This window comes from Mycobacterium sp. IDUB_28 (genome assembly GCF_055419285.1).
Map to the genome: position 1 here is coordinate 171,312 of NZ_JBVAXK010000005.1, position 57,671 is coordinate 228,982.

Sequence of the window (57,671 nt, forward strand, 5' to 3'; positions counted from 1 at the left end):
CCGGTGCCCGCCCGGAGTTGCGGGGCGGTCAGCACCGAACGGATGCGGTCGAGGGTGGCGCGGGTGCTCTCCAACGCCGGTGCCAATTCGCTGACGGAGGTGAAGGGCTCCAGGTAGCGGGCCATCACCACGATCAGCGCGATGGCCTCAGGCACGGTGAGGGTGCCACCCACCGTCAAAGCCGTGGTGACACCGGCGAGCAGGATCAACGCTGCCTGGCTGGCGAAGCTGAACAGCAGCTGACCCGGAATCTGCATGCCCAGCAATCGCATCGTGGCGCTGTGTTGCGCGTTGAGTGCGTCGCCGACCATGCTGCGGGCCGGTTCCACCCGTCGCGCGGCACGCAAAGCCTGTTGGGTGCGGGCGAATTCGATGATGCGTTCGGTGAGCGCGCTGTTGGCCGCCCCGGCGGCGGCATCGGCCTTGCGCGACAACCGCACCGAAGCCCACAGCGCGCCCAGCATGAGCGGCACACCCGCCAGCGCGGCAGCCCCGAGTTGCCAGGAGATCGGCAACAGCACCAGAGCGATGACCGCGGGCAGCAGCACCGCGCTGATCAGCGGCGTCAGCAGGTTGACCACCAGACCGACGAGTTCAGGTCCGGTCGAGGCGATGGCTTGCCGTGCAGCCGCGGTGTTTTCGGCGGTGAACCAGTCCAGCCGGACATCGGATAGCCGGTCGGCCACGTCGTGCTGGGTGTGGTCCAGCACTGCGAAACCCAGGTCGAACCCGATTCGCGCGGTCGTGGTGTCGATCATCCAGCCGAGCACGGTCGCCGCGGTCAGCCAGCCCAGCCACCCCAGCGCGCGTTGCGGGGTGTCGCCGAACAACGCCCCCACCAGCGGTACCAGCAACACCGTAGCCACCGCCCGGATCACCACCGAGACGAAAGTCAGTGTGGCATAGGCGATCACTCTGCCACGATGAGCGGCCGGTACCAGACTGAGCCAGGTGCGGATCATCGTGTCACCTCCTGCCCGACGCTGACGGCGGGCCGCCCGGTATCCCAGAGCCGACGGTAGCGTCCGTCGGCGGCCAGCAGTTGGTCGTGGGTGTCGCGTTCGACGATGCGGCCGTGGTCAAGCACGACGATCTGATCCGCCCCGGTGATGGTGTGCAACCGGTGCGCGATCACCAACACGGTGCGGTCCTTGGTCAACCGGTTGAGTGCCTGTTGCACAAGGTATTCCGATTCCGGGTCCGCATAGGCGGTGGCTTCGTCCAGGATCAGGACCGGCGTGTCGGCCAGGATGGCGCGGGCGATGGTCAGCCGTTGCCGTTCCCCGCCGGACAGCGCGCTGCCGGCGCCCAGCACCGTGTGGTAGCCCTGCGGCAGGCGCAGGATGCGGTCGTGGATCTGCGCCTCGCGCGCCGCGCCCTGGATCTGCTCGAGGGTGGCGTCCGGCACGGCGAGCGCGATGTTTTCGGCGACCGTTCCGTGCACCAGTTGCGTCTCCTGCAGCACAAACCCGACCCGGGTGTAGAGCTCGTCTGCGGTCAGCGACCTGATGTCGTTGCCGCCCACCCTTATCGAGCCGTCCTGCACGTCATGGAACCTCGCCAGTAGTGCGGCGAGCGTGGACTTTCCGGATCCGGAGGGCCCGACCAGCGCGGTGACCGTACCCGGGTGCAATTCCAGTGATACGTCGCGGATCACCGGCACATCCGGCCGGTAGCCGAAGCTGATCGCATCGAACACCACGCTCGCGTCGGAGGCCCGGGGCGGCGACGCTGCGACGGTGAGTTCTGGTTCGGCAAGGGCGATCTGCAGCCGCCGCGCGGCCAGCATCCCACCCCGGATACCACCGAGGCCGTAACCGATGCCGAGCAGTCGGGCGCCGAACGTGGTGCCCAACAACAAGAACGGCAACAGATCCACCGGATTCATCTGATTGGTGACCACCAGCAGCGTGCCGGTGGTCGCGATGAGCCACAGGAACGTCGCGGGTCGGGTGGCCAGATCCATCAGCGTCTTCTTGCCGGTGAACGGGCGCTGCCAGGCGACGAGGAAACCAACGTACTGGTCCAGCAGACGCCGAAAGCTGGATGCCGCAGCGCCACCGAAAACCCGGATGACCGGCTGGCCCTCCAGATACGCGCCCGCTTCGGTGTTCATCCGCTCCGCCCACCGCTGGGCCTGGGCGATCCGCGGCCCGGATTGGACCAGCATCACCGACATGGTCACCAGGTAGACCAGAACGGGAATGAACAGCACCAGCGCCACGCGCCAGTCGACCACGAACAGATAGATCAGCACCGCCACCGGCGCCACGACTGCGTTGACCGCATCAGGGATCGCGTGGGTGACCAGGTAGTGCAGCGACAGGGTGTCGTCCTGGACCAGTTGCTTGATCGACCCCGACCCACGCGCGGTGAACCAGCCCAGCGGCAGCCGGGACAGCTTGGCCAGCAACCGCGACCGCAGCTCGGTGGCGAACCGTGCGTCGACGACGTGCAGCCACAACGTCAGCGCGGCACCGAGCAGGACACCCAGGCCCAGCAGGGAGACCGCCCACAGGCCGAGGTTCCACAGCCGGGATTCGTCGGCGCCGGCGACCAGCAGCCGGGCCAGCTCGACCAGCAGCACGAAGGGCGCCAGCTGCACCAGCGTGACAATGCCCTGCAATACCCCGGAGGCGATCAACGCCGAGCGCAGCGGAGCCAGCAGCTCACCGGCGGCCTGCGCACGCCAGCGACCTCGCCGCGGCGTTTCCGGCTGTGTCACAACATCTTCGGATTCAGTGCGGGTCGCAAGCTCCGGTGTGTCGACGACGTCCTGCTGGTCGCCGCGGCGTTTGCCCATCTCCTTGCCCGCGCTCCAGTACGCCTGTGCGTGGATCTCGGACTTGGGGAAGCCGAAATCGTCGCGCAACCGTTTGCGGACGTTCTTGAGCGCGTTGGCTTCCGGCGTGGCCCAGCAGTACCAGTTCGACCAGTCCCGGCTTTCGATCGCGTTGGCCAGCGACCTCTCGTCGCGTCGGGGCACCCAGTGCACCCGCAGCCGGGGGTGCGGCGCGATCGGGATGAGCCGATCGTTGTCGTCGTGCTGCTCGAGGTACATCTCGATCGGCACCTCGTCCGGAACGGTCCCGATGATCCCGTTCATCCCGGGAATGGACGCCGAGTCGCCGACCAGCAGATAACCGGCCGGCTGTTCCTCAGGGCGGTCGAAACGCGTGGAGCCCATCAGCACCATGACGGCGATGCTCGCGCCGGGCTGCACATCGCGGGCCCAACTCGAGGCGGGGCCGGCCGGTTCGTGCAACACCATATCGACGGCGAAACGACCGGTGGACGGGTCGGCCTCGGAAAGTGTGTAGGCGCGCTGGAATTCGGTCTTGGAGCCCTTCGGGTCGGGAAACCAGAATCGCAGCCAGGCGGCCGGCTCGGGCTCGACCTCGTCGAACAAGGTCTCTGATTCCATCCGCACTCGGACGAAATGCGGTGCGATCATTACGGTCTCGCGAACCGTTGCCGAATGATCGCGCGCCCCATAGCTTTTCATTACGACGCCGGATAAACCGCGTGCCATCAACGGTCCTCTCCCGCGACGGCGTGATCCGCCGCGACTTCCACTATTGGCCGGCCGGGCGGAATTTCGGCCACCAGACCCCGAATCGACGCGGCCAGCAACAGCCGCACGTACTGCGTACTCGACAGCTCCGGCAACCCGCGGTATGCCGAACCCAACCGCGGGTGACCTGTCAACCGTTCGGCAACGGCGTCGCGTTCCTGCGCGAACCGCATGGCCTGTTCGCCGCCGGTGCTGCTGGTGTTGCTCACCTCGCGGGCCGCCAGACTGAGCGCCAGCGTCGCCACGGCGCTGCCCAGCACCATGGCCGCATCCGTGGTGTACCCGCGCCGCTGCAACGAGTTGACTTCGGCGACCAGCAGCTCGACCCCGGCGTCACCGCGGGGGAACAGGACCTGCAGGTAAGACGCCAGCCCGGGATGGTCCACAGTGAAGTGCCACAGCTGCAGCCCGAATGCGAGCAGGTGCTGCTCGATGCCGTGACTCGGATCGTCGATCAGCTCGAGTTCGGCGAGCAGACTCTCACCCACCAGGCGCTCGAGCGCCCAACGGCTTTCCACATGCCGATACAAGGCGGTGGCCGACACGTTCAACTGCGCGGCGACGGCGTTGATGCTCAGCCGTTGCATCCCCAGCTCGCGTCCGACACGAATCACGTCGTTCACCGTGATGAGTGGTGGACGGCCACCCACCCGCGCTGTCGCGGTCTTCATCAGCTGCCACCCCGAGCTAGTAAGTTACCCCCACAAACTAAGGGTTACCTTACCGATGGTCAAACTGAGGCGCGCTACAGCCCCTTGGGCGCGTCCCGGACAGCCGCAACCGCCGCCTCGTCACCGTCGAAGTCGACGCGAGCCTGCCGACCGACCGCGAACAACAGCAGTTCTGCAGGGTCGCCGGTCACTGTGACAGCGGGACCGTGACCCGCGATCAGCACCGTCTTGCCGTCGTCGGTGCGCAGCGCGACCCGACCGGGCACCTTGGCCAACGTCAGCCGGCCCATCAACGGCAGGGTCCGGCGCAGGCCGGCGACCAGTTTCGGTTCCAGATCGCGGGGCTCCCAGTCCGCGCTGGCACGCCGCACATCCTCGTGGTGAATAAAATATTCGGCGACGTTGGCCACCGCGTCGATGAGCTTGAACGGCGAGTACTTGGGTGGACCGGCTGCGATCTTGTCCACCAGGTCTTCCCAGTCCGTCTCCTGCGCGACCTTGTTCTGCAACCGCTCGGTGTGACCGGCGAAGAACGGGATCAGGATGCCTGGTGCGGCATCTGCCCGGTATTCGCGGATCACCAGGTGGGCCGCCAGATCCCGGGTGGCCCACCCCTCGCACAGCGTCGGCGCATCGGGCCCGGTGCTTCGAATGGTCTCGACCAGAGCAGCGCGCTCTCGCTGGGCAACCGACATGTGTGCCTCCGTTCTGGTGCGGGCGGAGGGACTCGAACCCACACGCTCTTCCGAGCACCGGCACCTAAAGCCGGCATGTCTGCCAATTTCATCACGCCCGCGACGACGCCGATCGTACCGCTCCCCCTACCGACGAACCGGCCGACAGGGTGCCGCGCGGTACCGTCATGGGGTGTCCATCCAGGCTCCTCGTCGACGGCGCCACCGTCCCGCGTTGATCGCACTGGTGATCCTTGCGGCGTGCGGCTGCCTGGCATTGGGGTGGTGGCAGTGGACCAGATTCCAGTCGGTGTCCGGTAGCTACCAGAACCTCGGCTACGCCCTGCAGTGGCCGCTTTTCGCCTGGTTCTGGGTCTATGCGTATCGCAACTTCGTCCGCTACGAAGATGCGCCGCCCGAGCCGCGCAACGCGGCCACCGAGATCCCGCCCGGCCTGCTGCCCGAGCGTCCCAGACCCGAACCGCAGCAGCCCGATGATCCCGCCTTGCGCGAGTACAACGCATACCTGGCCGAGTTGGCCGAGCACGACGCTGACAAGCAGAACAGGACCACTGCATGAGCACACCCGAGACTCCGCCGGCCGAACGCAGCGCGTCGATCTTCCCCGTCGCGAAGATCCGCACCGCGTTGACGGCGTACCGGATCATGGCGTGGATCACCGGTATCTGGCTGATCGCATTGTGCGGCGAGATCGTCTCGCACCTGGTGTTCAAACACGAGATCCGCTGGATCGAGGTCGTGCACGGCTGGATGTACTTCGTCTACATGCTGGCGGCGTTCAATCTCGCCATCAAGGTTCGCTGGCCGATCGGCAAGACGATCGGTGTGCTGCTGGCCGGCACCGTCCCGATCCTGGGAATCATCGTCGAGCGTCGTCAGAGCCGCGAAGTCAAGGCGCAGTTCAACATCTGACCGCGACTAAGCCAACCGCTGCAACGCGGGCAACAACTGAGCCAGCGCACGTCCGCGGTGCGAGGATGCGTCTTTCTCGGCCGGGGTCAGTTGTGCGGCGGTGCGCCCGTCCGAGCCATCGGGGACGAAGACCGGGTCGTAGCCGAACCCGCCGTCCCCCCGGGGCTCCCGGGCGATGACGCCGGGCCACTCGCCGCGCACCACCACTTCATCGGATTCCGAGACCAGGGCGCACGCGGAGACGAACACCGCACCGCGCCGCTCGTCGGGCACGTCGCCGAGTTGCGCGAGCAGCAACGCGGTGTTGGCGGCGTCGTCGCCGTGGGTTCCGGACCACCGGGCCGACAGCACACCGGGCATCCCATTCAGCGCGGCGACCTCCAGCCCGGAGTCGTCGGCGACGCTGGGCAAGCCGGTCGCGGTGAATGCGTCGCGGGCCTTGGCCAGTGCGTTGTCCTCGAAGGTCGCGCCGGTCTCGGGGGCCTCGTCGAACGGCGCCACCTCGTCCAGCGACACCAGCGTCACCCCGGACAGCCCGGCGCCGTCCAGCACCCGTTGCAACTCGGCCAGCTTCTTGCGGTTGCGGCTGGCCACCAGTAACCGTGATGTGCGCAAGCGCGGCGAAGCCGGGCGCAGCGGCTCATCACCGTCCGGCTCCGATGTGCGCAAGCGCGGCGAAGCCCGGCGCAGCGGCTCATCACCGTCCGGCTCCGATGTGCGCAAGCGCGGCGAAGCCGGGCGCAGCGGCTCATCACCGTCCGGCACGCTCAGCTGCCGAACGCCTTCGGCTGCTGCGCGCCTCCGGGCAGCTCCTTGGGATACGGCAGCGCCAACGCCTCGCGCTGGGCGTTGAACAACTCGTCACAGGCGCTGAGCGCCAGGTCGAGCAGCTTGTCCAGGGTCGACCGGGGGAATGTCGCACCTTCGCCGGTGCCCTGCACTTCCACCAGTGTCCCGGTGTCGGTAGCGACGACGTTCATGTCCACCTCGGCGCGTGAGTCTTCCTCATAGGGCAGGTCGACGCGCACCCGGCCATCGACCACCCCGACGCTCACTGCCGCGATCGCGCACGACAGCGGCCGGGGATCGGAGAGCTTGCCGGCGGCGGACAGGTAGGTGACCGCGTCGGCCAGCGCCACGTAGGCGCCGGTGATCGCAGCCGTGCGGGTGCCGCCGTCGGCCTGCAGCACGTCGCAGTCGACGGCGATGGTGTTCTCCCCGAGCGCGGCCAGGTCGATACACGCACGCAGTGATCGGCCGACCAGGCGACTGATCTCCTGGGTGCGCCCGCCGATGCGCCCCTTCACCGATTCGCGGTCGGAGCGGGTGTGGGTGGCCGAGGGCAACATCGCGTATTCGGCGGTGAGCCAGCCCAGCCCCGATCCCTTACGCCAGCGCGGCACGCCTTCGGTCACGCTGGCGGTGCACAACACCTTGGTGTGGCCGAATTCAATGAGCACCGAACCCGCTGGATTCTCGGTGAATCCCCTGGTGATGACCACCGGACGAAGCTCGTCGTCAAGGCGGCCGTCTTCTCGTTTGGACACGATGCCCAGACTAGCCGTCAGCGTTGGCGGTCAGAGACGGGCCGCGGGTGCCGGAATCGCTAGCCAGCCTGCCGGATCTCGAACGTCTCTCCGGGTACCACCGCGTGCACCGGACCGTCGAACTCGGCCTTGGCCTCGCTGATCACGTCCTCCCGCGACGTCCACGGCGGGATGTGCGTCAGCAGCAACTCGCGGACCCCGGCGCGGGCTGCGGCCCGGCCGGCCTCGGTGCCGGACAGATGCAGTGCCGGCGGGTGTTTGGGCGAGTGCGTCCAGGACGCCTCGCACAGAAAGACGTCGGCGTCGCGCGCCAGTTCGACGAGTTGGTCGCATTCCCCGGTGTCACCGCTGTACACCAGCGACGCCCCGGACGGGTCGGTGAAACGCAGACCGAACGACTCCGTCGGATGCGCCACCAGGCGCGGCGTCACGGTGAGCGCGCCGATCGACGCCGGTTCCCGGTCCACCCAGTGGCGTACCTCGAAGATGTCCGAGCAGTCGTCGATCTCGCCGCCGTAGGGCGACGACGCCGCTCCCAGCCGCGACCAGGTGTCGCTGGGCCCGTACAGCAACGCCTTGCCGGCGGGCCGCGATGTCGGGTGATAGCGGCGCCATACGAACAGGCCGGGCAGGTCCAGGCAGTGGTCCGCGTGCAGATGCGAGAGCAGGACGTGCACCGATCCGGGATCAGCGTGGCGCTGCAGCGCGCCGAGAACACCTCCGCCGAAGTCGATGACAAGCGGCGGGGTGTCCGGTGCCCGAAGTAGATAACCCGACGCGGGCGAATCCGGACCCACGACGCTACCGGAGCATCCGAGCACGGTTAATCGCACGGACACCACTGTGCCATGCCCGATACCACGATGGGGAAAACATCGCCGCATTGTTCGACCAGAATCATCGGCATACCGCCTAGTGAACGCGTGTGGGACGGGCCGGGTCGACGCCGGTGACGGCGGGACCCAGGAAGCGGGCCGCCAGCGCAACGAACGCCTCGGGATCACCGGTGGCTTCGAACATCCGCGATGGCCCGGGGACGCCCGGACCGTCCGGGTGCTCGCGCAACAGGTCCAACTCGGTCAGCACGCGCAGCACCTGCTTGGCGGTCTCCTCGGCGCTCGAGACCAGGGTGACGTTGTCCCCCATCACCAGCTGGATCAGTCCCGACAGCAACGGATAGTGGGTGCAGCCCAGCACCAGCGTGTCGACCTCGGCGCGCTGCAGCGGCTCCAGATAGCCCTCGGCCAGGCCCAGCACCTGACGACCGCTGGTGACGCCGCGCTCGACGAAGTCGACGAACCGCGGGCAGGCCACCGCGGTGATCTCGGTGTCGCGGGCCGCGGCGAACGCGTCCTGGTAGGCGTGCGAGGTGATCGTCGCACGGGTGCCGATCACCCCGATGCGGCCGTTGCGCGTGGTGGCCACCGCGCGGCGCACCGCCGGCAGGATCACTTCGACGACGGGCACGTCGTAGCGTTCCCGCGCGTCCCGCAGACAAGCCGCCGAAGCCGAGTTGCAGGCGATCACCAACACCTTGACGCCGCGGCTGACCAGATCGTCTCCGATGGCCAGTGCGTGCGCGCGGATCTCCGGAATGGGCAGCGGACCGTACGGGCCGTTGCCGGTGTCCCCCACGTAGATGATGTCCTCGTCGGGCAACTGGTCGATGATCGCGCGCGCGACCGTCAGCCCGCCCACGCCGGAGTCGAAGATTCCGACCGGCGACAGCGGCGAACTCATGACTTCATATGCGGCGCCCGCTGGGATCGCTTGCGCTCGCGGGCCTTGCGCTCCGGGGCCGACAACAGATACGCCGCGATGACGCCGGCGACCGCGCCACACAGGTGCGCCTGCCACGACACGCCACCGCACATGTGCAGCCGCGGCAGGGCGCCGAGCAGCACGCCGCCGTAGACGAACAACACCGCCACCCCGATCAGAATGTCCCGCATCCGACGCACGAAGAACCCGAACACCAGCAGGAAGGACAGCCAGCCGAAGATCAGGCCGGAAGCCCCGATGTGGTCGGTCGGCCCGCAGCTACTCCCGACGTTGCCGATCAGCCAGGTGCCGAAGCCACCCAGGATCCACACGACCGCGGTGGCCCAGACGAACCGCGACAGCCCGGCCAGCGTCATCAGGAAACCCAACACCAGCATCGGCACCGTGTTGGCGATGAGGTGCTGCCAGTTCGCGTGCAGCAGCGGCGCGAACAGGATGCCCCACAGACCGTCGGTGGTCTGCGGCCTGATGCCGTTATGGTCCAGCCGACCTCCGCTGAGCTGGTCGATCAACTCGACCACGTACAACAGGGCGACGAACGTGATGATTGTGGTCGCACCGACCACCCAGCCGGGCTTCTGCTGTCTGGCCGGAACCTTCGAACTCATGCCCATAGCTGCCCTTTCAGAGCGTTTTCGGCATCACCAGGCTACCGGCGCCGGCCACCTGTCGCGTCATGCGTGGCGCTCAGCCCCCGGCGACGGCGGGCAGGATGGTGATCGAGTCGCCGTCGGCGATTGGGGTGTCCAGTCCTCCGGAGAACCGCACGTCCTCGTCGTTGACGTAGATGTTGACGAACCGGTGCAGCTTGTCCCCGTCGATCAGGCGATCGGAGATGCCCGAATAGTTGGCTTCCAGATCCCGGATGACCGCGCCGAGCGTGTCACCGGTCGCCGAGACGCGCTTCTGGCCGCCGGTGTGCGGACGCAGGATGGTCGGGATGGACACGTGGACGGTCATGCGGGCCTTTCGTGACGTGGACGGGATCAGTATTGCGCAACGATGTCGACGGGTTCTTCGGTGACGACGCCGTCCACAATCCGGTAGCTGCGCAGCTCGTGACAGTCCGGATCGCGGGTGGACACCAGCACGTAGTGCGCGTCGGGTTCGGCGGCCAGGTCGATGTCGGTCCGGCTGGGATACGCCTCGGTCGCGGTGTGCGAGTGATAGATGACGATCGGCGCCTCGTTGCACGCTTCGAGTTCGCGCCACACCCGGAGCTGCTCGCCGGAGTCGAATCGGTAGAAGGTCGGCGAGTGCTCGGCGTTGGCCATCGGGATGTGCCGCTCGGGACGGTCGCGGGATTCCGGACCGGCCAGCAGGCCACAGGCTTCGTCGGGATGGTCCCGGCGGGCGTGCGCGACCATGGCGTCGACGAGATCGGCCCTGATCACCAGCACGCTGTCATCTCCGGAACGCTCCGGGCAGCACGTCGCGGTAGGCCGGGACGCCGGCGACCGATTCGGCCGCGATCACCCCGTCAAGCACTGCGCGCGCCAGACAGTCCGCGGCCGCCGCCCCCACCGCGGTGAGCAGGCCGGTTTCCGGCGACATGGCGGCCGGGGTGTTCGCCGAGGGCGGCACCTCGACCGCACCGGTGGCCAACGCGAAAACCGTGTCGCCGTCCAGCGGGGTGTGCGCCGGGCGCAGCGTACGTGCCAGGCCGTCGTGCGCGGCGATCGCGACCCGCCGGCACGCGGCGGGGCTCAGCGCGGCGTCGGTCGCGACCACCGCGATCGTCGTATTCAACTCGCTCAACGGCGACGGCAACTGCGCCAGCGCATCGACCTGCTCGGGCGGTGGCGGGCACAGCGCGAACTCGCTGATCAGTTCGCTCGGCCACGGCAGACCGGTGGCCGGGTCGACGGCTTCGCCCGTAGCGTTCACCACCACCAGCGCGCCCACCGTCACCCCCGACGGCAGGCTCACCGACGCCGTCCCCACGCCGCCTTTGAGCACACCGACCCGGGCCCCGACTCCGGCGCCGACAATCCCGACCGGCGGCGACGCGTCGTCGGCCGCCTGGCAGGCCTGGTAACCGAACTCGGCCGTCGGCCGGCAATCCCAGCCGCCCACCGGCAGATCGAAGATCACCGCTGCCGGCACGATCGGTACCACTCCCCCGTCCATCGCCACGCCGCGTTGCTGTTCCTCCAGCCAGCGCATCACGCCGTCGGCGGCGGCCAGACCGTAGGCGCTGCCACCGGACAGCAACACCGCATCCACGTAGCGCACGCTGTTGACCGGGTCCAACAGATCGGTCTCGCGGGTACCGGGCGCACCACCGCGACAGTCGACCGCGCCGACGGTGCCCGGCGGCGTCAACACCACGGTGCAACCGCAGGCCCACCCGGAGCCCAGCGATGCGTCGGGGTCCAGCCGGTGGTGATGTCCGACGCGGATACCGCCCACGTCGGTGATGGAGCTCATCGCGGCCCCATCAACACCAGCACCAGGTATTCCTGCAACACCGTCAGCCACTGGTAGACGTCGTAGTGCGCGGCCAGCGGGTGGTCGGCCGGTAGGCGTTCGGGACCCTGCGGGCCGATTTCGAGCATCACGCCCAGGGTCAGCCGCAGATCGTTGACGGCCGCGATCCAGGCGTTGGCGCCCTCCTCGGTCAGCTCGAACCGGCCGCCGTTGCCCGGCAGAGTGTCCAACAACTGTTGGGCGGCAACACGTTTGGCGTCGATGATCTCCGGCTCGTGCACACTTCGCAACGCCGCGTTCAGCGTCTCGGAGGCTTCGAGAGTCAGCGGGTCGGCCCCGTCGCGCCGATAGAAGTCCGGCAGCAACCGCCCGAGCGTCGGATCGCCCGGGCGCTCGGAATGCCCGGTCTTGATGCCGGTGATCTCCTCGAGCTCGTCGGACGGCGAGGTGGATTGGCGCTCGTCGAGCAACCCGATCATCGCGCCCACCAGATTCTTCAACAGCGCCGCCTCGTGCGGGGCGAGCGACGACCGAAAACGGGGACCGCTGCGCGTCTCGACGCGCTTCCATTTGCGCACGATGTGTTCCGGCCGCCCCGGGTCTCAGCGGTCCTGCTGCATCGTCGCCCACAATCCGGCGGCATGCAGCTTGGATACGTCGACTTCCATGGACTCCCGGCTACCCGACGACACCACGGCCTTGCCCTCGTTGTGCACCTGCAGCATCAACTTGGTGGCATGGGGCTCGCTGTAGCCGAACAGCTTCTGGAACACATACGTCACGTAGGTCATCAGATTGACGGGATCGTCCCAGACGATGGTGACCCACGGGCTCGTCGTAGCCTCGACCGGCGCGGATTCGCGCTGCCCGGTGCTACCCGGCTTGGCCGGCGCTATCGCAACCACCATGGGGCAAGGATACCGAGAGCACACCGGGGCAGTCAGCCGATACCGTTGGCGACGTGAATGACTCGGCATTAGCTGGGCTGCTGACCGACAAATACGAATTGACCATGCTGGCGGCGGCGCTGCGCGACGGCACCGCCCACCGCCGGACCAGTTGGGACCTGTTCGCCCGCCGGTTGCCGGCGGGCCGCCGCTACGGCGTGGTAGCCGGAACCGGCCGCCTGCTGGAAGTCTTGCCGCAGTTCAGATTCGATGACGACGCCTGCGATCTGCTGGCCGGGTTCCTCGATCCCGACACGGTGGACTATCTGCGGGACTTCCGCTTCGGTGGCGACATCGACGGTTACGCCGAGGGCGAGCTGTATTTCCCGCACTCTCCGGTGTTGTCGGTGCACGGCAGCTTCGCCGAATGCGTGCTGCTGGAGACCCTGGCGCTGTCCATCTTCAATCACGACACGGCGATCGCGTCGGCCGCAGCGCGCATGGTCTGCGCGGCGGGCAACCGGCCGGTGATCGAGATGGGCACCCGGCGTACCCACGAACGCGCCGCGGTCGCGGCGGCCCGTGCCGCCTACCTGGCCGGCTTCGCCGGCAGCTCCAATCTGGAGGCCCACCGACGGTACGGCGTGCCCGCGGTGGGGACCGCCGCGCACGCGTTCACCATGGTTCATACCGGGCGGGACGGGCCCCAAGAGTTGGGCGCTTTCCGGGCGCAGGTCGATGCGCTGGGGCCCGGCACCACGCTGCTGGTCGACACCTATGACGTGACGACGGGGGTGGCCAACGCGGTAGCAGCCGCGGGACCGGAGTTGGGTGCGGTCCGTATCGATTCGGGCGATCTCGCGGTGCTTGCCCACCAGGTGCGCGCTCAACTCGACGATCTCGGCGCCCCGCGGACCCGCATCGTGTTGACCGGCGACCTCGACGAATTCTCCATCGCCGGCCTGCTCGCCGCACCGGTCGACAGCTACGGCGTGGGCACCTCGCTGGTTACCGGTTCGGGGGCGCCGACGGCCAGCATGGTCTACAAACTCGTTGAGGTGGACGGCATTCCGGTGCAGAAGCGCAGCAGCCAGAAGCAGTCGCACGGCGGTCGCAAGGCGGCGCTGCGGTTGGCGCGGCCGACCGGCACCATCACCGAGGAGATCGTGCATCCGGCGGGGCGCGCACCCGGCATCGACGAGCCGCACCGGGTGTTGACCACCCCGCTGGTCCGCGCGGGTCGGGTGGTCGCCGCCGAGGACCTCGCCGCGGTCCGTGAGCGGGTGGCCGCGGGGTTGCGTAGCCTGCCCTGGGAGGGCCTGAGTTTGTCGCCCGGCGAACCGGCGATACCGACCCAGATCATCCCGGCCTGACGGTGTCTGAGGCCGAAGCGGTCGGGGCGCTGCTGGCCACCGCCGTGGCGGCGCTCGGCGGCAGTGCGCGCCGCGGCCAGCAGGAGATGGCGGCTGCGGTCGCGCAGGCCTTCGCCACGGGTGAGCACCTGGTGGTGCAGGCCGGCACCGGCACCGGCAAGTCGCTGGCATATCTGGTCCCGTCGATCCTGCGGGCGGTGAGCGACGACGAACCCGTGGTGGTGTCGACAGCGACGATCGCGCTACAGCGCCAGCTCGTCGACCGCGACCTGCCCCGGTTGACCGACGCGCTGGCCGACGCGCTGCCGCGCCGGCCGACGTTCGCCCTACTCAAGGGACGACGAAACTACCTGTGTCTGAACAAGATCCATGGTTCTCTGCATACCGAGGATTCCGATGCACCGCAGGAGGAACTGTTCAATCCGATGGCGGTCAGCGCGCTGGGCCGCGACGTGCAACGCCTCACCGAATGGGCGGAGACAACCGAGTCCGGTGACCGCGACGACCTCAAACCCGGTGTACCGGACCGGTCCTGGGCACAGGTCAGCGTTTCGGCGCGGGAATGCATCGGCGTGGCCCGGTGCCCGTTCGGCACCGAATGCTTCTCGGAACGGGCCCGGGGGCGCGCCGGCGGGGCCGATGTCGTCGTCACCAATCACGCACTGCTGGCCATCGACGCGGTGTCCGACTCGGCCGTACTGCCCGAACACCAGTTGCTGGTCGTCGACGAGGCGCACGAGCTGGCCGATCGCGTGACCTCGGTGGCGACCGCGGAACTGACGTCGGCGACGCTGGGAGTGGCCACCCGACGCATCGCCCGCCTGGTGGCTCCCGAGCTGGTCCAGCGCCTGGAAGCGGCTTCGACGACTTTCGCGTCAGCGATCCACGAAGCCCGGCCCGGCCGTATCGACCACCTCGACGACGAGTTGGCGACCTACCTGACCGCGCTGCGCGACGCCGCTGCCGCGGCCCGCTCGGCGATCGAAGGCACCAGCGATGCAAGGGCGGCCGCGGCGCGCGCGGAGGCCGCGGCAGCGTTGCTCGAGATCTCCGACACCGCCGCTCGAGTCCTCGTCTCGTTCGGCCCGGCCCTGGTCGACCGCACCGACATTGTCTGGCTCGACCACGAGGACAACCGCGGTGCACCGCGCGCAGTGCTGCGGGTGGCTCCCCTGTCGGTGGCCGGGTTGCTGGCCAGCCACGTGTTCACCCGGTCGACGACGGTGTTGACGTCGGCGACGCTGACGGTCGGCGGGACATTCGATGCGATGGCCGCGGCCTGGGGACTGAGCGGCGAGTCGTCCTGGCGCGGCCTTGACGTCGGATCGCCGTTCCAGCATGCGAAATCCGGCATCCTCTATATCGCCGCGCATCTCCCGCCGCCAGGCCGGGACGGCACCGGATCGGCTGAGCAGCTGGCCGAGATCGCCGATCTGATCACCGCCGCCGGTGGCCGCACGCTGGGGTTGTTCTCCTCGATGCGCGCGGCCCGGGCCACCGCCGAGGTGATGCGCGACCGGTTGTCCACCCCGGTGCTGTGCCAGGGTGACGACAGCACCTCAGCGTTGGTGGAGCAGTTCAGCGCCGATCCGGCCACGTCGCTGTTCGGCACGTTGTCGTTGTGGCAGGGCGTCGATGTGCCGGGGCCGTCGCTGTCGTTGGTGCTGATCGACCGCATCCCGTTTCCGCGGCCGGACGATCCGCTGCTGAGCGCACGTCAGCGCGCGGTCGCCGCCCGCGGCGGCAACGGCTTCATGGCCGTCGCGGCCAGCCATGCGGCGCTGCTGCTGGCGCAGGGGTCGGGCCGGCTGCTGCGCCGGGTCAGCGACCGCGGCGTGGTGGCGGTGCTGGACTCGCGCATGGCCACCGCACGCTACGGCGAGTACCTGCGTGCCTCGCTGCCGCCGTTCTGGCAGACCACCAACGCCGGGCAGGTCCGCGCGGCGCTCACCCGCCTGGCGCGAGCAGACGCAAAAGCACCCTAAAACGCCGTTTTTCCGGGGCCTTTGCGTCTGCTCGCCGACAGCTACGCGAGCGTGACCAGCCCTAGTTCGCTGCTATCGGCCAGCATCGGATGCCGCGGCAGCACCCGCACGGTGTAGCCCAGCGCACCGGCCATCGGCAGCGGCGTCGTGGTGGAGAACACCTGGTTGCCCCCGTCGGCGCTGCCGGCGTAGGTCATTCCCAGCACGATCGGATCCTGCAGCACGTCGCCGGCATCGACCCGGCCCAGCAGCGCCTGCACCGCTACCTCGTCGGGCGACAGTCCGGCCAGTTGCACAGTCGCGGTCAGCGTCAGCTTCGACCCGAGCAGCGGGCTGTCGGGCAATCCGGTGCTGTCCACGTCGGTGATGTGGATTTTCGGCCAAGCCGCTTCGGCGCGGCGCCGGTACGCGGCGAGCTCGCGCGCCGCGTCGAACTCGTGGCCGCCGTCGGGAGCGGCGACCGTGCGGCGCAGCGACTGGGCCGCCGGGGTGTAGTACTGCTCGACGTAGTCGGTGACCATCCGCGATGCCAGCACCTTGGGTCCGAGGGTCTGCAACGTGTGCCGCACCATCTCGATCCAGCGCGGCGGCGTGCCGTGCTCGTCACGTTCGTAGAATTTCGGTGCCACCGCCTGCTCGAGCAGGTTGTACAGCGCGGTCGCCTCCAGGTCGTCGCGCCGGTGTTCATCGGCCACGCCGTCGGCAGACGGTATCTCCCAACCGTTTTCGCCGTCGTACCACTCGTCCCACCAACCGTCGCGGATGGACAGATTCAGGCCGCCGTTGAGGGCGCTTTTCATGCCGGAGGTGCCACAGGCCTCCAGCGGCCGCAGCGGATTGTTCAGCCAGACATCGCAGCCCCAATAGAGCAGCCGGGCCATCGACATGTCGTAGTTCGGCAGGAAAGCGATGCGGTGGCGCACCTCCGGTCGATCGGCGAACCGCACCACCTGCTGGATCAGCGCCTTGCCGCCGTCGTCCGCCGGGTGCGACTTGCCGGCGACGATCAGCTGGATCGGCCGGTGCTCGTCAAGCAGCAGCCGCTCCAGCCGAGCCGGATCGCGCAGCATCAGGGTCAACCGCTTGTAGGTCGGAACCCGTCGGGCGAAGCCCATGGTAAGCACATCCGGATCGAATGCGGTTGCGATCCAACTCAATTCGGCTTCTGATGCGCCGCGCTCCAGCCACGACCTGCGCAGCCGAGCCCGGACGTCCTCGACCAGCAGCGCCCGCAGTTCGCATCGGATCCACCACAGGTGCCCCGGGTCGACCTGCTGTAGCCGCAACCAGACGGCCGGTCCGCTGAACGAATCCGATCCGGCCAGCTCGCGGCCCAGCTGTAACCACTGCGGCGCCGCCCAGGTGCGGGCGTGCACCCCGTTGGTGATCGACCCGATCGGCACCTCACCGGCGTCGAATCCGGGCCACAGTTCGTTGAACATGGCGCGACTGACCTGACCGTGCAGCAGCGATACGCCGTTGGCGCGCTGCGCCAGCCGCAGGCCCATATGCGCCATGTTGAACTTGGTCGGGTCGTCCTCGGCGCCCAGCGCCAGGACCCGGGCGGTGGGCACCCCGGGCAGCAGTTTCGGGACGCCGTCGCCCTGGTCGTCGAAGTAGCGCCGCACCAGGTCCACCGGGAACCGGTCGATGCCCGCCGGGACCGGGGTGTGGGTGGTGAACACCGTGCTCGACCGCACCACCGTCAGCGCGGTGTCGTAGTCCAGGCCCGATTCGGTGACCAGCTCGCGGATACGCTCGACCCCGAGGAAGCCGGCGTGACCCTCGTTCATGTGGAAGACCTCCGGGGCCGGCAGCCCCTCGACGGCGGTGAAGGCGCGAATCGCGCGGACCCCGCCGATCCCGGCCAGGAGCTCCTGGACCATGCGGTGTTCCTGGTCGCCGCCGTACAGCCGGTCTGTCACGCCGCGCAACTCGTGCTCGTTCTCCGGGACGTCGGAGTCCAGCAGCAACAGCGGCACCCGGCCGACCTGCGCGACCCAGACCCGCGCCCGCAGCTGTGCGGAATCCGGTAAGGCCAGCTCGACCAGCACCGGACTGCCGGCGGCGTCGGTGAGCAACCGCAACGGCAGTCCCTGCGGGTCCAGCGACGGGTAGGTCTCCTGCTGCCAACCGTCCGCGGTCAACGACTGGCGGAAGTACCCGGAGCGGTAGTACAACCCGACCGCGATCAGCGGCAGCCCCAGATCGGATGCGGATTTCAGGTGGTCGCCGGCCAGAATTCCGAGACCGCCGGAGTAATTGGGCAGCACTTCGGCGACACCGAACTCCATCGAGAAATACGCGATCCCAGTGGGCAGGGCTGCCTCGTCTCCCTGTTGCTGATACCACAGCGGCCTGGTCAGATAGTCGTTCAAGTCGGCGGCGAGTGCGTCCAGTCGACGCAGGAAATCCTCATCGAGCGCCAATTCGTCTAGACGCGCGGGCTTGACGGCGCCGAGCACCGCCACCGGATCGTTGCCGCACCTGGACCACAGCTCAGCGTCGATGGACGCGAACAGATCCTGGGTGGATTTCTCCCACGACCAGCGCAGGTTCGTCGACAGCTGGTCCAGCGCGGCGAGTCGGTCGGGAAGGTGAGCACGGACGGTAAAGCGGCGGAGGGCTTTCACGCATTTCAACCTTACTGAGGTTTTGCCAGGCTGCAGCCTTCCGCCGGGAACGCCTCGACAGTCGGCTTCGACACCTTCGGTGTAGTCCGACACTAGGGTGGGTATGGGCGCAAAGAGGCCAACAGACCGACCCAGAACGACACCCCGATGACCGACCGACGCGCCGACCGGGGTGAACAGCTCAGGAATATTCCGGCCACGATGCGGCCCAGGGCCGGGCCGCCACGCAGCCGGGCAGCCGGACCCTCCAGCGACAATGCAGCGCAGCAGGGGCCGCACATCGGATGGGAGTGATTGGTGCCCGGTCGTGTCGAGATCGACGACGTCCAGCCCGTGGTCTCGTGTGGTACGTACCCCGCCAAAGCGGTGGTCGGCGAGGTGATCCCGGTCAGTGCCGCGGTGTGGCGAGAGGGCCATGACGCGGTGGCAGCCACGCTGGTGGTGCGCTATCTGGGGACGCGCTACCCGCAAGTGACCGAAGGGCGCGGGGTCAAGTCCGCCCCGGATAGCGAGGGGTCCGAGCGCGATAGCCCGCTGCGCCTGCCGATGGCGCTCGGCCTGGAACCATATGTCTTCCACGGCCAGTTTGCGCCCGACCGGGTTGGCTTGTGGGCGTTCCGGGTCGAGGGCTGGGGTGATCCGATCCACACCTGGCGGCACGGGTTGACGGCGAAACTCGATGCAGGCCAAGGCGAGAGCGAACTGTCCAACGACTTACTGGTCGGCGCCGCGCTGTTCGACCGCGCGGCCGCGGGGGTGCCCCGCCAGCAACGGGAACCGCTGTTGGCCGCGGCGGCGGCGCTGCGGACGCCAGGTGACCCGATCACCCGCACCGCGTTGGCGCTCGCTCCTGAGATCGAAGACCTGCTCGACGCGTTCCCGTTGCGGGAGTTGGTCACTCGCGGAGAGCAGTTCGGCGTCTGGGTGGACCGGCCGCTGGCCCGTTTCGGTTCGTGGTACGAGATGTTCCCGCGCTCGACCGGCGGCTGGGACGCTGAGGGCAACCCGGTGCACGGCACCTTCGCCACCGCGGCGGCCGCGCTGCCCCGGATCGCCGCGATGGGTTTCGACATCGTCTACCTGCCGCCGATCCACCCGATCGGCAAGGTGCACCGCAAGGGCCGCAACAACAATCCCACCGCCGCGCCCGGAGACGTCGGGTCGCCGTGGGCGATCGGCAGCGACGAAGGCGGCCACGACGCAGTGCATCCAGAGCTCGGGACCATCGACGATTTCGATGACTTCGTCGCCGCCGCCCGCGACCTGGGCCTGGAAGTTGCTCTGGACCTGGCGCTGCAGTGCGCGCCGGACCATCCGTGGGCCCGCGACCACCGCAACTGGTTCACCGAGCTGCCCGACGGCACCATCGCATACGCGGAGAACCCGCCCAAGAAGTACCAGGACATCTATCCGATCAACTTCGACAATGACCCGGCCGGCCTCTACGACGAGGTGCTGCGCGTGGTGCGGTACTGGATCGACCACGGCGTCAAGTTCTTTCGGGTCGACAACCCGCACACCAAGCCGCCGAACTTCTGGGCCTGGTTGATCGGCCAGGTCAAGTCGGTCGACCCCGACGTGTTGTTCCTGTCCGAGGCGTTCACTCCGCCGGCTCGCCAGTACGGCCTGGCCAAGCTGGGCTTCACCCAGTCCTACAGCTATTTCACCTGGCGCACGGCCAAGTGGGAACTCACCGAGTTCGGCAACGACATCGCCAGACTCGCCGACTTCCGCACCCCCAACCTGTTCGTCAACACGCCGGACATCCTGCATGCGATCCTGCAACACAACGGGCCGGGCATGTTCGCCATCCGTGCGGTGCTGGCCGCGACGATGAGCCCGGCGTGGGGGGTGTACTCGGGATACGAGCTGTTCGAGCACCGCGCGGTGCGCGAAGGCAGCGAGGAGTACCTGGATTCGGAGAAATACGAATTGCGTCCGCGCGACTTCGCGGCTGCGCTGGCCGAAGGGAATTCGCTGGAGCCGTTCATCACCCGGCTCAACGAGATCCGCCGCCTGCATCCTGCGCTGCAGCAGCTGCGCACCATCCATTTCCACCACTTGGACAACGACGCCCTGCTGGCCTTCAGCAAGTTCGACGCGGCTACCGGTGACTGCGTGCTGGTGGTGGTGACGCTCAACGCGTTCGGACCCGAGGAGTCGACGCTGTGGTTGGACATGGAGGCGTTGGGTATGGAGCCCTACGAACGGTTCTGGGTGCGCGACGAGATCACCGGTGAGGAATATCAATGGGGGCAAGCCAATTACGTCCGCCTCGATCCGGGCCGGACAGTGGCGCACATCGTGAACATGCCGGTCATACCCGACGAGGCCCGACGCACCCTGCTGCGCAGGAGGTGACAGGAAATGAATCGAACTGATCTCGCCACGGCACACCTGGCGCCCGACCCCGCCGAGTTGGACCGGTTGACGGCAGGCGTGCATCACAATCCGCACAGTGTCCTGGGCGCCCACGAATACGGCGATCACACGGTGGTCCGGACCTTCCGCCCGCACGCGACCAGCGTGGTCGCGTTGGTCGGCGACCAGCGATTCCCGTTGCAGCACATCGGTTCCGGATTGTTCGCGGTCGTGCTGCCCTTCGTCGACCTGGTCGACTACCGGTTGGAAGTGACCTACGGAGATCCTCGAGGCGCCGCCCCACATGTTGTTGCCGACGCCTACCGGTTCCTGCCCACCCTCGGCGAAGTGGACCTGCACCTGTTCGCCGAGGGCCGCCACGAACGGCTCTGGGAAGTGCTCGGCGCTCATCCCCGATCTTTCACCACGCCCGACGGGGTGGTCGACGGGGTGTCCTTCGCAGTGTGGGCGCCGAATGCCAACGGAGTCAGTCTGATTGGTGAGTTCAACGGATGGACGGGCAACGACGCCCCGATGCGCACGCTGGGCTCCTCGGGCGTATGGGAATTGTTCTGGCCGGACTTTCCCGTCGACGGCCTCTACAAGTTCCGCGTGCACGGCGCCGACGGAGTGGTGTCCGACCGCGCCGACCCGTTCGCCTTCGGCACCGAGGTGCCGCCGCAGACCGCGTCGCGAGTGACGGTGAGCCAGTACACCTGGACCGACGACGAGTGGATCGCCCGCCGCGCGCAACGCAACCCGGTGTTCGAGCCGATGAGCACCCTGGAAGTGCATCTGGGCTCGTGGCGGCCCGGCCTGACCTATCGGCAGCTCGCCCATGAGCTGACCGAATACGTTGTCGAACAGGGTTTCACCCACGTGGAGCTGTTGCCCGTGGCCGAGCATCCGTTCGGCGGGTCGTGGGGGTACCAGGTCACCTCGTACTATGCGCCGTCCTCCCGGTTCGGCACACCCGACGAGTTCCGAGCGGTGGTGGACGCCCTGCACCGAGCGGGTATCGGCGTCATCGTGGACTGGGTGCCGGCCCACTTCCCCAAGGACTCGTGGGCGCTGGGCCGGTTCGACGGAACGCCACTCTACGAGCACTCCGACCCCAAGCGCGGCGAGCAACTGGATTGGGGCACCTACGTTTTCGACTTCGGCCGACCAGAGGTACGAAACTTCCTGGTGGCCAACGCGTTGTACTGGCTCGACCAGTTCCACATCGACGGGCTGCGGGTGGATGCGGTGGCTTCGATGCTCTACCTGGATTATTCGCGTCCGGCCGACGGTTGGACGCCGAACATCTACGGCGGGCGGGAGAATCTGGAGGCGGTGCAGTTCCTGCAGGAGATGAACGCCACCGCACACAAGGCCGCGCCGGGCATCGTCACCATTGCCGAGGAGTCGACGTCGTGGCCGGGTGTCACCCGCCCGACGAACCTTGGTGGCCTTGGCTTTTCGATGAAGTGGAATATGGGCTGGATGCACGACACGCTCGACTACCTCAGCCGTGATCCCATCTATCGCAACTATCACCACCACGAGATGACGTTCTCGCTGTTGTATGCCTTCAGCGAGAACTACGTGCTGCCACTGAGTCACGACGAGGTGGTGCACGGCAAGGGCACGCTGTGGGGCCGGATGCCGGGCGACAACCACGCCAAAGCGGCCGGGTTGCGCAGCCTGCTCGCCTACCAGTGGGCCCACCCGGGCAAGCAACTGCTGTTCATGGGTCAGGAGTTCGGGCAACGTGCCGAGTGGTCCGAGGAACGCGGCCTGGACTGGTGGCAGCTCGACGAGCAGGGATTCTCCAACGGGACACTGCGATTGGTGCGCGACCTGAACGGCATCTACACCAGCCACCCGGCGCTGTGGAGTCAGGACACCACCCCGGAGGGCTACTCCTGGATCGATGCCAATGACTCGGCCAACAACGTGTTGAGTTTCCTGCGTTACGGCAGCGACGGTTCGGTGCTGGCGTGTGTGTTCAACTTCGCCGGTGCCGAGCACGCCAACTACCGGATGGGCCTGCCCGCCGCCGGCCGCTGGCGCGAGGTGCTCAACACCGATGCGACGGTCTACAACGGCTCGGGGATCGGCAATCTCGGTGGCGTGGATGCCACCGAGGACCCCTGGCACGGACGCCCCGCGTCGGCGGTGATGGTGCTGCCGCCGATGTCGGCGTTGTGGCTGGAACCCGAGTAACCGGCGCAGGTCTCAGTACAGCGCGTTGGCGAGGTTGCGCCGCCCGGCCACGACCTCGGGGTCGGCCGGGTCGAACAGCTCGAACAACTCGATCAGCCGCGTGCGCACCTTACCGCGCTCGTCTCCGGAGGTACGCCGCACCAGGGCGGTCAGTCGCTGGAACGCCCCGGCGACGTCCTGGTTCAGGATCTGCACGTCGGCCGCGGCGAACGCGGCGTCGATGTCCTCGGGCACGGCGTCGGCAACCAGGACGGCGTCCGGTCGCTGCGCGGTGGCGCGGGTGAGGAAGTCGATCTGGCGGATGGCGCCCTTGGCTTCGACGCTGCCCGGGTTGGCGTCCAGGATCGCCTGGTAGGACGCTTTGGCCGCGGCGAAATCGCCGGCTTCCAATTCCGCCCGGGCCTGGGCCAGCGCCGGGTCGACCTGCGCCGGCTCTCCCACAGTTCCCGGCCCCCGCAACTTACCCGCGGTCGCGTCCAGCAGCTTGTCGATCCAGCTGCGCAACTGATCCGCCGGCTGCGGACCCTGGAAACTCGAAATCGGTTGCGCCGCGGCCAGAGCCACCACCGTCGGGACCGCTTGCACCCCGAACACCCGGGCCATCCCGGGCGCGGCGTCGACGTTGGCCGCAGCCAGCGCCCACTTGCCGTTGTCCGCGGCGGCCAGACCCGCCAGCGTCTCGAGCAACTCGACGCAGACCTCGCTGCGCGGTGACCACAGCAGCACCACGACGGGGACTTCGTCGGACCGGTTGATCACCTCGTCTTCAAAGTTGGCCTCGGTGACCTGAATGACCGCTACGTCACCGGGGTCGCTTCGGTCGCCGGACTGCGGAGCGGCGGAGGGGGTCGCCGCCTTCTGTTGCGCGCGTTGCTTGAGACCGGACAGGTCGACCGCACCGGCCAACGCTGGCCCGATCGAGGGCCGTGGACGTGTCACGCCGTCAAGTCTGTCACGCCGCTTCGCACCACCGACGGCGCCCTCCGGGGCTTTCGGGAGCTCATATGACAAATCTCACAGAAACTGTAAAGGTGTCGGATCGGTGGTCCGCCAGCAAACTCGTCGGCGCGCTAGCCGGCCCGCAGGATCAGCGCGTCGCCCTGGCCGCCGGCACCACACAGTGCTGCCACCCCGTAGCCCGATCCGCGGCGGGCCAGCTCCAGCGCCACGTGCAGCGTGATGCGTGCCCCGGACATCCCGATCGGGTGTCCGACGGCGATCGCACCGCCGTTGACGTTGACCTTCTCCGGGTCGATCCCCAGCTCCTGTGTGGAGGCCAGGGCCACCGCGGCGAAGGCCTCGTTGATTTCCACGACGTCGAGATCCTCGACCGAGATACCCTCGCGGTCCAGCGCCTTCTTGATGGCGTTGGCGGGCTGGGACTGCAGGGTCGAGTCCGGTCCGGCGACCACGCCGTGCGCACCGATCTCGACCAGCCAGGACAACCCGAGTTCCTGGGCTTTTGCCTTGTTCATCACCACGACCGCGGCCGCGCCGTCGGAGATCTGCGACGCGGATCCCGCGGTGATCGTGCCGTCCTTGCGGAACGCCGGTTTGAGGCCGGCGAGCGAGTCGGCGGTGGTGTTCGCGCGGATGCCCTCATCCTCGGCGAACTGCAGCGGATCACCCTTGCGCTGCGGGATTTCCACCGGTACGACCTCCTCGGCGAACACACCGTCCTTCCAGGCCGCGGCCGCTTTCTGGTGGGACTGCGCCGCGTATTCGTCCTGCTGCTGACGGGTGAACTTGTCGACGTCGTTGCGCTGCTCGGTCAGCGCACCCATCGGCTGATCGGTGAACACGTCGTGCAGCCCGTCGTAGGCCATGTGGTCGCGCACCGTGACGTCGCCGTACTTGTAGCCCGATCGGCTGTCCATCAGCAGGTGCGGCGCCCTGGTCATGGACTCCTGACCACCGGCGACCACGACATCGAACTCACCGGCACGAATGAGCTGGTCGGCCAGGGCGATCGCGTCGATCCCGGACAAACACATCTTGTTGATCGTCAGCGACGGCACGTCCCAGCCGATACCGGCGGCCACCGCAGCCTGCCGCGCGGGCATCTGCCCGGCCCCGGCGGTCAAGACCTGGCCCATGATCACGTACTGGACCGCGGAAGCCGGCACGTTCGCCTTCTCCAGGGCACCTTTGATCGCGATGGCACCCAGATCGCTGCCGCTGAAATCCTTCAGCGACCCCATCAACTTGCCGATAGGTGTCCGCGCTCCAGCAACGATCACCGACGTCGTCATGAATCCTCCTCAGCGCACACCGAAGGGCTGGCCGCGCCAACCCGGAAGTGTGGTTTTGTCTCTATGAGGTTACCTTTAGGAGATGACGACCGATCAAGTTGACGCCCGTCAGAGTCTGGCTACCTCACTGGTTACCGGCCTCGATCACGTCGGCATCGCAGTCGCCGACCTCGACGCCGCCATCGAGTGGTACAACGACCACCTGGGCATGATCCTGGTGCACGAGGAAATCAACGACGACCAGGGCATTCGTGAGGCGATGCTGGCCGTGCCCGGCACCAGCGCACAGATCCAGCTGATGGCCCCGCTCGACGAGACCTCGGTGATCGCGAAGTTCATCGACAAGCGCGGCCCCGGCATCCAGCAGCTGGCCTGCCGGATCAGGGACCTCGACGCGATGTGCGAGCAGCTGCGGGCCCAGGGCGTGCGCCTGGTCTACGACGCGCCCCGGCGCGGCACCGCAAACTCCCGGATCAACTTCATCCACCCCAAGGACGCCGGTGGGGTGTTGATCGAGTTGGTGGAGCCGGCCGAGCGCTAGGACCACTTGCGGGTCGGCCCGCGGTTGGCCCGATTGGTCCAGCACGGCGTGTGCCAATGCCTCCGGTCTTCCACCGCAGCTGGTGAGTCAGCTGGCCACACCACCACATGTGCTGTGCCGGAACGTATTTCGTGATCACATCCGGGACAGCGATAGGTCTTGACGGCCCGCGCCGCGGCGATCGGGCGCACCTCGTACTCGTAGCCGTCCGGCCCGGTCTCCAGCCGGCGCGGCGCCAGCGACGGCGCCCTAAGTGGCGGTTTGCGGCGCCGCGTCATCAGAACAGCCGATACTCGTCGCTGTCCATACCCCGCATCTTGTCGTAATCCAATGTCAGACAACGGATCCCACGATCAATGGCCAGGGTGCGGGCCTGCGGCTTGATCTGCTGGGCGGCGAACACCCCCTGCACGGGAGCCAGCACGCTGTCGCGGTTCAGCAGTTCCAGATAACGGGTGAGCTGCTCCACACCGTCGATCTCGCCGCGGCGCTTGATCTCCACCGCGACCGAGCCGCCCTTCTCGTCCCGGCACAGCAGGTCCACCGGGCCGATCGCGGTCATGTACTCGCGACGCACCAACGTATAGCCCTCGCCGAGTAGCTGGACGTGCTCAGCGAGCAGCGCCTGCAGGTGAGCTTCGACGCCGTCCTTGACCAGTCCCGGATCGATGCCCAGCTCGTGGCTGGAGTCGTGTTCGATCGCCTCGACGGTAATGCGCAACTGCTCACCGGACTTGTTCGTCACCACCCACACCGGCCCCGGCTCCTCGCTCAGCCAGCACGGCGGGCTCATCCAGTTGAGCGGCTTGTAGGCACGATCGTCGGCGTGCACGCTGACCGAGCCGTCGGCCTTGAACAACAGCAGCCGTCGCGCGGACGGCAGGTGTGCGGTGAGCCGGCCGATGTAGTCCACGGTGCACTGGGCGATGACGAGACGCACCCGACCACCTTAGAGCCTGCCCGCGAAACCCGAGCGAGCCTGCAACGTCTCGACAAACTAGGCTGGCGCCACGATGCCGTCCAAGCCGACCTTTGCCCAGCGGTTGGGCCGCTTGCTGGAGAAGCTGACCCGGCAGAGCGGACGACCGGATACCCCCGCGTACGGCTCCTGGCTGCTCGGACGTGTCGCAGAAGACCCGCACCGCCGACGGGTCCGCATCCAGGTGATCATGACCGTCCTCATTCTGGGGGCGAATCTGATCGGCATCGCCGTCGCCGTGTTGCTGGTGACCGTCGCCGTGCCGGTGCCGAGCATTTTCGACGACGCACCGATCTGGCTCACGTTCATCGTCAACCCGAGCTACATCGTCGTCGCACTGGCGGTAGGCACTTACGGGATCACCCGCGGCACCGTGGAGTCGTTGCGCTGGGCGATCGAGGACCGCGCACCCACCGAGAAGGATGAACGCAACACCTTCATGGCCCCGTGGCGTGTCGCGGTCGGCCATCTGATCTTGTGGGGCATCGGCACCGCACTGCTGACCATCCTCTACGGGATCGCCAACACCATGTTCGTCCCGAGATTCCTGGTGGCGGTTGGCTTTTGCGGGCTGTTGGTGACCACCAGCAGCTATCTGCTCACCGAGTTCGCCCTGCGGCCGGTTGCCGCAAAAGCACTCGAGGCCGGACCCCCGCCCCGGCGACTGTCCTCGGGCATCATGGGACGCACCATCCTGGTGTGGCTGCTCGGTTCGGGTGTGCCCGTCGTCGGCATCGGCCTGATGGCGGTCTTCGAGATGGTGCTGCGCAACCTGACTCAGACCCAGTTCGCGGTCGGAGTGCTGATCATCTCGACGGTCACGCTGATCTTCGGTTTCACGTTGATGTGGATCCTGGCGTGGCTGACGGCCACCCCGGTGCGGGTGGTGCGATCAGCGCTCAGGCGCGTCGAGCAGGGCGACCTGCGCGGCGACCTGGTTGTGTTCGACGGCACCGAGCTCGGTGAGCTGCAGCGGGGATTCAACACGATGGTCGACGGGCTGCGCGAGCGCGAGCGGGTGCGCGATCTGTTCGGTCGCCACGTCGGGCGTGAAGTGGCGTTGGCCGCCGAACGCGAAAAACCCAAGCTCGGCGGCGAGGAACGCCACGTCGCCGTCGTCTTCATCGACATCGTCGGCTCGACGCAGTTGGTGAGCAAACGCCCGCCCGCTGAGGTCGTGCAGATGCTGAACGGGTTCTTCACGATCGTCGTCGAGGAGGTCGACGCACACTGCGGCCTGGTCAACAAATTCGAGGGCGACGCCTCGCTGGCGATCTTCGGAGCCCCGAATCATCTCGATTCCCCCGAGGACTCGGCGCTGGCCGCGGCCCGGTCGATCGCCGACCGGCTGGCCAAGGAAATGCCCGAATGCAAAGCGGGTATCGGCGTGGCGGCCGGGCAGGTGGTCGCCGGCAATGTCGGCGCCAAGGAGCGCTTCGAGTACACGGTGATCGGCGAGCCGGTCAACGAGGCCGCACGGCTGTGCGAGTTGGCGAAATCCAAACCGGGACGGTTGCTGGCGTCGGCGCAGACGGTGGAAGACGCCAGCGAGGAAGAGCAGGCGCGGTGGACGCTGGGCAGACACGTCAAACTGCGTGGCCACGATCACCGCACCCGGCTGGCCTCGCCCGCTGAGCCGGCTGAACCCGCAAAGCAGGCTGAACAAAAGAAGTAGTGCTGCCGCTGTACGGCGCAGGCAGTTGCGGCGCCGACGGTTGCGGTAGTGGGCGCAAGCGCCAGGTATACGCCCTTGCAGTGTTTGCTGACGCGAGTAGCCTGTGCCCATGGACAGCGCCGGCTGGATAATCTGCGGGGTGCTGGCATCCCTCGTTCTGCTGGGCGCGAGGGCCGCGATCAGCGCCCTGCGAGATCCACGCAGCGACGACTGGGACGCCGGGCGCCGCTCCCGGCGCAACGACGGCGACGGAGGTTGCGGCGGTGGCGGCGACGGTTGCAGCGGCGACAGCGGTTGCGGGGGCGGGTGCGGCGGCGGGGACTGATCCGCTGCACCCTGATGTCGTTTTTCCGCCAGTCATGTCGGCCCGACGGTGTAACTGTTGAAGGGTGCACGACGATTTCGAACGCTGCTATCGGGCGGTCCAGGCCAAGGACGCCCGGTTCGACGGCTGGTTCGTCATCGCGGTGCTGACCACCCGGATCTACTGCCGGCCCAGCTGCCCGGTGCCGCCGCCACTGGCCCGCAACGTGCGGTTCCTCCCGACGGCGGCGGCCGCCCAGCGCGAAGGCTTCCGAGCCTGTAAGCGGTGTCGTCCGGACGCTTCCCCGGGTTCGCCGGAGTGGAACGTGCGCGGCGACGTCGTGGCGCGGGCGATGCGACTCATCGCCGACGGCACGGTGGACCGCGAAGGCGTCACCGGACTGGCCATCCGCCTCGGTTACACCACCCGGCAGCTGGAGCGGTTGCTGCAGGCTGAGGTGGGCGCCGGCCCGCTCGCCCTGGCCCGCGCCCAACGGATGCAGGCCGCCCGGGTGCTGATCGAGACCACGAACCTGCCCTTCGGCGACGTCGCGTTTGCCGCCGGATTTTCCAGCATCCGGCAGTTCAACGACACGGTGCGACTGACGTGCGACAGCACGCCGACGGCGCTGCGCGCCCGGGCGGCGGGGCGTCGTCCAGCGCTCCCCACCGCCGGAACGCTCACATTGCGCCTTCCGGCCCGCACCCCGTTCGCCTACGAGGGCGTGTTCGGCCACCTGGCGGCCACCGCGGTGCCGGGGTGCGAGGAGGTCCGCGCCGGCTCGCTGCGTCGGACGTTGCGACTCGCCCACGGCAACGGTGTGGTGACCTTGACACCTGCCCCCGACCACGTCCGCTGCCTGCTGGTGCTGGATGACTTTCGCGACCTGGCCAGCGCCACTGCCAGGTGCCGACGGCTGCTGGACCTCGACGCCGATCCCGAAGCGGTGGTCGAAGCGCTGAGCAGCGACCCGGAGTTGGCCGCAGCGGTTGCCAAGGCGCCGGGACAACGCATCCCGCGCACGGTCGACGAGTCCGAACTGGCAATTCGGACGGTGCTCGGGCAGCAGGTATCGACCAAAGCCGCCCGCACCCACGCCGCACGGTTGGTGGCGGCCTACGGCGACCCGGTGCAGGATCCCGCCGGCGGGTTGACCCACACCTTCCCGTCCGTCGAGCAACTCGCCGACATCGACCCAGTCCATCTGGCCGTGCCGCAAACGCGGCGCCGGACGGTGACCGGACTGATCGACGCGTTGGCCGCGGGCCGTGTCATCCTCGACCCCGGCTGCGACTGGGCCCGCGCGCGACGACGACTGCTCGATCTGCCCGGTATCGGTCCGTGGACTGCGGAGGTGATCGCCATGCGCGGCCTGGGTGATCCCGACGCCTTTCCGGCCAGCGACCTCGGCTTGCGGACGGCAGCCAGAACACTGGGACTGCCCGAGCAGGAGCGGGCCCTGGTGGCCCACAGCGCACGCTGGCGGCCGTGGCGCTCCTATGCCACCCAGCATCTGTGGACCACGCTCGAACATCCGGTCAATGTGTGGCCGCTTCAGGACTCGCCGCCCCGGAATTCGTCGTCCCAGAATTCGTCAAAGGAAATCGCATGATCGTCTATCGCACTATCGAGAGCCCGATCGGCCCGCTGACGCTGGCCGGCCGGGACGGGGTGCTGACCAATCTGCGCATGGTGGACCAGACGTATGAGCCCAGTCGCGCCGATTGGCATCTGGACGACAGCGCGTTCGATGACGCGGTCAAACAGTTGGATGCCTATTTCACCGGCGACCTCAGCGATTTCGATGTCGAGATGGAATTGTGCGGCACCGAATTCCAGCGCCGGGTCTGGACGGCATTGACCACGATTCCCTACGGCGAAACCCGGTCCTATGGGGAAATCGCTCGGCAGATCGGCGCTCCCGGCGCCGCGCGTGCGGTCGGGCTGGCCAACGGCCACAATCCGATCGCCGTCATCGTGCCGTGCCATCGGGTCATCGGAGCCGGCGGGAAGTTGACCGGGTACGGCGGTGGACTCGACCGCAAGCAGACGCTGCTCGAATTGGAGCGCCGGCGGGTGCCGGCCGAGCCGACACTGTTCGACTGAGCCGCCCCGGGAACCGGGCGGCCGAAAGTCTCAACCGCACGGCGAACTCAACGGCCATTCCGCGCGCTGGCGATACGCTCCCAGATATCCATGGTGAACCATTTCCGGAAATACAAAAACACCCCCAAATGAATGGGGGTGTTTTTGTGTATGTTCGGCGGTGTCCTACTTTTCCACCCGAAAAGGGCAGTATCATCGGCGCTGACAGGCTTAGCTTCCGGGTTCGGGATGGGACCGGGCGTTTCCCTGTCGCTGTGGCCGCCGTAACTCTATTTAATTCGCACGTGCAAGTTGTGTTGATGGGGGGTGTGGTGTCCACGGCAATCAAGCCGGGGAACAGATAGTGGTTGCGATTGGTTGTGTTGGTAAGTTTTCGGCCGGTTAGTGCCAGTTCCCTGCACTCATTACTGAGCTTCCAGGTCTGGCCTATCAATCCAGTGGTCTGCTGGGGGCCTTATCCCTCCTAGAGGGTGAGAAACCTGATCTTGGAGAAGGTTTCCCGCTTAGATGCTTTCAGCGGTTATCCTGTCCGAACGTAGCTATCCAGCAGTGCTCCTGGTGGAACAACTGGTGCACTAGAGGTTCGTCCGTCCCGGTCCTCTCGTACTAGGGACAGGTTTCCTCAAGTTTCTGACGCGCGCGGCGGATAGAGACCGAACTGTCTCACGACGTTCTAAACCCAGCTCGCGTGCCGCTTTAATGGGCGAACAGCCCAACCCTTGGGACCTGCTCCAGCCCCAGGATGCGACGAGCCGACATCGAGGTGCCAAACCATCCCGTCGATATGGACTCTTGGGGAAGATCAGCCTGTTATCCCCGGGGTACCTTTTATCCGTTGAGCGACACCCCTTCCACTCAGAGGTGCCGGATCACTAATCCCGACTTTCGTCCCTGCTTGACTTGTAAGTCTCGCAGTCAAGCTCCCTTGTGCATTTACACTCAACACCTGATTGCCGTCCAGGTTGAGGGAACCTTTGGGCGCCTCCGTTACATTTTAGGAGGCAACCGCCCCAGTTAAACTACCCACCAGGCACTGTCCGTGAACCGGATATACGGTTCGACGTTAGGTGTCCAATACGATCAGAGTGGTATTTCAACAACGACTCCGCCCTAACTAGCGTTAGAGTTTCACAGTCTCCCACCTATCCTACACAAACCGTACCGAACAACAATACCAAGCTATAGTGAAGGTCCCGGGGTCTTTTCGTCCTGCCGCGCGTAACGAGCATCTTTACTCGTAGTGCAATTTCGCCGAGTCTATGGTTGAGACAGTTGAGAAGTCGTTACGCCATTCGTGCAGGTCGGAACTTACCCGACAAGGAATTTCGCTACCTTAGGATGGTTATAGTTACCACCGCCGTTTACTGGGGCTTAAATTCTCCGCTTCACCCTTACGAGTTAACGGGTCCTCTTAACCTTCCAGCACCGGGCAGGCGTCAGTCCGTATACATCGTCTTGCGACTTCGCACGGACCTGTGTTTTTAGTAAACAGTCGCTTCTCACTGGTTTCTGCGACCGGTTTCCGCTCCCACCGCAAGGGTGTTCACGGCATGCCGGTCCCCCTTCTCCCGAAGTTACGGGGGTATTTTGCCGAGTTCCTTAACCATAGTTATCTCGTACGCCTTGGTATTCTCTACCTGACCACCTGTGTTGGTTTGGGGTACGGGCCGTGTGTGAACTCGCTAGAGGCTTTTCTTGGCAGCAGAGGATCACCGAATTCGCCTCAATCGGCTATGCGTCACCTCTCAGGATTAATGAGCGACGGATTTGCCTATCGCTCTCCCTACGGGCTTGCCCCAGTATTACCACTGACTGGTACGGCTACCTTCCTGCGTCACCCCTTCGCTTGACTACTACCAACCGGGGTCCCACGCAGCCGGTCACCGTCGCACCCCGAAGGGATTGATCAGCGACCATTTGGGTGGTTAGCACAATTGATTCATCACGGGCGCGCACACACGGGTACGGGAATATCAACCCGTTGTCCATCGACTACGCCTGTCGGCCTCGCCTTAGGTCCCGACTCACCCTGGGCGGACTGGCCTGGCCCAGGAACCCTTGGTCTTTCGGCGGGCAAGGTTCTCACTTGCCTATTCGCTACTCATGCCTGCATTCTCACTCCCCCACCCTCCACCACCCGTTACCAGATGGCTTCGCTGAATGAGGGACGCTCCCCTACCCACACCTACAAAAGTAGATGTGCCGCGGCTTCGGCGGTGTGCTTGAGCCCCGCTACATTATCGGCGCACAATCACTTGACCAGTGAGCTATTACGCACTCTTTCAAGGGTGGCTGCTTCTAAGCCAACCTCCTGGTTGTCTCTGCGACTGCACATCCTTTTCCACTTAGCACACGCTTTGGGGCCTTAGCCGGCGATCTGGGCTGTTTCCCTTTCGACGTACGGAGCTTATCCCCCGCCGTCTCACTGCCACGCTTGACACCACGGCATTCGGAGTTTGGCTGACGTCAGTAACCTAGTAGGGCCCATCGGCCATCCAGTAGCTCTACCTCCGTGGTGAACCACGCAACGCTGCACCTAAATGCATTTCGGGGAGAACCAGCTATCACGGAGTTTGATTGGCCTTTCACCCCTACCCACAGCTCATCCCCTCAGTCTTCAACCTAAGTGGGTTCGGGCCTCCACGCGGTCTTACCCGCGCTTCACCCTGGCCATGGGTAGATCACTCCGCTTCGGGTCCAGAACATGCCACTACACCCCTTACGGGGATGCGCCCTATTCAGACTCGCTTTCGCTGCGGCTACCCCACACGGGTTAACCTTGCGACATGTCCCTGACTCGCAGGCTCATTCTTCAAAAGGCACGCCATCACCCCACAAGGAGGCTCTGACGGATTGTAGGCGCACGGTTTCAGGTACTCTTTCACTCCCCTCCCGGGGTACTTTTCACCATTCCCTCACGGTACTAATCCGCTATCGGTCATCGAGAAGTATTTAGGCTTACCGGGTGGTCCCGGCAGATTCACAGCAAATTCCACGGGCTCGCTGCTACTCGGGAGATTGATCAAGGCAGGTGCCAAGTTTTCGCGTACCGGGCTCTCACCGTCTATGGCAGACCATCCCAGGCCACTTCCGCTAACTACGACACTTTCTGACTGCCTCCTGGTCAGGTAGAACCAAGAAGATCATTCCCACAACCCCGCACACACAACCCCTACCCGGTATCACATGCATACGGTTTAGCCATTTTCCGCGTTCGCTCGCCACTACTAGCGGAATCACAATTGTTTTCTTTTCCTACGGGTACTGAGATGTTTCACTTCCCCGCGTTCCCCCCCGTACCCTATATATTCAGGTACGGGTAACACGACATCACTCGTGCTGGGTTTCCCCATTCGGAAATCCTCGGATCAAAGCTCGGTTGACAGCTCCCCGAGGCATATCGCAGCCTCCCACGTCCTTCATCGGCTCTCGATGCCAAGGCATCCACCATGCGCCCTTAGACACTTACAAACACTACAAAACCAAGAATAAAATTGCACAAAAGAACACGCCACCGTGAACGGCGACGTCTTCGTTTGATGCTCGCAACCACTATCCAATTCTCAAACACCACACCCCACCACCAAGATGGTGGGACAACAGCCGGGTGATACCCCGAGTGTTGCCTCAGGACCCAATAGTGTGTCTGGCTTGCTTGTTGTTGTGCACCCGAGTCCCGTCCACTACAGACGAGAACCCCTCACGGCTCGCACCCCACCAATTGGAGTGCTTTTCGTGGTGCTCCTTAGAAAGGAGGTGATCCAGCCGCACCTTCCGGTACGGCTACCTTGTTACGACTTCGTCCCAATCGCCGATCCCACCTTCGACAGCTCCCTCCCAAAGGGTTAGGCCACTGGCTTCGGGTGTTACCGACTTTCATGACGTGACGGGCGGTGTGTACAAGGCCCGGGAACGTATTCACCGCAGCGTTGCTGATCTGCGATTACTAGCGACTCCGACTTCACGGGGTCGAGTTGCAGACCCCGATCCGAACTGAGACCGGCTTTAAAAGGATTCGCTTAACCTCGCGGCATCGCAGCCCTTTGTACCGGCCATTGTAGCATGTGTGAAGCCCTGGACATAAGGGGCATGATGACTTGACGTCATCCCCACCTTCCTCCGAGTTGACCCCGGCAGTCTCTCACGAGTCCCCGGCATTACCCGCTGGCAACATGAGACAAGGGTTGCGCTCGTTGCGGGACTTAACCCAACATCTCACGACACGAGCTGACGACAGCCATGCACCACCTGCACACAGGCCACAAGGGAACCGACATCTCTGCCGGCGTCCTGTGCATGTCAAACCCAGGTAAGGTTCTTCGCGTTGCATCGAATTAATCCACATGCTCCGCCGCTTGTGCGGGCCCCCGTCAATTCCTTTGAGTTTTAGCCTTGCGGCCGTACTCCCCAGGCGGGGTACTTAATGCGTTAGCTACGGCACGGATCCCAAGGAAGGAAACCCACACCTAGTACCCACCGTTTACGGCGTGGACTACCAGGGTATCTAATCCTGTTCGCTCCCCACGCTTTCGCTCCTCAGCGTCAGTTACTGCCCAGAGACCCGCCTTCGCCACCGGTGTTCCTCCTGATATCTGCGCATTCCACCGCTACACCAGGAATTCCAGTCTCCCCTGCAGTACTCAAGTCTGCCCGTATCGCTCGCACGCTCACAGTTAAGCCGTGAGATTTCACGAACAACGCGACAAACCACCTACGAGCTCTTTACGCCCAGTAATTCCGGACAACGCTCGCACCCTACGTATTACCGCGGCTGCTGGCACGTAGTTGGCCGGTGCTTCTTCTCCACCTACCGTCAATCCGGGAAAACCCGAACCTTCGTCGATGGTGAAAGAGGTTTACAACCCGAAGGCCGTCATCCCCCACGCGGCGTCGCTGCATCAGGCTTGCGCCCATTGTGCAATATTCCCCACTGCTGCCTCCCGTAGGAGTCTGGGCCGTATCTCAGTCCCAGTGTGGCCGGACACCCTCTCAGGCCGGCTACCCGTCGTCGCCTTGGTAGGCCGTCACCCCACCAACAAGCTGATAGGCCGCGGGCCCATCCCACACCGCAAAAGCTTTCCACCACAGGACATGCATCCCGTGGTCCTATCCGGTATTAGACCCAGTTTCCCAGGCTTATCCCGATGTGCAGGGCAGATCACCCACGTGTTACTCACCCGTTCGCCACTCGAGTACCCCGAAGGGCCTTTCCGTTCGACTTGCATGTGTTAAGCACGCCGCCAGCGTTCGTCCTGAGCCAGGATCAAACTCTCCAAACAAAAACTCCTCGGAAACCGAGGTGAATTCACAATCAGAGAAAATCTGACCTAACAAAAAGACACCATGAACTGGCATCTGAAAAAACGACTACACCCACACACGGGGGGTGCGGAATGTAGTCAAAAAACAACAACAAACAAAAACACCAAACACACTATTGAGTTCTCAAACAACACTTTTTACTGCATGTTCTGCCCGATTCGGGGCAACCCTGCCAGCTTAATACACATCCGGCTGGAGAGTCAAGCCCTGGTTTCGATCATCTTTTGGGAGGTGATCTCGCCGTTGGGCGTGAACGTTGGCTACTGTACCCGCTCGATCTCTGCTCCCAAAATCGCCAGGTTCTCGACGAATAACGGGTAGCCGCGATCGATGTGAAACACGTCGTGGACCTCGGTATCCCCGTCTGCCACAAGGCCGGCCAGCACCAGGCCCGCGCCGGCCCGGATGTCCGAGCACCACACCGGAGCACTGGACAGTTGGGGCAGCCCGCGCACCACGGCGTGGTGCCCGTCGGTGCGGGCGTCCGCCCCGAGTCGGATCATCTCTTCGACGAACCGGAACCGCGCCTCGAAGACGTTCTCCGTGATCATCGAGGTGCCGTCGGCGATCGAGGCCAGCGCGATCGCCATCGGCTGCAGGTCGGTCGGGAAGCCGGGAAAGGGCAACGTCGCGACGTTGACCGCCTTCGGCCTCTCGTACTGCGCGATACGGAAACTGCTGTCGGTCTGGGTGACCGTCGCGCCCGCATCATGCAACTTGTGCAGCACCAACTGCAGATGGGACGGATCTATTCCCGTCACCGTGATGTCGCCGCGGGTCATCGCGGCGGCGATCCCCCAGGTGGCCGCCACGATCCGGTCACCGATGACTCGGTGCTCGGTCGGATGCAGCCGGGGCACCCCGGTGATGGTCATGGTCGGCGAACCGGCGCCTTCGACTTGCGCGCCCATCTGGTTCAACATCGTGCACAGGTCCACCACGTCGGGTTCGCGTGCCGCGTTGTGGATGGTGGTGACGCCTTCGGCCACCACAGCGGCCATCAGGATGTTCTCGGTCGCCCCGACCGAGGGAAATTCGAGCTGAATCTCCGCGCCCCGCAGCGTATCTGCTTGTGCGACAACACATCCGTGCTCGATGTTGCACTGCGCGCCGAGTTGGCGCAGGCCCGCCTGGTGCATGTCCAGGGGGCGCGACCCGATCGCGTCTCCGCCCGGCAGCGCGACTCTGGCCTTTTTGCACCGGCCCACCAGCGGTCCCAGCACGCAGACCGAGGCCCGGAACTGACGGACCGCCGCGAAGTCCGCGTCGTACTTCGGTTCGTCCGGTGAGGTGATCCGCGCGACGTCGCCGTCGAGTTCGACGGTGGCACCCAGGCCCCGTAACACTTCGGCCATCAGCGGCACGTCCAGGATGTCCGGGCAGTTGGTGATGGTGCTGGTGCCTTCGGCCAGCAGGGCGGCGGCCATCAGCTTGAGCACGCTGTTCTTGGCGCCTCCGACGGCGACTTCACCCGACAACCGGTTGCCGCCGGTCACCACGAATCGCTCCGCCACCGGGTCAGTCTAGTGAAGGGGTATGCCCCTTGTCAGTCGGCCGACCCGGCCAGCCCGGTACGGTTTGGCCCATGGCAGTCCATCTGACCCGCATATATACCCGCACCGGCGACGACGGCACGACGGGATTGAGCGATTTCTCACGGGTCGCCAAGACCGATGCGCGGCTGGTCGCCTACGCCGACTGTGACGAAGCCAACGCCGCGATCGGTGTCGCGGTGGCGGTGGGTGCGCCCGACCAGCAGCTGGGCGATGTGCTGCGGCAGATCCAGAACGACCTGTTCGACGCCGGCGCCGACCTGTCGACTCCGGTGGTGGACAACCCGAAGTATCCGCCGCTGCGCATCACCCAGGCCTACATCGACCGGCTCGAAAGTTGGTGCGACAGCTACAACGAGGGCCTGCCGGCCCTGAATTCCTTTGTGCTGCCGGGCGGTTCACCGCTGTCGGCGTTACTGCACGTCGCCCGGACGGTCGCCCGGCGCGCCGAGCGGTCGGCGTGGGCAGCGGTGAATGCTCATCCCGACGATGTCAGCGTCCTACCGGCGAAGTACCTGAACCGGCTCTCGGATCTGCTGTTCATCCTGTCGCGGGTGGCCAACCCGGGCGGCGACGTCCTATGGCGTCCGGGCGGCGGCCAGGGTGGCGAACAGCAGTAACGGCGCCGGCCAGGGTCAGGCGTCGCGGCGACGCGCACGCGGCGACGGCCGGGACTCCAGCCACGACTGAAATGCCGTCAAAGCACCTCTGTCCAAGGCGATTTCGTAACCCAGCCGACGCTCCTGGGTAGTATCGCGCAGCTCCAGCACCACGATCTCGTCGGACATGATGTCGAATTCGTCGCCGCGTGGGGCTCGTCGGGCAACCACTTCCACACCGCGTCTGCTCAACCGACGGTCCGGCCACAGCCGCAAACTGGACAACCGGTAGAACGCGGCTTCGCCACCGCGGTAACGGATCACCCCGTGGCGCCAACCGTGCCCGCCCGCTGCCGGGATGTCCCGCATGATGGCCGCGGTGCCGCCCTGACGCAGTTTCCACAGCCGGAAACTCAAAGCCAGGACGGCCGTCCCCAGCAGGACGACGAGCACGACCATGCCGACCATGGGCGCGCTCATCGTGTGGGTCAGTCGATCGCGCCGATGGCGCGCAATCTGGCGCGCCCCCTGGCGGCCGTTTGGGGATCGTCTGATTCCGAATCCTGTCTGGCGGCGCTCTCGTCGATGTCTTTCTCGAACTCCGCCGATTCGGCCAGGACGCTGACGCCGTCCTCGGTCACGGTCAGGAAGCCACCGTCCACCGCAATCCGCAGGTCGTCTTCGCCTTCCCGTTCCACCCGGACCATGGCGTCGTCGACCAGTTGCGCCACCAACGGAATGTGGTGCGGCAGGATGCCGATCTCGCCGACGGTGGTGCGGGTGAACAGGAACGTCGCCTCGCCCGACCAGATCTCTCGGTCGACAGCGACGATCTGAACGTTCAGATCCGCCATGTCACACCACCTTTCGAGTTGGCCGTTGCACGATCACAGCTTGACGTCGAACTTCTCGGCCTTCTTGGCCAGGTCCTCGAGTCCGCCGATCAGGAAGAAGGCCTGCTCGGGCACGTGGTCGAAATCGCCCTTGGTCAGCTTGTCGAAGGCCTCGATGGTCTCCTTCACCGGCACCGTCGAACCCGGCTGTCCGGTGAACTGCTCGGCAGCCATCATGTTCTGCGAGAGGAACCGCTCGATACGCCGGGCCCGGTTGACCAGCTGCTTGTCTTCCTCGGAGAGCTCGTCGACACCGAGGATGGCGATGATGTCCTGAAGGTCCTTGTAACGCTGCAGGATTCGAATCACTTCTTGGGCCACGCGGTAGTGCTCGTCGCCCACCACGCTGGGGTCCAGGATGGTCGAGCTGGAGGCCAGCGGGTCCACCGCCGGGAAGATGCCCTTGGAGAAGACCGAACGCGACAACTCCGTGGTGGCGTCCAGGTGGGCGAAGGTGGTCGCCGGCGCCGGGTCGGTGTAGTCGTCGGCGGGCACGTACACCGCCTGCATGGACGTGATGGACTTGCCTCGGGTCGAGGTGATGCGCTCCTGCAGCTCGCCCATTTCGTCAGCCAGGGTGGGCTGGTATCCCACCGCGGACGGCATCCGACCGAGCAGCGTGGACACCTCCGAACCGGCCTGGGTGAACCGGAAGATGTTGTCGATGAACAGCAGCACGTCCTGACCGGCCTCGTCACGGAACCACTCGGCCATGGTGAGAGCGGACAGCGCCACCCGCATACGGGTGCCGGGCGGCTCGTCCATCTGACCGAACACCAGCGCGGTGTCCTTGAGGACGTCGGCTTCCTGGAGCTCGACCCACAGGTCGTTACCCTCGCGGGTCCGCTCCCCCACCCCGGCGAAAACCGAAGTGCCACCGAAGTTTCGGGCAATACGGTTGATCATCTCCTGGATCAGAACCGTCTTGCCCACGCCGGCACCGCCGAACAGTGCGATCTTGCCGCCGCGCACGTACGGGGTGAGCAGGTCGACCACTTTCAGGCCGGTCTCGAGCATCTCGGTGCGCGGTTCGAGGTCCTCGAAGGACGGTGGCTTGCGGTGAATCGACCAGTGGTCGAAGTCTTCTCCGTACCCCTCCTCGTCCAGGCAGACGCCGAGGGCGTTGAAGACGTGACCCTTGACTTCCTCACCGACCGGCACCGAGATCGACTTGCCGGTGTCGGTGACGTCGACGCCGCGCACCAGGCCGTCGGTGGGTTGCATCGAAATGGTGCGCACCAGGTTGTCCCCCAGGTGCTGGGCCACCTCGAGGGTGAGCGTCTTCTTCATCGCCTCGTACTCGATGTCGGCGTGCAGCGCGTTGAAGAGCTCCGGGACCGAACCGCGCGGGAATTCGACGTCGACCACAGGACCGGTGATCCGGACCACGCGTCCGTTGGTGTCGGAGCCGCCCGACTTGGTGTCGTTCTTTTCGTCTGTTGCGGTCATAACTTCTATCGCTTCCTCGTGGGGGCTTACTTGGCGGCGTCGGCGAGCGCGTTTGCGCCACCGACGATTTCGCTGATCTCTTGGGTGATCTGGGCCTGCCGCTCGCGGTTCGCCTGCAGCGTCAGGTCCTTGATCAGGTCGTCGGCATTGTCGGTGGCCGACTTCATCGCACGTTGTCGCGAAGCGAGCTCGGAGGCCGCCGATTCCAGCAGCGCCGCGTACACCCGAGTGGTCAGGTACCGCGGCAGCAGCGCGTCGAACAGCGTCGTGGCGTCGGGCTCGAAGGTGTACAGCGTGTGCGGTTCGTCGTCGTCATCTTCGACGTATTCCACCACCAACGGCGCAATCCGGTGTGCCGCAGCCTGTTGCGACATCATCGACTTGAATTCCGAATAGACGATGTGCAATTCGTCGACGCCTTGCACGTCACTGTCGATGTCGGAATCGTCGTCGTCACCGGCGCCTTTCATGAAGGCGTCCACCAGCGTGTCGCCGATCTCGGCGGCATTCTCGTACTGCGGCTGCTCGGAGAAGCCCGTCCAGGAAGCCTTGATGTCCCAGTTGCGGAACGAGTAGTAGTTCTGCGCTTTCCGGCCGACCGTGTACAGGATCGGCTCCTTACCTTCTTCCCGGAGCAGCGAGAACAGTTCCTCGGAGCGACGGAAGATGCTGGAGTTGTAGGCGCCGCACAGTCCGCGGTCCGACGACAACACCAACACGCCGGCCCGCTTCGGGTTCTCCCGCTCGACCAACAGCGGGTGGTCCAGCGCGGCTTCGGCGGACAGCGTGAGCAGCGTCGTGGTGATCTGGAACGCATAGGGCCGTGCGGCCTGCAGCCGGGTCTGCGCCTTGCCGATGCGCGACGTGGCGATCAGTTCCTGGGCCTTGGTGATCTTCTTGATCGACCCGGCCGAGCGGATCCGGCCACGTAGTTCACGAAGAGTGGCAGCCATGGCTAGCTACTTCTCGTTCTTCTTGGCGCTCTTCTTGGAGTCCTTCTTCTCATCCTTCGGCTTTTCCTTCCGGACCTTCACCGACTCCTTCTCGACGTCGTCCTCGTCCATGGCCTCGACGTGCTCGTCGGGCACCACCGACTCGCCGCTGCTGGCCGCGAAACCCTTCTTGAACTTGTTGATGATGCTGGTGAGCTTCTCTTCTTCGTCGTCCCCGAACTTCCCGCTCGAACGGATGGTCTCGAGGAACGACTCCTCCGAAGCCCGCATGTGGTCCAGCAACTCGGCCTCGAAACGCTTCACGTCCTCTACCGGCACGGAGTCGAGTTGACCGCCGGTGCCCAGGAAGATCGAAACCACCTGCTGCTCAACGGGCATCGGCTCGTACTGCGGTTGCTTGAGCAACTCCACCAGGCGCTCGCCACGGGCCAGCTGCTTCTTCGAGGTGTCGTCGAGGTCTGAGGCGAAGGCCGCGAAGGATTCCAGCTCGCGGTACTGCGACAGATCCAGACGCAACGACCCGGCCACCTCTTTCATGGCCTTGATCTGCGCCGCGCCACCGACGCGGGACACCGAGGATCCGACGTTGATGGCCGGGCGCACACCCTGGTTGAACAGGTCGGACTCCAGGAAGCACTGACCGTCGGTGATCGAGATGACGTTGGTGGGAATGTAGGCCGAGATGTCGTTGGCCTTGGTCTCGATGACCGGCAGCGCGGTCAGCGAACCCCCACCGAGATCGTCGGAGAGCTTCGCGCAGCGTTCGAGCAGCCGGGAGTGCAGGTAAAACACGTCACCCGGGAACGCCTCGCGGCCGGGCGGACGACGCAGCAGCAGCGAGATGGCACGGTAGGCGTCGGCGTGCTTGGTCAGGTCGTCGAACACGATCAGCACGTGTTTGCCGGCGTACATCCAGTGCTGCGCGATCGCCGAACCCGTGTACGGGGCAAGCCATTTGAAGCCGGCGGATTCGGAGGCCGGGGCCGCGACGATGGTGGTGTAATCCATCGCCCCACCCTCTTCGAGGGCCTTGTGCACCGCGGCGATGGTGGTGCCCTTCTGCCCGATCGCCACGTACACGCAGCGAACCTGCTGCTTGTCGTCGTCGGTCTCCCAGTTCTTGCGCTGGTTGAGAATCGTGTCGACGCACACCGCGGTCTTGCCGGTCTTGCGGTCGCCGATGATGAGCTGACGCTGTCCGCGACCGATGGGGGTCATCGCGTCGATGGCCTTGATGCCGGTCTGCAGCGGTTCCTTCACCCCCTGCCGCTGCACCACCGAAGGCGCCTGCAGCTCGAGGGCACGCCGATCGTCGGTCTCGATCTCGCCGCCGCCGTCGATGGGATGTCCGAGGGGGTTGACGACGCGACCCAGGAAAGCGTCGCCGACCGGAACCGACAGCACCTCACCGGTGCGCTTTACCTGCTGGCCCTCTTGGATCCGGTCGAAGTCACCCAGCACCACCGCACCGATCTCGTGCTCGTCGAGGTTCAGCGCGACGCCGAGGACGCCACCCTCGAACTCGAGGAGTTCCTGGGTCATCGTGGACGGCAATCCCTCGACGTGGGCGATACCGTCGCCGGCGTCGACCACGGTGCCGACTTCCTCCCGGGACGTGTCGGACGTAAAGGAACTTACGTACTCCTCGATTGCGCTCTGAATGTCATCAGCGGAGATTGTCAAGTCGGCCATAGCTTTTCGTCTTCCTCGTTCGGGTTCTGCTGGCTAGTTCGTGGTTTCGGTCAGGCTTGGCGGTCAGTCGGGGAGCTGAGCTTCGGCGGCTGCCAGACGAGACTTGAGCGTGCCGTCGATCACCTCGTCGCCGACGGTGATCAACAGTCCGCCGAGCAACCCGGAATCGGTCTGGACCTGTGCGGCCACCGGATGTCCGTAGATGCGGCCGAGTATCTCGACCAGGCGTTCGTGCTGGGCGTCGGTGAGCTCGGCCGCGGCACTGACTTTCGCAACCAATTCGCCGCGGCGCGCCACTGCCACCTCGGCCAGGAACAGCACCGCCTCGTCGGCCGGCTTGCCCCTCAGCAACTCGATGGTGTGCGAGAGCAGCGCGATGGTGACGGGGTTGACGCTGCCGCTGGCGCCGTCAAGCACCTTGCGCAGCAGGTCGACCCGGCCTTCGACCGGCGTGCGCTGATCACCGAGCGTGATGGCCAGCCGGGGTTGGGTGTCCAGGATCCGGGAGAACCGGAACAGCTGGTCTTCGACTTCGTCGATGTTGTCGTCGTTTTCGGCGACGGCCAGCAACGCCTGCCGGGATACATGCTGGATCGCGTCGACGAGATCGCCGTTGGCCGACCACCGTTCCGACACCGCGGTGCGCAGCAGTTCCAGCGTGGGATCGCCCACCTTGCCGTCGAACAGGCGCTCGACCAGCTTGACCCGCGGCGTCGAATCTTCCGATGGCACAGTCAGATACCGGGTGACGACGACTTCGCTGTCGAGCACCTTGGCGACCGAGACGAGCTCGTCGGCCAGCGTCGTCAGACCCTCCGTGTCGAGGTCCTCAGCCAGCGAGTCGAACTTCTCCACCGAGTTTTTCAGTGCCAACCGGCTCGCCGACCGCATCTTGGCCGCCACCGGGGACTCGACGTCGGCCGGCTCAGGAGCCATGTCGTCGAGTTCGTCGAGGAAGCGGTCGACGGTGGCCGACTGTTGTTCCTTGTCGGCGACGAACGTGCGCACCAGTTCCCCGGCCTGGCGCACCGATTCGTGGCCGAGTTCGAAACGGAGCTGCCGGATCAGCTGCGCCCGCAGCACCCCGATCTGACGCGTGCCCTGCGCTCTGACGCGCTCGGCGTCGGACTCGGCCTGCGCCTGCAACTGTTCGGCGATGCGCGCGGAGTCGGCCTTGGCCTCTTCGATGAGACGTTCGGACTCGTCCTTGGCGGATTCCACGGCCCTGCTGTGCGCCCGTTCGGACCGCTCGACCCGCTCGGCCGCCTCTTTGGCGTCCGCGAGTTGCTGACGCACCATCTCTTGTCGAGCGGTCATCATCCGGCGCACCGGGGGCACGACGTACCGCCAGACCAGCAGCACGATGACCGCGAATCCGACCAGCTGACCGATAAATGTCTCCATAGGGTGGCTACCTACTAGTCGCTTCCGAAGTCGTCGCGGTGGGGGTGACGTCGACGCCGAGGATCCGGCTGGCCAGCGTGGCCGACATAGCGCTGATGTTGGCGCGCAGGTCCAACTCCACGGCGTCACGTTCCCGCTTCAGTTGCTCGTTGGCCTTAGCGAGGGTGTCCGCCACGTCCCGGTCCGCCTCGGCCCGCGCCTCCTCGATGACCTTGCGGCCTTCGTTGCGCGCGTCGTCGCGGTAGGAGCCCGCTTTGACCCGGGCTTCCTTCAAGGCTTCCTCGTAGTCGGCCTCCGCAGCGGCGAACTGCTCCGACGACTTCTTGTTGTCGGACTGCGTCTTGGCGACCATGGCGTCGCGTTCCTTGAGCACCTTCAGGATCGGCGGCACGACCCAGGTGCTGATCACCCCCAGCACCACCAGGAAGATGGCCAGCACGAAGAAGAACGTGCCGTTGGGGATGAGGAAGTTCTTTTGGCCTTCTGCTACGAGGTCGACAGCCGAAGCAAGAAGGCGCCCATCGCCTTCAGGACCCATCACAGCGGATTACTGGGCACCCGGAGTGGCGAAGACGAACAGCGCCATGAACGCCAGGTTGATGAAGTAGGCCGCTTCGACCAGACCGACGGTGATGAAGAACGGCGTGAACAGCCGTCCCTGCGCCTCGGGCTGGCGGGCAACACCGGCGATCAGTGCGTTACCGGCGATACCGTCACCGATACCCGCGCCGATCGCGCCGCCGGCCATGATGAGTCCGCCGCCGATGAGAGCGCCTTGAAGAATTTCGGGAGCTGCTGGCATTTCTTATCCTCCTTGATAACTGGTAGCGGTCTACCAGGATTTTTCTAGTGGTGGTCTTCGTCGAGTTCCATCGACTGGCTGAAGTACAAGACGGTCAGCAGCGCGAAGATGAAGGCCTGGATCGCGCCGACGAACAAGTCGAATGATTTCCAGATCGCATTCGGCAGCCACAAGATGTAGGGCGGGAACATTGCGATCAGCCCGACCAGGATGCCGCCGGCGAAGATGTTGCCGAACAGACGCAGCGACAGCGAGATCGGCTTGGCCAGTTCTTCGACGATGTTGATCGGCGCCAGGATGGCGACGTGGCCCTTGACCACCTTCATCGGGTGTCCGATGATGCCGCGCCGCCAGATGCCGGCCGCGTGGTAGCAGACGAATACGAACAGGGCCAGCGCCAGTACGTAGTTGATGTCCGCCGCTGCCGAGGAGAGAAATTCGCTTGTCTTGCCGGTCTTTTCGTCCTTGTACTGCAACGGCAGGACTGACAGCCAGTTGGAAATCAGGATGAATACGAAGATGGTCACCGCGAGCGGCAGCACAAAGGGTGCGATGCGCATCCCGATGGCACTTTCGACCTGGTTGCGCATCTGAATGGTGACGGCTTCGAAGAACAGTTGCACGCCGCCCGGCACGTCCGACGAAGTGACCTTCGATTTCAGCCAGAAGGCCAGCGCGAGCACGATCACCGCGGCGATGGCGGTGGAATAGATCGTGTCAGTGTTGACCGTGAGACCGAACCAGGTGGCCTCGTGGTGTTCGCCGACCTCGATTTTGGCGGCAGCAAGGATCGACTCATTCATCGCCGGCTGCTCTCCCTTCCGTCCCCTCCGAACCGGTCAATACCCCGTTTTCCGGAATTTGCGACCCACCGGCCCGCAGTTTCTTCCAGACCGGGAGTGCTGTCGACAACACCAGTAACACCTGGAACAGCGCCAGGCCGAACACCACGCCCAGACCCTGCGGCCGGAACACGTACGCGATGATCAACGCCAGGATGGTGATCACCGCGACGCGCGAGGCGGAATTGAGTGCCATCGAGCTCTTCAAGGGGTGTTCGCGCGCGGTGATCGACTCCACCGAATGCCGGACCAGCAGAGCGTTGAGCAAACCCAACAGCAACCCGACACCGAATAACACCCCGATCATCGGGTGGCCGGCGTAACCGGCGACGGCCGTCACGACCGCGGTCAGCACCAGGCTGATGACGAACAGACGGACGGGTCGGAAAGCAACAGCGGGAAACACCAACGGCGCGTCCTGCGCTGGTGTCGTCACTGCAGCACCTCAATCCCAGATTGTTAGAGCGTGAACCACATCACCTACTGATCGGTGGCCCGCCGAGCGTATCGCAACGGTCATGCTGGAATTACCCAAGGGGTAGCTCCCTGTATCGGTCATCGGTCGGCCCACAGGAAAACGGCTCCGACGGGCCGGTGGTGCGGTAGCCCGCGAGGTTCATTTCGGGGCTCTACCAGGACCGTATCACAAGTCAGCGGTAACTACTACCAACTGTCGTAGTTCCCCGTCAGTCCTCGTCCCAGTAGTCGTCGCGCCGCCGCAGCAACGGAATCGCGGTCGCGATGCCGGCGAACACGATCGCGCCCAACATCACCGCAGCGGTGTGGCGCGGGTCGAAGAAGATCGTGCTGGCCGCGCCGAACGCCACGATCCCCACCCATAAGTAGATGAGCAGGACCACCCGCCGGTGCGAGTGACCGATCTGCAGGAGCCGATGATGCAGGTGCATCTTGTCCGGGGTGAAAGCGCTGCGACCCGCCCGGGTGCGACGGACGATCGCCAACAGCAGGTCGAGCATCGGCACGAACATGACGGCCACCACCAGCAGGAACGGCGACAGCAGAGCAAACACATCGCGGGCGCCGTAAGCGTTCTGCGAGATCGGGCCAGCAGCCGTGGTGGACGCCGCGGCGAGCATCAAGCCGATCAGCATCGATCCGGAATCGCCCATGAAGATCCGGGCCCGGTGGAAGTTGTGCGGCAGAAAGCCCAGACAGGCACCGGCCAGGACCACCGAGATCACCGCCGGTGGGTAATAGAGGACATCGCCGCCGTGGTCCCGCAGCAGTCCCACCGAGAACACGCAGATCGCCAGCGCGGTGATCAGACCCAGGCCGGCGGCCAACCCGTCCAGTCCGTCGACGAAGTTCATCGCGTTGACGATCGACACCGTCAGCGCCAGCGTGAGCAGGATGGACGACGCCTGGTCCAGCACGATCGTCCCGACCCCGCCGACCGGGATGTAGAGCACGCTCCAGGCCACCCCCATGGTGACCATGACGCTGGCCGCGGTGATCTGGCCGGCGAACTTGGTCAGCGCATCCAGGCCCCAACGGTCGTCGATCAACCCGATGCCCATGATCGCCGCACCGGCCACCAGCACGGCGGGCATGCCGGTGGAATAGACGAAGCCGCGGGTCAGCGCCGGCAGTTGGGAGGCCAGGAACACTGCGGCGACCACGCCGAGGAACATCGCCAGCCCGCCCATCCGGGGGGTCGGGGTCACGTGCACGTCGCGCTCCCGCGGGTAGGCCACCGCACCCAGCCGGGTGGCCAGCACACGCACCGGTCCGGTCGCGAAATACGTGATGATCGCCGCGGTGAGTCCCACGAGCGCGAGCTCGCGCAGCGGGACGCCGGCACTGCGCGGTGAAAGGGCGAACAAACCACCGGCAAGGCTGGCTACGTCGCTGGACACCACGAGACCGTACGTCACCAACCTGAGTGCCTCACGTGCGCTACGCGGTCAGGCTCGCCGCGTCCACCCCCAGCACCTCCGCGATGCGCTGGATGCTGATCGGTCCCTCGCGCAGGATGCGCGGGCTGTTGCCGCTCAGGTCGAGGATCGTGGAGGCGGCTTGGCGCGCGGCCGGCCCGCCGTCGAGGTAGACGTCGACCAGATCGCCGAGTTGGCGGCGCGCTTCCGCGGCGTCGACGGCGGCGGGCTGGCCCGAGATATTGGCGCTGGACACCGCCATCGGCCCGACCTCGCGCAGCAGCTCGATCGCGACGGGATGCAACGGCATCCGCAGCATCACCGTCCCGTACGCATCGCCGAGATCCCACTGCAGCGACGGCGCTTGGGTGACCACCAGACTCAGTGCCCCCGGCCAGAACGCGCGAACCAGGTCGCGCGCGCCGTCGGGCATCCCGTACACCAAACCCTCGATCGTGTGCCAGGAGCCGACCAGGACACCCACCGGCATATCGCGGCCCCGACCCTTGGCTGCGAGCAGCGCGTCCACCGCCTCGCGGTCGAAGGCATCTGCCCCGATGCCGTAGACGGTGTCGGTCGGCATCACCACGAGTCGGCCGGCTTTGAGCGCCCCGACCGCGGCTGTGAGTCCGCGGGCGCGCCGGTCGGGGTCGGCGCAATCGAAGACGTCAGTCATGCTGCCTCCTGCGGGCCGTCACGAACCGGGGCCGCCCGGCCAGGTCGTTGCGAGCCACGATGTCGTCGAAAAGGCCTGTGCGATGGACACATTCAACCGTCAGGGCCGACGTGGTGTCGTCATGCTCCATCGCGAACAGGCCACCGGGACGCAGCCACCGGCCGGCCAGTCCGGCGACAGCAGGGATCAGTGCCATACCGTCCGGGCCGCCGAACACTGCGTGCGGCGGATCGTGCTGGGTCACTTCCGGATCCAGCACAGCGGCGTCGGGAACATACGGCGGGTTGGCCACCATCAGGTCCACCCGCGCGTCGAGTTCGGTGAGCAGGCCGGGAGTGCCGACGTCGGCCAGCACCCATTGCACGTCCGCGGAGTTGCGGCGCGCATAGCTCAGGGCGATCTCGGAATCGTCGATGCCGACAACCCGGGCGTCCGGGCGGTGCCGGGCCAGAGCGACGGCCAGTGCCCCCGACCCGGTGCACCCGTCGACGATCAGCGGCTGGGCCGAAAGTGGTTGCGCCATAGCCCATTCCAACATCGCTTCGGTCTCCGGACGCGGGATGAACACACCCGGGCCGACGTGCAGCAGCACCGGTCCGAACGCGGCTGTCCCGAGCAGATGCTGCAACGGCACCCGGTGCGCACGCATCGCGACCACCTCGCGATAACGCCCTAAGAAGTCCGCGTCAGGGGCATCGAGCAAGGCCAACCGGCCGCGGTCGGTACCGGCCACGTGCGCGGCGAGTTGCTCGGCATCCCAACGCGCGGAATCGATTCCCGCTTCGGCCAACAGCGCCGCGGCGGAGTTGATCGCGTTGCGCAAAATCATGTCGCCTGTTGCAGCCGGGACTGTTTGTCGGCTTCGCTGAGCGCATCGAACAGTGCGTCGAGGTCGCCGTCGAGCACCTGGTCCAGATTGTGCGATTTGAAACCGATCCGGTGATCGGTGATCCGGTTCTCGGGGAAGTTGTAGGTGCGGATGCGTTCGCTGCGGTCCACCGTGCGGATCTGGCTGGCGCGGTCGGCTGAGGCGTCGGCGAGTGCCTGCTCCTCGGCCAGCACCTGCAGCCGTGCGGCCAGCACCTGCAGCGCGCGGGTCTTGTTCTGCAGCTGGGAACGCTCGTTCTGGCAGGTGACGACGATCCCGGTGGGCAGGTGAGTGATGCGCACCGCGGAGTCGGTGGTGTTGACTCCCTGCCCGCCCTTGCCTGAAGACCGGTAGACGTCGATGCGCAGGTCAGACTCGTCGATCTGCACTTCCCCGACTTCCTCGGGCTCGGGATAGACCAGCACGCCGGCCGCCGAAGTATGCACCCGCCCTTGCGATTCGGTCACCGGCACCCGCTGCACGCGGTGCACGCCGCCCTCGAACTTCAGCCGCGACCACACCCCGTCGGCGCTGTCGCCCTTGCTGGCGATGGCCAGCGTCGCGTCCTTGTAGCCGCCCAGATCCGAGGTGGTCTCCCCCAGCACCGTGACCGTCCAGCCATGCCGTTCGGCGTAGCGGATGTACATCCTGGCCAGGTCTGCGGCGAACAGCGCCGATTCCTCGCCGCCTTCACCGGATTTCACCTCGAGCACGATGTCGTCGGCGTCGTGCGGGTCGCGCGGCGCCAGCATGTCGGTGAGTTGGGTGTCCAGCTCGGCGACCCGGGCCTCCAGTTCGGGGACCTCGTCGGCGAACGACGCGTCGTCCGCGGCCAACTCGCGCGCGGTCTCGAGATCTTCGCGCGCCGACACCAACTTGCGGTGGGTCGCGACGATCGGGGCCAACCGGGCGAATCGGCGGCCCACTCTGCGCGCCTCGTCGGCTTTGCTGTGCAGTTCGGGGTCGGCGAGCGCCTGTTCGAGCTCCGCGTGCTCGGCGAGCAGGACGTCGATCGTCTGCACCGGCTGCGTCATCTCACCTCCCTGTCGCGGGCTTTACCCCAAACGCGAACCGACGCCCGGCCTGTGCCGATAGTGCACAGGTGACGGGCGTCGGTGATCCAGCTACTTGTCGCCGGTCTCGGTCTTGGTGCGCTTGCCGTACCGCTTCTCGAAGCGGGCCACGCGGCCACCGCTGTCGAGGATCTTCTGCTTGCCGGTGTAGAACGGGTGGCATTGCGAGCAGACCTCGGCGACGATGCGGCCGCCCGGCTTGGTGCTGCGGGTAGTGAAGGAATTCCCGCAACCACACACGACGGTGGTTTCTTCATAGGCGGGATGGATGTCAGTTTTCATGCTGTCCTCTTCGATCGTCGGCCGCGGCCATTATGCCAGGTCAACCACTATCACCCCAAAACAACCAGGTGCGCGTGGGCATTCCCGGTGCGCTAGTCGTTGTCCATGCCGCCCGGTGTCGTCTTGGACACCTGGACCAGGAATTCGTAGTTGGTCTTCGTCTTGCGCAGCTGCGACATCAGCAGGTCGATGGCCTGGTGGGAATCCAGACCGGACAGCACCCGGCGCAGTTTGTGCACGATCGCGAACTCGTCGGGTGACAACAGCAGCTCGTCCTTGCGGGTGCCCGACGGGTTCACGTCGACCGCGGGGAACACCCGACGCTCGGAGATCTTGCGGTCCAGCTTGAGCTCCGCGTTACCGGTGCCCTTGAATTCCTCGAAGATGACCGTGTCACCGGTCGAGCCGGTCTCCACCATCGCGGTGGCGATGATCGTCAGCGATCCGCCGCCCTCGATGTTGCGGGCGGCTCCCAGGAAGCGCTTCGGCGGGTACAACGCGGTGGAGTCGACACCACCGGACAGGATCCGGCCGGACGCGGGCGAGGCGTTGTTGTACGCGCGGCCCAGCCGGGTGATGGAGTCGAGCAGTACCACGACGTCTTTGCCCTGTTCGACGAGGCGCTTGGCCCGCTCGATCGCCAGCTCCGCGACCGCGGTGTGGTCGGTGGGCGGCCGGTCGAACGTCGAGGCGATGACCTCGCCCTTGACCGAGCGGGTCATGTCGGTGACCTCTTCGGGCCGCTCGTCGACCAGCACGACCATCAGGTGGCATTCCGGGTTGTTGCGGGTGATCGCGTTGGCGATGTCCTGCAGGATCGTCGTCTTACCGGCCTTGGGCGGTGACACGATCAGCGCGCGCTGGCCCTTGCCGATCGGCATGATCAGGTCGATCACGCGCGTGGTCAACCGATCCGGGGTCGTTTCCAGACGCAGTCGCTGGTTGGGGTACAACGGCGTCAGCTTGCTGAAGTCGGGTCGCTTCTTGGCGTCTTCGATCGAGCCGCCGTTGATGGTGTCCAGCCGCACCAGCGGGTTGAACTTCTGCCGCGGGTTCTTGTCGCCGCCTTCACCCTCGCGGGGCACCCGGACGGCACCGGTGACCGCGTCGCCGCGCCGCAGGCCGTTCTTGCGGACCATGTTCATCGAGACGTAGACGTCGTGCGGTCCGGCCAGGTAGCCGGAGGTGCGCACGAACGCGTAGTTGTCCAGCACGTCGAGGATGCCGGCTACCGGCTGGACGACGTCGTCTTCGCGCAGTTCGGTTTCGGTGCCACCGTCGCCAGTCCGCTCACCGCGGCGCCTGCGGTCGCGGAACCGGCGGCCCCGGCGACCCTGCCGGTCGCCGTCGTCGTCCTGCTGATTGGAGTTCTGGTTCGAGTTCTGGTTCGAGCCGCCGCGCTGCTGACCGCCGCCGCCCTGCTGGTCGCCGCCCTGGTCGTTGCCCGAGTCCGCGGAACGCTCATCGTTCTTGGCTGACTTCTGGTCACGCCGTTGGTTGGCGGTGTCGTCAGCACTGTCCTTGGTGTCGGCCGCACCGGATTCCCGGGAAGCACCGCGACGCTCCCGGCGCGGGGCGTCGTTCTTCTGGTTGTCCTGAGCAGCGCCGTCGGCGGGCGGTGCGTCCTGGGCGGGTGCGCTCTGCGCGGCGGCCTCCGGCGCCCGGTCGCTCTGTGCGTCCTGCTGCGGCGGTGCGTCGGCCTTATCGGCCGCTGCCGGCGCCGTGTTCTCTGCTGCTGCTGGAGCCTTCTCGCCGTCCGCCTGCGCCGTAGCCTTGCCCGACGCGCCGTTGGCCCGTCCGCGGCTTTCCTGGATCGCGGCGATCAGCTCGCTCTTGCGCATCCCCGAGGTGCCCTTGACTCCGGCCTGGTTGGCCAGGGCCCGCAATTCGGGCAGCACCATGGTGGCCAACGAACCCGCCGGCGCGTTACTTTTCGCGCTCGGGACGTCGGTCTTGACGTCGGAGCCGGCGGGAGAGTCTGTGGTCACGGCGTTCGACAGCTTCTCGCCGTCGGTGCTTTCGCCAGCCGTGATGAGGTCCGTATCAGTCACGGATTTCCTTTCTTGCCCCGCTGATCAGGTCAAACGGGGGTTCCTGCATGGACGAATATTCAGGCAAAATGCCGAGGGCGCCCAATCATCGACTCTGAAACGGTGATCGCCTGGGCGACGAAACTGCGAACCTCGTCTGCGAGAAGAATTGGTGTTGTCTTAGCGTCAAGGCAGTCTATGCAGATGCAGATGCTGCGATTGCTGGACGGCTCCGAGAATAACCCGCTTCCTGACGGGAAGCAAGAAACCTCGCCGCCACCCTGTGGATCATCCTGCGGCGGCAACCCCCGGCCGCCAGCGAACTCCCTCGCCCGGCGTCATCTTCTTGATGGCGAATCCGTTCGCATTCCCGTATTCCACTGCTTCACCTGGCAACTCCGGGTCCGTGCCGACCATGATCAGCGACGGCCCGGCTCCGGAAAGCGTTGTCGCAACATTAAGACGCCGCAGGAGCCGCAAATATTCCGCCGACGACGGCATCGCCGCAGCGCGTTGCGGTTGATGCAGAACATCTGCGGTGGCAGCCATCAGCAGATCGGGTCGTTCGGTGAGGGCGACCACCAGCAGCGCAGCGCGACTGATGTTGAACCGTGCATCCGCATGACTGACCTGCGCGGGTAGCAGCACGCGCGTTTCCGCCGTCAACGATCGCTCGTCGGGAATCGCGGCGAACAACTGGATGTCGGGATGCAGGTGCAGCGGGACTGCGGAGTAGACCGGCTGACCACCGTGGTGATCCACCCAGGAAACCACCGCGCCGCCCAGCACAGCGGCCGCAGCATTGTCCGGGTGACCCTCGAACTCTGAAGCCAGTTGAATCAGCTGGGCTTCGCTCAGCGGCACTGAATCCGTCTGCGCGACAAGACCATTCGCCGCGGCAAGGCCGCCCACCACGGCTGCCGCCGAGGAGCCCAGACCGCGGGAGTGCGGAATGTCGTTGCGGCAGCGCACCAACAGACCGGCGGCCCGCACATCCGCCGCCTGCAGACCGCGCTGGATCGCCCGCACCACCAGATGCTCGGGGCCCAGCGGCACTTGTCCGGCGCCTTCACCCTCGACTATGACGACCAAGCCGGAATCCGTTGTCTGTACTGCGACCTCGTCACACAGCTGCAGCGCCATTCCGAGGCTGTCGAAGCCCGGGCCGAGGTTGGCGCTGGACGCCGAGACCACGGCAGTGGCGGCCAGGCCGGCGGGCAGCGACTGAGTCACCGTGTCACGGCCGTCCGGTAGCGCCCCGCTGCGCTGGCGAACGCAACTTAACCGAGGCCTAGTTGTTCGACCACCAGCACCGGATCGACCGGCAGCGCAGCGACTTCCGGCATACCTTTGAGTGCGGTGTCGGGATCCTTGAGACCGTTACCGGTCACCGTGCACACCACCGTCGAGCCGCGCTGCACGAAGCCGTCCTCGACGGATTTGAGCAGACCAGCGATGCTGGCCGCCGACGCCGGTTCGACGAAGACCCCTTCCAGGCTGGCCACCAACCGGTATGCGGCCAGGATCTCGTCGTCGGTGGCCGCCAGGAACCGGCCGTTGGACTGCTGCTGGGCCTCGACGGCGGCCGTCCAGGAGGCGGGTGCGCCGATACGGATCGCGGTGGCGATGGTCTCCGGATTCTTCACCGGTTCGCCGTGCACCAGCGGCGCGGCGCCGGCGGCCTGGGTGCCCAGCATCCGGGGCAGCTTGTCGATCAGCCCGTCGCGGTGATATTCGCTGTAACCCTTCCAGTACGCGGTGATATTGCCGGCATTGCCGACGGGGAGCGCGTGCACGTCCGGGGCGAAGCCGAGGGCGTCGACGATTTCGAACGCCGCCGTCTTCTGGCCTTCGATGCGGACCGGGTTGACCGAATTGACCAGCGAGATCGTCGGGAAGTCGGCGGTCATCTTGCGGGCCAGTTCCAGGCAGTCGTCGAAGTTGCCGTCGATCTGGATGATCTTGGCGCCATGCATAACCGCCTGGGCCAGCTTGCCCATCGCGATCTTGCCCTGCGGAATCAACACCGCGCAGGTGATGCCGGCCCGGGCGGCGTACGCCGCGGCCGAGGCCGAGGTGTTTCCGGTCGATGCGCACAACACCGCCTGCTGCCCGCGGGCCAGAGCGTCGGTGACGGCCATCGTCATGCCCCGGTCCTTGAAGGAACCGGTGGGGTTGAGTCCCTCTACCTTCAGATGAATTGTGCAACCGGTCTTTTCGGACAGCCGCGGCGCGGGGATCAGCGGCGTGCCACCCTCGAACAGGGTGACCGGGGTCCAGTCGTCACCCACCGGCAGCCGGTCCCGATATGCCGCGATCAGACCCAGCCAGGGCTGGTGCACGGCTGTCTTCGGGGCACTCATAGATCGGTTCCTTCCAGTCGCAGCACGCTCGCCACACCCAACACCACGTCCAGGTCGGCAAGAGCGTCAACGGTTTCCGCCAGAGCGGCGTCGGTTGCCTGGTGTGTCACCACCACGATGCGGGCGCCGACCCGTTGGCCGCCTTCCCCGGTCACACCTTCCTGCCGGACCTCGGCGATGCTCACCTCGCGTTTCGCGAATTCCGCTGCCACCGCTGACAACACGCCCGGCTTGTCCGCGACGTTCATGCTCACGTAGTAGCGGGTCTCGATGAAACCCATCGGCGCGACCGGGAGTTGCGCATACTTGGACTCGCGCGGACCGCGACTGCCGAGCACCCGGTTACGCGCAGCCATCACCAGGTCACCGGTGACCGCCGACGCGGTCGGGGCACCGCCGGCGCCCTGCCCGTAGAACATCAGCCGACCGGCCGCCTTTGCCTCCACGACTACCGCGTTGAAGGCGCCGTTGACCGAAGCGAGCGGATGCGACAGCGGCACCAACGCCGGATACACCCGGGCCGAAACGCGTTGTTGGCCTTCGTCGGTGGTGATGCGCTCGCAGATGGACAGCAGTTTGATGGTACAGCCCAAGGATTTCGCGGACTCGAAGTCGGCCGGAGTGATCTTGGTGATGCCCTCGCGGTACACATCGTCGCCGGTCACCCGGGTGTGGAAAGCGATGGATGCCAGGATCGCGGCTTTGGCGGCGGCGTCGTAACCCTCGACGTCGGCGGTCGGGTCGGCCTCGGCGTAGCCGAGCGCACTGGCATCGGCCAGCGCCTGTTCGTAATCGGCTCCGGTGCTGCCCATCTCGGAAAGGATGTAGTTGGTGGTGCCGTTGACGATGCCGGCGACCCGCAACACGGTGTCCCCCGCCAATGACTGGGTGAGCGGGCGGATCACCGGGATTGCGCCGGCTACCGCGGCCTCGAAATAGAGGTCGACGACGGCGTTTTCGGCCGCCTTGGCCAACTCGCCGGTGTAGGTGGAGAGCAGGGCCTTATTAGCGGTGACCACGGACTTGCCGTGCTCGATTGCGGCCAGGATCGCCTTGCGGGCCGGTTCGACCGGTCCCATCACCTCGACCACGATGTCCACGTCGTCGCGCGAAACGAGTTCCTCGATGTCGTCGGTCAGCAGTTCGATCGGCACCCCGCGGTCCGCCGCCACCCGCCGTACCCCGACGCCGCGCAGCACCAACGGTGCGCCGATGCGACCCGCCAGATCCTCGGCGCTCTCCTCAATGATGCGCACGACCTCGCTGCCGACCACACCCAACCCGAGTACCGCTACGCCGACGGCCTTTTCGTCCTTGACGTTATCGGGCACGGTCACCTCACCTCCAGACTCAACAGATCGTCGACCGTTTCGCGGCGCAGGATCAACCGGGACTGTCCCTCGCGCACGGCTACCACGGCGGGACGGCCCACCATGTTGTAACGGCTCGACAGTGAATAGCAGTAGGCGCCGGTCGCGGCCACCGCGACCAGATCGCCGGGCCGGATGTCATCGGGCACCCAGGTATCACGCACGATGATATCGCCGCTCTCGCAATGCTTTCCGACGAGGCGGGCCTGCGCGGCGGGGGCGTCGGACAGGCGCGAAACCAACCGTACGTCGTACTGCGCGTCGTAGAGCGCGGTGCGGATGTTGTCGCTCATACCGCCGTCGACGCTGACGTAGCGCCGGTTCGCAGTCGAGCTGACATCGACATCCTTGACGGTGCCCACCTCATACAGCGTGATCGTGCCCGGCCCGGCGATGGCACGGCCGGGTTCGACCACCAGCCTGGGTGTGGGCAACCCGACGGCAGCCGACTCGTTGCCCACGATCACGCTCAGCTTGGCCGCCAGATCGGCGATCGGCGGTGGATCGTCGGACGGCTGGTACGAAATGCCAAGGCCGCCACCGAGGTCTATGGTGGACACCTGCGAGGTCTTGTCGACCCCGAATTCGGCGACGATTTCCCGCAGCAGGCCGATCACCCGGTGTGCGGCGATCTCGAAGCCCGCGACGTCGAAGATCTGCGACCCGATGTGGCTGTGCAAACCGACCATT

At 66.0% G+C, this 57,671-nt stretch carries 52 protein-coding genes, 1 tRNA gene and 3 rRNA genes (2 of these 56 cut by a window edge); 12 read left to right on the plus strand and 44 right to left on the minus strand.

The window, feature by feature from the left end; all coding sequences use genetic code 11:
• The 5 genes from ACZYZ9_RS12510 to ACZYZ9_RS12530 form a co-directional block, all read right to left on the minus strand.
• On the minus strand, positions 1 to 962 hold the 5' portion of the coding sequence (locus ACZYZ9_RS12510) for an ABC transporter ATP-binding protein (protein WP_463826581.1). 775 nt of this gene lie to the left of the window's left edge; 962 of the gene's 1,737 nt are visible here — the first part of the coding sequence; it begins with the start codon at positions 960 to 962; its stop codon lies off the left edge, out of view.
• The gene (locus ACZYZ9_RS12515; RefSeq protein WP_463826582.1) at positions 959 to 3,532 is read right to left on the minus strand and encodes an ABC transporter ATP-binding protein/permease; all 2,574 of its coding nucleotides are present in this window, start codon (positions 3,530 to 3,532) and stop codon (positions 959 to 961) included. The genes ACZYZ9_RS12510 and ACZYZ9_RS12515 overlap by 4 nt, the downstream gene beginning before the upstream one ends.
• Positions 3,532 to 4,245: a TetR/AcrR family transcriptional regulator gene (locus ACZYZ9_RS12520; RefSeq protein WP_463826583.1), complete on the minus strand. Its 714-nt coding sequence runs from the start codon at positions 4,243 to 4,245 to the stop codon at positions 3,532 to 3,534. Before ACZYZ9_RS12520 ends, ACZYZ9_RS12515 begins: the two co-directional genes overlap by 1 nt.
• Positions 4,246 to 4,319: 74 nt before the next feature.
• On the minus strand, positions 4,320 to 4,940 hold the full coding sequence (locus ACZYZ9_RS12525) for a TIGR03085 family metal-binding protein (RefSeq protein WP_463826584.1): 621 nt from the start codon (positions 4,938 to 4,940) through the stop codon (positions 4,320 to 4,322).
• 14 nt (positions 4,941 to 4,954) lie between these two features.
• Positions 4,955 to 5,041: transfer RNA gene (locus tag ACZYZ9_RS12530), tRNA-Leu, on the minus strand.
• A gap of 71 nt (positions 5,042 to 5,112) precedes the next feature.
• On the opposite strand from ACZYZ9_RS12530, the gene ACZYZ9_RS12535 reads away from it, so the two are divergent.
• Together ACZYZ9_RS12535 and ACZYZ9_RS12540 are read left to right on the plus strand one after the other, a co-directional pair.
• Entirely contained in the window at positions 5,113 to 5,499 is a 387-nt protein-coding gene (locus ACZYZ9_RS12535) for a hypothetical protein (protein ID WP_463826585.1), read from the plus strand.
• The gene (locus ACZYZ9_RS12540; RefSeq protein WP_463826586.1) at positions 5,496 to 5,852 is read left to right on the plus strand and encodes a DUF3817 domain-containing protein; all 357 of its coding nucleotides are present in this window, start codon (positions 5,496 to 5,498) and stop codon (positions 5,850 to 5,852) included. The genes ACZYZ9_RS12535 and ACZYZ9_RS12540 overlap by 4 nt, the downstream gene beginning before the upstream one ends.
• 6 nt (positions 5,853 to 5,858) lie before the next feature.
• Here ACZYZ9_RS12540 and rdgB read toward each other — a convergent pair whose 3' ends face one another.
• From rdgB to clpS, 10 genes are all read right to left on the minus strand, one after another.
• Complete coding sequence (rdgB, locus tag ACZYZ9_RS12545) at positions 5,859 to 6,467, minus strand: RdgB/HAM1 family non-canonical purine NTP pyrophosphatase (protein ID WP_463826802.1); 609 nt, start codon at positions 6,465 to 6,467, stop codon at positions 5,859 to 5,861.
• Between the two features lie 152 nt (positions 6,468 to 6,619).
• A complete protein-coding gene (gene rph, locus ACZYZ9_RS12550; protein WP_463826587.1) occupies positions 6,620 to 7,399 on the minus strand; it encodes a ribonuclease PH in 780 nt (259 codons plus the stop codon).
• 59 nt (positions 7,400 to 7,458) lie between these two features.
• The gene (locus ACZYZ9_RS12555; protein WP_463826588.1) at positions 7,459 to 8,238 is read right to left on the minus strand and encodes a cyclic nucleotide-degrading phosphodiesterase; all 780 of its coding nucleotides are present in this window, start codon (positions 8,236 to 8,238) and stop codon (positions 7,459 to 7,461) included.
• A gap of 73 nt (positions 8,239 to 8,311) precedes the next feature.
• Positions 8,312 to 9,139, minus strand: a complete 828-nt coding sequence (murI, locus tag ACZYZ9_RS12560; RefSeq protein WP_463826589.1) for a glutamate racemase — start codon at positions 9,137 to 9,139, stop codon at positions 8,312 to 8,314.
• A complete protein-coding gene (locus ACZYZ9_RS12565) occupies positions 9,136 to 9,789 on the minus strand; it encodes a rhomboid family intramembrane serine protease (RefSeq protein ID WP_463826590.1) in 654 nt (217 codons plus the stop codon). The genes murI and ACZYZ9_RS12565 overlap by 4 nt, the downstream gene beginning before the upstream one ends.
• Before the next feature lie 79 nt (positions 9,790 to 9,868).
• Entirely contained in the window at positions 9,869 to 10,141 is a 273-nt protein-coding gene (locus tag ACZYZ9_RS12570) for a MoaD/ThiS family protein (protein WP_463826591.1), read from the minus strand.
• Positions 10,142 to 10,167: 26 nt separating this feature from the next.
• Positions 10,168 to 10,581 carry a M67 family metallopeptidase gene (locus tag ACZYZ9_RS12575; protein ID WP_463826592.1) on the minus strand — a complete coding sequence of 138 codons (414 nt, stop codon included), beginning with the start codon at positions 10,579 to 10,581 and terminating at the stop codon, positions 10,168 to 10,170.
• Positions 10,582 to 10,585: 4 nt separating this feature from the next.
• Positions 10,586 to 11,611 carry a P1 family peptidase gene (locus ACZYZ9_RS12580; protein ID WP_463826593.1) on the minus strand — a complete coding sequence of 342 codons (1,026 nt, stop codon included), beginning with the start codon at positions 11,609 to 11,611 and terminating at the stop codon, positions 10,586 to 10,588.
• Positions 11,608 to 12,189 carry an oxidative stress transcriptional regulator AosR gene (gene aosR, locus ACZYZ9_RS12585; RefSeq protein ID WP_463826594.1) on the minus strand — a complete coding sequence of 194 codons (582 nt, stop codon included), beginning with the start codon at positions 12,187 to 12,189 and terminating at the stop codon, positions 11,608 to 11,610. Before aosR ends, ACZYZ9_RS12580 begins: the two co-directional genes overlap by 4 nt.
• A gap of 24 nt (positions 12,190 to 12,213) precedes the next feature.
• Positions 12,214 to 12,519 (minus strand): ATP-dependent Clp protease adapter ClpS, encoded by a 306-nt coding sequence (gene clpS / locus ACZYZ9_RS12590; protein WP_055579620.1) that lies wholly within the window; start codon positions 12,517 to 12,519, stop codon positions 12,214 to 12,216.
• A 53-nt stretch (positions 12,520 to 12,572) separates the two neighbouring features.
• Between clpS and ACZYZ9_RS12595 the strand changes: the two genes are divergently transcribed.
• A complete protein-coding gene (locus ACZYZ9_RS12595) occupies positions 12,573 to 13,871 on the plus strand; it encodes a nicotinate phosphoribosyltransferase (RefSeq protein WP_463826595.1) in 1,299 nt (432 codons plus the stop codon).
• 2 nt (positions 13,872 to 13,873) lie between these two features.
• Positions 13,874 to 15,856: an ATP-dependent DNA helicase gene (locus ACZYZ9_RS12600; protein ID WP_463826596.1), complete on the plus strand. Its 1,983-nt coding sequence runs from the start codon at positions 13,874 to 13,876 to the stop codon at positions 15,854 to 15,856.
• Between the two features lie 41 nt (positions 15,857 to 15,897).
• Here the strand turns inward: ACZYZ9_RS12600 and glgP are convergent, their stop codons facing one another.
• Positions 15,898 to 18,489, minus strand: coding sequence for an alpha-glucan family phosphorylase (glgP, locus tag ACZYZ9_RS12605; protein ID WP_463826597.1), 2,592 nt, complete (start codon positions 18,487 to 18,489; stop codon positions 15,898 to 15,900).
• A 297-nt stretch (positions 18,490 to 18,786) separates the two neighbouring features.
• On the opposite strand from glgP, the gene ACZYZ9_RS12610 reads away from it, so the two are divergent.
• Positions 18,787 to 20,850 (plus strand): alpha-1,4-glucan--maltose-1-phosphate maltosyltransferase, encoded by a 2,064-nt coding sequence (locus tag ACZYZ9_RS12610; protein WP_463826598.1) that lies wholly within the window; start codon positions 18,787 to 18,789, stop codon positions 20,848 to 20,850.
• A gap of 6 nt (positions 20,851 to 20,856) precedes the next feature.
• On the plus strand, positions 20,857 to 23,058 hold the full coding sequence (gene glgB / locus ACZYZ9_RS12615) for a 1,4-alpha-glucan branching protein GlgB (protein ID WP_463826599.1): 2,202 nt from the start codon (positions 20,857 to 20,859) through the stop codon (positions 23,056 to 23,058).
• 12 nt (positions 23,059 to 23,070) lie between these two features.
• Here glgB and ACZYZ9_RS12620 read toward each other — a convergent pair whose 3' ends face one another.
• Both ACZYZ9_RS12620 and ACZYZ9_RS12625 read right to left on the minus strand, forming a co-directional pair.
• Entirely contained in the window at positions 23,071 to 23,997 is a 927-nt protein-coding gene (locus tag ACZYZ9_RS12620) for a tetratricopeptide repeat protein (protein WP_463826600.1), read from the minus strand.
• Between the two features lie 131 nt (positions 23,998 to 24,128).
• Complete coding sequence (locus ACZYZ9_RS12625) at positions 24,129 to 25,310, minus strand: acetyl-CoA C-acetyltransferase (RefSeq protein WP_463826601.1); 1,182 nt, start codon at positions 25,308 to 25,310, stop codon at positions 24,129 to 24,131.
• Positions 25,311 to 25,392: 82 nt separating this feature from the next.
• On the opposite strand from ACZYZ9_RS12625, the gene mce reads away from it, so the two are divergent.
• On the plus strand, positions 25,393 to 25,851 hold the full coding sequence (gene mce / locus ACZYZ9_RS12630; protein ID WP_463826602.1) for a methylmalonyl-CoA epimerase: 459 nt from the start codon (positions 25,393 to 25,395) through the stop codon (positions 25,849 to 25,851).
• Here mce and ACZYZ9_RS12635 read toward each other — a convergent pair.
• Complete coding sequence (locus tag ACZYZ9_RS12635; RefSeq protein ID WP_463826603.1) at positions 25,848 to 26,129, minus strand: hypothetical protein; 282 nt, start codon at positions 26,127 to 26,129, stop codon at positions 25,848 to 25,850. The two genes, mce and ACZYZ9_RS12635, sit on opposite strands and share 4 nt — an antisense overlap.
• On the minus strand, positions 26,129 to 26,791 hold the full coding sequence (nucS, locus tag ACZYZ9_RS12640; protein ID WP_463826604.1) for an endonuclease NucS: 663 nt from the start codon (positions 26,789 to 26,791) through the stop codon (positions 26,129 to 26,131). Before nucS ends, ACZYZ9_RS12635 begins: the two co-directional genes overlap by 1 nt.
• 73 nt (positions 26,792 to 26,864) lie before the next feature.
• On the opposite strand from nucS, the gene ACZYZ9_RS12645 reads away from it, so the two are divergent.
• The 4 genes from ACZYZ9_RS12645 to ACZYZ9_RS12660 all read left to right on the plus strand — a co-directional run bounded on the left by ACZYZ9_RS12645 (position 26,865) and on the right by ACZYZ9_RS12660 (position 30,915).
• A complete protein-coding gene (locus ACZYZ9_RS12645; RefSeq protein WP_463826605.1) occupies positions 26,865 to 28,505 on the plus strand; it encodes an adenylate/guanylate cyclase domain-containing protein in 1,641 nt (546 codons plus the stop codon).
• 109 nt (positions 28,506 to 28,614) lie between these two features.
• Positions 28,615 to 28,830 (plus strand): hypothetical protein, encoded by a 216-nt coding sequence (locus ACZYZ9_RS12650; RefSeq protein WP_463826606.1) that lies wholly within the window; start codon positions 28,615 to 28,617, stop codon positions 28,828 to 28,830.
• A gap of 64 nt (positions 28,831 to 28,894) precedes the next feature.
• Positions 28,895 to 30,421: an AlkA N-terminal domain-containing protein gene (locus ACZYZ9_RS12655; RefSeq protein ID WP_463826607.1), complete on the plus strand. Its 1,527-nt coding sequence runs from the start codon at positions 28,895 to 28,897 to the stop codon at positions 30,419 to 30,421.
• Complete coding sequence (locus ACZYZ9_RS12660) at positions 30,418 to 30,915, plus strand: methylated-DNA--[protein]-cysteine S-methyltransferase (RefSeq protein ID WP_463826608.1); 498 nt, start codon at positions 30,418 to 30,420, stop codon at positions 30,913 to 30,915. The genes ACZYZ9_RS12655 and ACZYZ9_RS12660 overlap by 4 nt, the downstream gene beginning before the upstream one ends.
• A gap of 152 nt (positions 30,916 to 31,067) precedes the next feature.
• On the opposite strand, the gene rrf is transcribed toward ACZYZ9_RS12660, so the two are convergent.
• From rrf to murA, 4 genes are all read right to left on the minus strand, one after another.
• A 5S ribosomal RNA gene (gene rrf, locus ACZYZ9_RS12665) occupies positions 31,068 to 31,181 on the minus strand.
• A 95-nt stretch (positions 31,182 to 31,276) separates the two neighbouring features.
• A 23S ribosomal RNA gene (locus tag ACZYZ9_RS12670) occupies positions 31,277 to 34,386 on the minus strand.
• 278 nt (positions 34,387 to 34,664) lie between these two features.
• Positions 34,665 to 36,194, minus strand: a 16S ribosomal RNA gene (locus ACZYZ9_RS12675).
• Together the 16S, 23S and 5S rRNA genes form the textbook arrangement of a ribosomal RNA operon.
• Positions 36,195 to 36,497: 303 nt before the next feature.
• Positions 36,498 to 37,751, minus strand: a complete 1,254-nt coding sequence (murA, locus tag ACZYZ9_RS12680) for a UDP-N-acetylglucosamine 1-carboxyvinyltransferase (protein ID WP_463826609.1) — start codon at positions 37,749 to 37,751, stop codon at positions 36,498 to 36,500.
• A 71-nt stretch (positions 37,752 to 37,822) separates the two neighbouring features.
• Between murA and ACZYZ9_RS12685 the strand changes: the two genes are divergently transcribed.
• Positions 37,823 to 38,410: a cob(I)yrinic acid a,c-diamide adenosyltransferase gene (locus ACZYZ9_RS12685; RefSeq protein WP_463826610.1), complete on the plus strand. Its 588-nt coding sequence runs from the start codon at positions 37,823 to 37,825 to the stop codon at positions 38,408 to 38,410.
• Positions 38,411 to 38,425: 15 nt separating this feature from the next.
• On the opposite strand, the gene ACZYZ9_RS12690 is transcribed toward ACZYZ9_RS12685, so the two are convergent.
• From ACZYZ9_RS12690 to lysA, 20 genes are all read right to left on the minus strand, one after another.
• Positions 38,426 to 38,869: a DUF2550 domain-containing protein gene (locus tag ACZYZ9_RS12690; RefSeq protein WP_463826611.1), complete on the minus strand. Its 444-nt coding sequence runs from the start codon at positions 38,867 to 38,869 to the stop codon at positions 38,426 to 38,428.
• Positions 38,870 to 38,877: 8 nt separating this feature from the next.
• Complete coding sequence (locus ACZYZ9_RS12695) at positions 38,878 to 39,243, minus strand: F0F1 ATP synthase subunit epsilon (protein ID WP_463826612.1); 366 nt, start codon at positions 39,241 to 39,243, stop codon at positions 38,878 to 38,880.
• A 33-nt stretch (positions 39,244 to 39,276) separates the two neighbouring features.
• Entirely contained in the window at positions 39,277 to 40,731 is a 1,455-nt protein-coding gene (gene atpD / locus ACZYZ9_RS12700; RefSeq protein ID WP_463826613.1) for a F0F1 ATP synthase subunit beta, read from the minus strand.
• Positions 40,732 to 40,757: 26 nt separating this feature from the next.
• Entirely contained in the window at positions 40,758 to 41,684 is a 927-nt protein-coding gene (locus tag ACZYZ9_RS12705) for a F0F1 ATP synthase subunit gamma (protein ID WP_463826614.1), read from the minus strand.
• 6 nt (positions 41,685 to 41,690) lie between these two features.
• Positions 41,691 to 43,376 (minus strand): F0F1 ATP synthase subunit alpha, encoded by a 1,686-nt coding sequence (atpA, locus tag ACZYZ9_RS12710; RefSeq protein WP_463826615.1) that lies wholly within the window; start codon positions 43,374 to 43,376, stop codon positions 41,691 to 41,693.
• 63 nt (positions 43,377 to 43,439) lie between these two features.
• Positions 43,440 to 44,780 carry a F0F1 ATP synthase subunit B/delta gene (locus ACZYZ9_RS12715; RefSeq protein WP_463826616.1) on the minus strand — a complete coding sequence of 447 codons (1,341 nt, stop codon included), beginning with the start codon at positions 44,778 to 44,780 and terminating at the stop codon, positions 43,440 to 43,442.
• Between the two features lie 7 nt (positions 44,781 to 44,787).
• The gene (locus tag ACZYZ9_RS12720) at positions 44,788 to 45,318 is read right to left on the minus strand and encodes a F0F1 ATP synthase subunit B (RefSeq protein WP_463826617.1); all 531 of its coding nucleotides are present in this window, start codon (positions 45,316 to 45,318) and stop codon (positions 44,788 to 44,790) included.
• A gap of 9 nt (positions 45,319 to 45,327) precedes the next feature.
• Positions 45,328 to 45,582, minus strand: a complete 255-nt coding sequence (locus ACZYZ9_RS12725; protein ID WP_463826618.1) for a F0F1 ATP synthase subunit C — start codon at positions 45,580 to 45,582, stop codon at positions 45,328 to 45,330.
• 44 nt (positions 45,583 to 45,626) lie between these two features.
• The gene (gene atpB, locus ACZYZ9_RS12730; protein WP_463826619.1) at positions 45,627 to 46,385 is read right to left on the minus strand and encodes a F0F1 ATP synthase subunit A; all 759 of its coding nucleotides are present in this window, start codon (positions 46,383 to 46,385) and stop codon (positions 45,627 to 45,629) included.
• On the minus strand, positions 46,378 to 46,860 hold the full coding sequence (locus tag ACZYZ9_RS12735) for an ATP synthase subunit I (protein WP_463826620.1): 483 nt from the start codon (positions 46,858 to 46,860) through the stop codon (positions 46,378 to 46,380). Before ACZYZ9_RS12735 ends, atpB begins: the two co-directional genes overlap by 8 nt.
• Before the next feature lie 250 nt (positions 46,861 to 47,110).
• Entirely contained in the window at positions 47,111 to 48,319 is a 1,209-nt protein-coding gene (locus ACZYZ9_RS12740) for a glycosyltransferase family 4 protein (protein WP_463826621.1), read from the minus strand.
• Between the two features lie 22 nt (positions 48,320 to 48,341).
• The gene (locus ACZYZ9_RS12745) at positions 48,342 to 48,995 is read right to left on the minus strand and encodes an L-threonylcarbamoyladenylate synthase (RefSeq protein WP_463826622.1); all 654 of its coding nucleotides are present in this window, start codon (positions 48,993 to 48,995) and stop codon (positions 48,342 to 48,344) included.
• On the minus strand, positions 48,988 to 49,824 hold the full coding sequence (locus ACZYZ9_RS12750; protein WP_463826623.1) for a N5-glutamine methyltransferase family protein: 837 nt from the start codon (positions 49,822 to 49,824) through the stop codon (positions 48,988 to 48,990). Before ACZYZ9_RS12750 ends, ACZYZ9_RS12745 begins: the two co-directional genes overlap by 8 nt.
• Positions 49,821 to 50,897: a peptide chain release factor 1 gene (gene prfA / locus ACZYZ9_RS12755; RefSeq protein WP_463826624.1), complete on the minus strand. Its 1,077-nt coding sequence runs from the start codon at positions 50,895 to 50,897 to the stop codon at positions 49,821 to 49,823. Before prfA ends, ACZYZ9_RS12750 begins: the two co-directional genes overlap by 4 nt.
• A gap of 90 nt (positions 50,898 to 50,987) precedes the next feature.
• The gene (gene rpmE / locus ACZYZ9_RS12760) at positions 50,988 to 51,218 is read right to left on the minus strand and encodes a 50S ribosomal protein L31 (protein ID WP_463826625.1); all 231 of its coding nucleotides are present in this window, start codon (positions 51,216 to 51,218) and stop codon (positions 50,988 to 50,990) included.
• A gap of 92 nt (positions 51,219 to 51,310) precedes the next feature.
• Positions 51,311 to 53,269: a transcription termination factor Rho gene (gene rho / locus ACZYZ9_RS12765; RefSeq protein WP_463826626.1), complete on the minus strand. Its 1,959-nt coding sequence runs from the start codon at positions 53,267 to 53,269 to the stop codon at positions 51,311 to 51,313.
• 267 nt (positions 53,270 to 53,536) lie between these two features.
• A complete protein-coding gene (gene thrB, locus ACZYZ9_RS12770) occupies positions 53,537 to 54,481 on the minus strand; it encodes a homoserine kinase (RefSeq protein WP_463826627.1) in 945 nt (314 codons plus the stop codon).
• 47 nt (positions 54,482 to 54,528) lie between these two features.
• Positions 54,529 to 55,611 carry a threonine synthase gene (thrC, locus tag ACZYZ9_RS12775; RefSeq protein WP_463826628.1) on the minus strand — a complete coding sequence of 361 codons (1,083 nt, stop codon included), beginning with the start codon at positions 55,609 to 55,611 and terminating at the stop codon, positions 54,529 to 54,531.
• The gene (locus ACZYZ9_RS12780; RefSeq protein WP_463826803.1) at positions 55,608 to 56,942 is read right to left on the minus strand and encodes a homoserine dehydrogenase; all 1,335 of its coding nucleotides are present in this window, start codon (positions 56,940 to 56,942) and stop codon (positions 55,608 to 55,610) included. Before ACZYZ9_RS12780 ends, thrC begins: the two co-directional genes overlap by 4 nt.
• A gap of 2 nt (positions 56,943 to 56,944) precedes the next feature.
• A protein-coding gene (lysA, locus tag ACZYZ9_RS12785; protein ID WP_463826804.1) for a diaminopimelate decarboxylase crosses the window boundary here: on the minus strand, positions 56,945 to 57,671 show its 3' portion. The gene runs 608 nt beyond the window's last position; only the last 727 of its 1,335 coding nucleotides appear in the window; its start codon lies off the right edge, out of view; it ends in the stop codon at positions 56,945 to 56,947.

Coding starts and splice junctions, on each gene's coding strand:
- ACZYZ9_RS12515 (WP_463826582.1), bottom strand. CDS start 3,532: ATGGCACGCGGTTTATCCGGCGTCGTAATGAAAAGCTATGGGGCGCGC.
- ACZYZ9_RS12520 (WP_463826583.1), bottom strand. CDS start 4,245: ATGAAGACCGCGACAGCGCGGGTGGGTGGCCGTCCACCACTCATCACG.
- ACZYZ9_RS12525 (WP_463826584.1), bottom strand. CDS start 4,940: ATGTCGGTTGCCCAGCGAGAGCGCGCTGCTCTGGTCGAGACCATTCGA.
- ACZYZ9_RS12540 (WP_463826586.1), top strand. CDS start 5,496: ATGAGCACACCCGAGACTCCGCCGGCCGAACGCAGCGCGTCGATCTTC.
- murI (WP_463826589.1), bottom strand. CDS start 9,139: ATGAGTTCGCCGCTGTCGCCGGTCGGAATCTTCGACTCCGGCGTGGGC.
- ACZYZ9_RS12565 (WP_463826590.1), bottom strand. CDS start 9,789: ATGAGTTCGAAGGTTCCGGCCAGACAGCAGAAGCCCGGCTGGGTGGTC.
- ACZYZ9_RS12570 (WP_463826591.1), bottom strand. CDS start 10,141: ATGACCGTCCACGTGTCCATCCCGACCATCCTGCGTCCGCACACCGGC.
- ACZYZ9_RS12580 (WP_463826593.1), bottom strand. CDS start 11,611: ATGAGCTCCATCACCGACGTGGGCGGTATCCGCGTCGGACATCACCAC.
- clpS (WP_055579620.1), bottom strand. CDS start 12,519: ATGGTGGTTGCGATAGCGCCGGCCAAGCCGGGTAGCACCGGGCAGCGC.
- glgB (WP_463826599.1), top strand. CDS start 20,857: ATGAATCGAACTGATCTCGCCACGGCACACCTGGCGCCCGACCCCGCC.
- ACZYZ9_RS12625 (WP_463826601.1), bottom strand. CDS start 25,310: ATGACGACGTCGGTGATCGTTGCTGGAGCGCGGACACCTATCGGCAAG.
- mce (WP_463826602.1), top strand. CDS start 25,393: ATGACGACCGATCAAGTTGACGCCCGTCAGAGTCTGGCTACCTCACTG.
- ACZYZ9_RS12635 (WP_463826603.1), bottom strand. CDS start 26,129: ATGACGCGGCGCCGCAAACCGCCACTTAGGGCGCCGTCGCTGGCGCCG.
- ACZYZ9_RS12645 (WP_463826605.1), top strand. CDS start 26,865: ATGCCGTCCAAGCCGACCTTTGCCCAGCGGTTGGGCCGCTTGCTGGAG.
- ACZYZ9_RS12650 (WP_463826606.1), top strand. CDS start 28,615: ATGGACAGCGCCGGCTGGATAATCTGCGGGGTGCTGGCATCCCTCGTT.
- ACZYZ9_RS12660 (WP_463826608.1), top strand. CDS start 30,418: ATGATCGTCTATCGCACTATCGAGAGCCCGATCGGCCCGCTGACGCTG.
- ACZYZ9_RS12685 (WP_463826610.1), top strand. CDS start 37,823: ATGGCAGTCCATCTGACCCGCATATATACCCGCACCGGCGACGACGGC.
- ACZYZ9_RS12690 (WP_463826611.1), bottom strand. CDS start 38,869: ATGAGCGCGCCCATGGTCGGCATGGTCGTGCTCGTCGTCCTGCTGGGG.
- ACZYZ9_RS12695 (WP_463826612.1), bottom strand. CDS start 39,243: ATGGCGGATCTGAACGTTCAGATCGTCGCTGTCGACCGAGAGATCTGG.
- atpD (WP_463826613.1), bottom strand. CDS start 40,731: ATGACCGCAACAGACGAAAAGAACGACACCAAGTCGGGCGGCTCCGAC.
- ACZYZ9_RS12705 (WP_463826614.1), bottom strand. CDS start 41,684: ATGGCTGCCACTCTTCGTGAACTACGTGGCCGGATCCGCTCGGCCGGG.
- atpA (WP_463826615.1), bottom strand. CDS start 43,376: ATGGCCGACTTGACAATCTCCGCTGATGACATTCAGAGCGCAATCGAG.
- ACZYZ9_RS12715 (WP_463826616.1), bottom strand. CDS start 44,780: ATGGAGACATTTATCGGTCAGCTGGTCGGATTCGCGGTCATCGTGCTG.
- ACZYZ9_RS12720 (WP_463826617.1), bottom strand. CDS start 45,318: ATGGGTCCTGAAGGCGATGGGCGCCTTCTTGCTTCGGCTGTCGACCTC.
- ACZYZ9_RS12725 (WP_463826618.1), bottom strand. CDS start 45,582: ATGCCAGCAGCTCCCGAAATTCTTCAAGGCGCTCTCATCGGCGGCGGA.
- atpB (WP_463826619.1), bottom strand. CDS start 46,385: ATGAATGAGTCGATCCTTGCTGCCGCCAAAATCGAGGTCGGCGAACAC.
- ACZYZ9_RS12745 (WP_463826622.1), bottom strand. CDS start 48,995: ATGACTGACGTCTTCGATTGCGCCGACCCCGACCGGCGCGCCCGCGGA.
- ACZYZ9_RS12750 (WP_463826623.1), bottom strand. CDS start 49,824: ATGATTTTGCGCAACGCGATCAACTCCGCCGCGGCGCTGTTGGCCGAA.
- prfA (WP_463826624.1), bottom strand. CDS start 50,897: ATGACGCAGCCGGTGCAGACGATCGACGTCCTGCTCGCCGAGCACGCG.
- rpmE (WP_463826625.1), bottom strand. CDS start 51,218: ATGAAAACTGACATCCATCCCGCCTATGAAGAAACCACCGTCGTGTGT.
- thrC (WP_463826628.1), bottom strand. CDS start 55,611: ATGAGTGCCCCGAAGACAGCCGTGCACCAGCCCTGGCTGGGTCTGATC.